General features: G+C 59.3%; 49 protein-coding genes, 2 tRNA genes and 3 pseudogenes (1 of these 54 running past the window's edge). 37 read left to right on the plus strand and 17 right to left on the minus strand.

The genetic code is table 11. The annotated features are described in order from the left end of the window. Window positions 1-138: 138 nt before the first annotated feature. From FEZ63_RS00005 to FEZ63_RS00015, 3 genes are read left to right on the plus strand one after another with little or no spacing between them, the layout of a single operon-like run. Complete coding sequence (locus FEZ63_RS00005; protein ID WP_150941588.1) at window positions 139-519, plus strand: ArsR/SmtB family transcription factor; 381 nt, start codon at window positions 139-141, stop codon at window positions 517-519. After that, window positions 468-992 carry an SRPBCC family protein gene (locus FEZ63_RS00010; RefSeq protein WP_150941589.1) on the plus strand — a complete coding sequence of 175 codons (525 nt, stop codon included), beginning with the start codon at window positions 468-470 and terminating at the stop codon, window positions 990-992. The genes FEZ63_RS00005 and FEZ63_RS00010 overlap by 52 nt, the downstream gene beginning before the upstream one ends. Before the next feature lie 35 nt (window positions 993-1027). Further along, window positions 1028-1822, plus strand: a complete 795-nt coding sequence (locus FEZ63_RS00015; RefSeq protein WP_150941590.1) for a DUF899 domain-containing protein — start codon at window positions 1028-1030, stop codon at window positions 1820-1822. Between the two features lie 39 nt (window positions 1823-1861). Here FEZ63_RS00015 and FEZ63_RS00020 read toward each other — a convergent pair whose 3' ends face one another. Continuing rightward, a complete protein-coding gene (locus FEZ63_RS00020) occupies window positions 1862-2773 on the minus strand; it encodes an MBL fold metallo-hydrolase (RefSeq protein WP_150941591.1) in 912 nt (303 codons plus the stop codon). 193 nt (window positions 2774-2966) lie between these two features. Between FEZ63_RS00020 and FEZ63_RS00025 the strand changes: the two genes are divergently transcribed. Further along, entirely contained in the window at window positions 2967-3587 is a 621-nt protein-coding gene (locus tag FEZ63_RS00025; protein WP_150941592.1) for a biotin transporter BioY, read from the plus strand. A gap of 239 nt (window positions 3588-3826) precedes the next feature. Here FEZ63_RS00025 and FEZ63_RS26115 read toward each other — a convergent pair. Then, window positions 3827-4087 (minus strand): annotated as a pseudogene (locus FEZ63_RS26115) (DoxX family protein); the annotation flags it as partial. 363 nt (window positions 4088-4450) lie between these two features. On the opposite strand from FEZ63_RS26115, the gene FEZ63_RS00035 reads away from it, so the two are divergent. The 6 genes from FEZ63_RS00035 (at window position 4451) to FEZ63_RS00060 (ending at window position 13681) form a co-directional block, all read left to right on the plus strand. Beyond that, window positions 4451-5686 carry a calcium-binding protein gene (locus tag FEZ63_RS00035; protein ID WP_150941594.1) on the plus strand — a complete coding sequence of 412 codons (1236 nt, stop codon included), beginning with the start codon at window positions 4451-4453 and terminating at the stop codon, window positions 5684-5686. A 1831-nt stretch (window positions 5687-7517) separates the two neighbouring features. Then, window positions 7518-8528, plus strand: a complete 1011-nt coding sequence (locus FEZ63_RS00040; RefSeq protein ID WP_162419624.1) for an FkbM family methyltransferase — start codon at window positions 7518-7520, stop codon at window positions 8526-8528. Between the two features lie 619 nt (window positions 8529-9147). Further along, entirely contained in the window at window positions 9148-10584 is a 1437-nt protein-coding gene (locus FEZ63_RS00045) for an MBOAT family O-acyltransferase (RefSeq protein ID WP_150941596.1), read from the plus strand. Window positions 10585-10605: 21 nt separating this feature from the next. Further along, window positions 10606-11613 carry a hypothetical protein gene (locus tag FEZ63_RS00050; RefSeq protein WP_150941597.1) on the plus strand — a complete coding sequence of 336 codons (1008 nt, stop codon included), beginning with the start codon at window positions 10606-10608 and terminating at the stop codon, window positions 11611-11613. Window positions 11614-11723: 110 nt separating this feature from the next. Continuing rightward, window positions 11724-12338, plus strand: a complete 615-nt coding sequence (locus FEZ63_RS00055) for a hypothetical protein (RefSeq protein ID WP_150941598.1) — start codon at window positions 11724-11726, stop codon at window positions 12336-12338. 218 nt (window positions 12339-12556) lie between these two features. Further along, a complete protein-coding gene (locus FEZ63_RS00060; RefSeq protein ID WP_150941599.1) occupies window positions 12557-13681 on the plus strand; it encodes a hypothetical protein in 1125 nt (374 codons plus the stop codon). A gap of 34 nt (window positions 13682-13715) precedes the next feature. Here FEZ63_RS00060 and FEZ63_RS25390 read toward each other — a convergent pair. Both FEZ63_RS25390 and FEZ63_RS00065 read right to left on the minus strand, forming a co-directional pair. After that, a pseudogene (locus FEZ63_RS25390) lies at window positions 13716-14257 on the minus strand (transposase); the annotation flags it as partial. Window positions 14258-14510: 253 nt separating this feature from the next. Continuing rightward, window positions 14511-14587 (minus strand) — tRNA-Pro (locus FEZ63_RS00065). A gap of 154 nt (window positions 14588-14741) precedes the next feature. Here FEZ63_RS00065 and FEZ63_RS00070 point away from each other — a divergent pair. From FEZ63_RS00070 to FEZ63_RS00140, 16 genes and pseudogenes are all read left to right on the plus strand, one after another. After that, window positions 14742-14816 (plus strand) — tRNA-Gln (locus tag FEZ63_RS00070). A 279-nt stretch (window positions 14817-15095) separates the two neighbouring features. Next, the gene (locus FEZ63_RS00075; protein ID WP_244622574.1) at window positions 15096-16127 is read left to right on the plus strand and encodes a glycosyltransferase family 2 protein; all 1032 of its coding nucleotides are present in this window, start codon (window positions 15096-15098) and stop codon (window positions 16125-16127) included. A 2-nt stretch (window positions 16128-16129) separates the two neighbouring features. Beyond that, the gene (asnB, locus tag FEZ63_RS00080) at window positions 16130-18013 is read left to right on the plus strand and encodes an asparagine synthase (glutamine-hydrolyzing) (protein WP_150941600.1); all 1884 of its coding nucleotides are present in this window, start codon (window positions 16130-16132) and stop codon (window positions 18011-18013) included. Window positions 18014-18021: 8 nt separating this feature from the next. Continuing rightward, entirely contained in the window at window positions 18022-18783 is a 762-nt protein-coding gene (locus tag FEZ63_RS00085; RefSeq protein ID WP_150941601.1) for a class I SAM-dependent methyltransferase, read from the plus strand. Further along, entirely contained in the window at window positions 18780-19598 is an 819-nt protein-coding gene (locus FEZ63_RS00090) for a class I SAM-dependent methyltransferase (RefSeq protein WP_244622575.1), read from the plus strand. The genes FEZ63_RS00085 and FEZ63_RS00090 overlap by 4 nt, the downstream gene beginning before the upstream one ends. Next, the gene (locus FEZ63_RS00095) at window positions 19538-20572 is read left to right on the plus strand and encodes a class I SAM-dependent methyltransferase (RefSeq protein WP_150941602.1); all 1035 of its coding nucleotides are present in this window, start codon (window positions 19538-19540) and stop codon (window positions 20570-20572) included. Before FEZ63_RS00090 ends, FEZ63_RS00095 begins: the two co-directional genes overlap by 61 nt. 4 nt (window positions 20573-20576) lie before the next feature. After that, a complete protein-coding gene (locus FEZ63_RS00100; protein ID WP_150941603.1) occupies window positions 20577-20927 on the plus strand; it encodes a hypothetical protein in 351 nt (116 codons plus the stop codon). Next, window positions 20924-22705, plus strand: a complete 1782-nt coding sequence (locus tag FEZ63_RS00105) for a hypothetical protein (protein ID WP_150941604.1) — start codon at window positions 20924-20926, stop codon at window positions 22703-22705. The genes FEZ63_RS00100 and FEZ63_RS00105 overlap by 4 nt, the downstream gene beginning before the upstream one ends. Window positions 22706-23106: 401 nt before the next feature. Further along, a pseudogene (locus FEZ63_RS25395) lies at window positions 23107-23264 on the plus strand (IS5/IS1182 family transposase); the annotation flags it as partial. A 221-nt stretch (window positions 23265-23485) separates the two neighbouring features. Further along, on the plus strand, window positions 23486-24475 hold the full coding sequence (locus FEZ63_RS00110) for an NAD-dependent epimerase/dehydratase family protein (RefSeq protein ID WP_150941605.1): 990 nt from the start codon (window positions 23486-23488) through the stop codon (window positions 24473-24475). A 50-nt stretch (window positions 24476-24525) separates the two neighbouring features. Next, window positions 24526-25893 carry a UDP-glucose dehydrogenase family protein gene (locus tag FEZ63_RS00115; protein ID WP_150941606.1) on the plus strand — a complete coding sequence of 456 codons (1368 nt, stop codon included), beginning with the start codon at window positions 24526-24528 and terminating at the stop codon, window positions 25891-25893. A 66-nt stretch (window positions 25894-25959) separates the two neighbouring features. Next, on the plus strand, window positions 25960-28035 hold the full coding sequence (locus FEZ63_RS00120) for a hypothetical protein (protein ID WP_150941607.1): 2076 nt from the start codon (window positions 25960-25962) through the stop codon (window positions 28033-28035). Further along, window positions 28036-28833 carry a class I SAM-dependent methyltransferase gene (locus tag FEZ63_RS00125; protein WP_244622576.1) on the plus strand — a complete coding sequence of 266 codons (798 nt, stop codon included), beginning with the start codon at window positions 28036-28038 and terminating at the stop codon, window positions 28831-28833. A 491-nt stretch (window positions 28834-29324) separates the two neighbouring features. After that, window positions 29325-29876: an NUDIX hydrolase gene (locus FEZ63_RS00130; RefSeq protein WP_150941608.1), complete on the plus strand. Its 552-nt coding sequence runs from the start codon at window positions 29325-29327 to the stop codon at window positions 29874-29876. A 109-nt stretch (window positions 29877-29985) separates the two neighbouring features. Further along, window positions 29986-31944 carry an FkbM family methyltransferase gene (locus tag FEZ63_RS00135; RefSeq protein WP_150941609.1) on the plus strand — a complete coding sequence of 653 codons (1959 nt, stop codon included), beginning with the start codon at window positions 29986-29988 and terminating at the stop codon, window positions 31942-31944. A 31-nt stretch (window positions 31945-31975) separates the two neighbouring features. After that, the gene (locus tag FEZ63_RS00140) at window positions 31976-34054 is read left to right on the plus strand and encodes an NAD(+) synthase (RefSeq protein WP_150941692.1); all 2079 of its coding nucleotides are present in this window, start codon (window positions 31976-31978) and stop codon (window positions 34052-34054) included. Window positions 34055-34067: 13 nt separating this feature from the next. Here FEZ63_RS00140 and FEZ63_RS00145 read toward each other — a convergent pair whose 3' ends face one another. The 7 genes from FEZ63_RS00145 to FEZ63_RS00175 all read right to left on the minus strand — a co-directional run bounded on the left by FEZ63_RS00145 (window position 34068) and on the right by FEZ63_RS00175 (window position 42498). Beyond that, a complete protein-coding gene (locus tag FEZ63_RS00145) occupies window positions 34068-35291 on the minus strand; it encodes a glycosyltransferase family 4 protein (protein ID WP_150941610.1) in 1224 nt (407 codons plus the stop codon). 52 nt (window positions 35292-35343) lie between these two features. Further along, entirely contained in the window at window positions 35344-36147 is an 804-nt protein-coding gene (locus tag FEZ63_RS00150; protein WP_150941611.1) for an ABC transporter ATP-binding protein, read from the minus strand. Window positions 36148-36150: 3 nt separating this feature from the next. Next, entirely contained in the window at window positions 36151-36999 is an 849-nt protein-coding gene (locus FEZ63_RS00155) for an ABC transporter permease (RefSeq protein WP_150941612.1), read from the minus strand. Window positions 37000-37123: 124 nt separating this feature from the next. Next, entirely contained in the window at window positions 37124-38338 is a 1215-nt protein-coding gene (locus FEZ63_RS00160) for an FkbM family methyltransferase (protein WP_150941613.1), read from the minus strand. A 148-nt stretch (window positions 38339-38486) separates the two neighbouring features. After that, on the minus strand, window positions 38487-39800 hold the full coding sequence (locus FEZ63_RS00165; protein ID WP_150941614.1) for a glycosyltransferase family 4 protein: 1314 nt from the start codon (window positions 39798-39800) through the stop codon (window positions 38487-38489). 108 nt (window positions 39801-39908) lie between these two features. Further along, complete coding sequence (locus tag FEZ63_RS00170) at window positions 39909-40973, minus strand: polysaccharide pyruvyl transferase family protein (protein WP_162419626.1); 1065 nt, start codon at window positions 40971-40973, stop codon at window positions 39909-39911. A gap of 256 nt (window positions 40974-41229) precedes the next feature. Next, a complete protein-coding gene (locus FEZ63_RS00175) occupies window positions 41230-42498 on the minus strand; it encodes a glycosyltransferase family 4 protein (protein WP_150941616.1) in 1269 nt (422 codons plus the stop codon). A gap of 199 nt (window positions 42499-42697) precedes the next feature. Here FEZ63_RS00175 and FEZ63_RS00180 point away from each other — a divergent pair, with 199 nt between their 5' ends. Further along, window positions 42698-44119 carry a mannose-1-phosphate guanylyltransferase/mannose-6-phosphate isomerase gene (locus tag FEZ63_RS00180; RefSeq protein WP_150941693.1) on the plus strand — a complete coding sequence of 474 codons (1422 nt, stop codon included), beginning with the start codon at window positions 42698-42700 and terminating at the stop codon, window positions 44117-44119. 107 nt (window positions 44120-44226) lie between these two features. On the opposite strand, the gene FEZ63_RS00185 is transcribed toward FEZ63_RS00180, so the two are convergent. Next, a complete protein-coding gene (locus FEZ63_RS00185; protein ID WP_150941617.1) occupies window positions 44227-45093 on the minus strand; it encodes an aldose 1-epimerase family protein in 867 nt (288 codons plus the stop codon). A gap of 181 nt (window positions 45094-45274) precedes the next feature. On the opposite strand from FEZ63_RS00185, the gene FEZ63_RS00190 reads away from it, so the two are divergent. Further along, window positions 45275-46222 (plus strand): NAD(P)/FAD-dependent oxidoreductase, encoded by a 948-nt coding sequence (locus FEZ63_RS00190; RefSeq protein WP_150941618.1) that lies wholly within the window; start codon window positions 45275-45277, stop codon window positions 46220-46222. Between the two features lie 9 nt (window positions 46223-46231). Here the strand turns inward: FEZ63_RS00190 and FEZ63_RS00195 are convergent, their stop codons facing one another. Continuing rightward, window positions 46232-47251: an alpha/beta hydrolase gene (locus FEZ63_RS00195; RefSeq protein ID WP_150941619.1), complete on the minus strand. Its 1020-nt coding sequence runs from the start codon at window positions 47249-47251 to the stop codon at window positions 46232-46234. Between the two features lie 161 nt (window positions 47252-47412). Between FEZ63_RS00195 and FEZ63_RS00200 the strand changes: the two genes are divergently transcribed. Together FEZ63_RS00200 and FEZ63_RS00205 are read left to right on the plus strand one after the other, a co-directional pair. Further along, window positions 47413-48753 (plus strand): solute carrier family 23 protein, encoded by a 1341-nt coding sequence (locus FEZ63_RS00200; protein ID WP_150941620.1) that lies wholly within the window; start codon window positions 47413-47415, stop codon window positions 48751-48753. Between the two features lie 112 nt (window positions 48754-48865). Next, window positions 48866-49726 carry an SDR family oxidoreductase gene (locus FEZ63_RS00205; RefSeq protein WP_150941621.1) on the plus strand — a complete coding sequence of 287 codons (861 nt, stop codon included), beginning with the start codon at window positions 48866-48868 and terminating at the stop codon, window positions 49724-49726. A 58-nt stretch (window positions 49727-49784) separates the two neighbouring features. Here FEZ63_RS00205 and FEZ63_RS00210 read toward each other — a convergent pair whose 3' ends face one another. Beyond that, on the minus strand, window positions 49785-49988 hold the full coding sequence (locus FEZ63_RS00210; RefSeq protein WP_150941622.1) for a hypothetical protein: 204 nt from the start codon (window positions 49986-49988) through the stop codon (window positions 49785-49787). A gap of 195 nt (window positions 49989-50183) precedes the next feature. On the opposite strand from FEZ63_RS00210, the gene FEZ63_RS00215 reads away from it, so the two are divergent. Beyond that, on the plus strand, window positions 50184-50357 hold the full coding sequence (locus FEZ63_RS00215) for a DUF1328 domain-containing protein (RefSeq protein WP_109596226.1): 174 nt from the start codon (window positions 50184-50186) through the stop codon (window positions 50355-50357). 60 nt (window positions 50358-50417) lie between these two features. Here FEZ63_RS00215 and FEZ63_RS00220 read toward each other — a convergent pair whose 3' ends face one another. Together FEZ63_RS00220 and FEZ63_RS00225 are read right to left on the minus strand one after the other, a co-directional pair. Next, on the minus strand, window positions 50418-50963 hold the full coding sequence (locus tag FEZ63_RS00220) for a sigma-70 family RNA polymerase sigma factor (RefSeq protein ID WP_150941623.1): 546 nt from the start codon (window positions 50961-50963) through the stop codon (window positions 50418-50420). Beyond that, the gene (locus FEZ63_RS00225) at window positions 50960-51178 is read right to left on the minus strand and encodes a NepR family anti-sigma factor (RefSeq protein ID WP_162419628.1); all 219 of its coding nucleotides are present in this window, start codon (window positions 51176-51178) and stop codon (window positions 50960-50962) included. Before FEZ63_RS00225 ends, FEZ63_RS00220 begins: the two co-directional genes overlap by 4 nt. Before the next feature lie 199 nt (window positions 51179-51377). On the opposite strand from FEZ63_RS00225, the gene FEZ63_RS00230 reads away from it, so the two are divergent. The 5 genes from FEZ63_RS00230 to FEZ63_RS00250 all read left to right on the plus strand — a co-directional run bounded on the left by FEZ63_RS00230 (window position 51378) and on the right by FEZ63_RS00250 (window position 56791). Continuing rightward, window positions 51378-52181 carry a response regulator gene (locus tag FEZ63_RS00230; RefSeq protein ID WP_150941624.1) on the plus strand — a complete coding sequence of 268 codons (804 nt, stop codon included), beginning with the start codon at window positions 51378-51380 and terminating at the stop codon, window positions 52179-52181. A gap of 296 nt (window positions 52182-52477) precedes the next feature. Beyond that, window positions 52478-53011, plus strand: coding sequence for a hypothetical protein (locus FEZ63_RS00235; RefSeq protein ID WP_150941625.1), 534 nt, complete (start codon window positions 52478-52480; stop codon window positions 53009-53011). A gap of 43 nt (window positions 53012-53054) precedes the next feature. Next, window positions 53055-54887, plus strand: a complete 1833-nt coding sequence (locus FEZ63_RS00240) for an ABC transporter ATP-binding protein/permease (RefSeq protein WP_162419629.1) — start codon at window positions 53055-53057, stop codon at window positions 54885-54887. A gap of 263 nt (window positions 54888-55150) precedes the next feature. Further along, window positions 55151-55843, plus strand: coding sequence for a PRC-barrel domain-containing protein (locus FEZ63_RS00245; RefSeq protein ID WP_150941627.1), 693 nt, complete (start codon window positions 55151-55153; stop codon window positions 55841-55843). A 402-nt stretch (window positions 55844-56245) separates the two neighbouring features. After that, entirely contained in the window at window positions 56246-56791 is a 546-nt protein-coding gene (locus FEZ63_RS00250; RefSeq protein ID WP_150941628.1) for a hypothetical protein, read from the plus strand. A gap of 60 nt (window positions 56792-56851) precedes the next feature. Here the strand turns inward: FEZ63_RS00250 and FEZ63_RS00255 are convergent, their stop codons facing one another. Beyond that, entirely contained in the window at window positions 56852-57046 is a 195-nt protein-coding gene (locus tag FEZ63_RS00255; RefSeq protein WP_150941629.1) for a con-10 family general stress protein, read from the minus strand. A 246-nt stretch (window positions 57047-57292) separates the two neighbouring features. On the opposite strand from FEZ63_RS00255, the gene FEZ63_RS00260 reads away from it, so the two are divergent. Continuing rightward, on the plus strand, window positions 57293-57671 hold the 5' portion of the coding sequence (locus tag FEZ63_RS00260; RefSeq protein ID WP_150941630.1) for an HIT family protein. The gene runs 44 nt beyond the window's last position; only the first 379 of its 423 coding nucleotides appear in the window; its start codon is at window positions 57293-57295; its stop codon lies off the right edge, out of view.

The following is a 57671-nucleotide window of genomic DNA, read 5'->3' on the forward strand; positions in this document are numbered from 1 at the left end:
GGGTAGAGGGGGCGAATGGGGAGGGTTGAGGCCTAGCCCCTTACCGCGAGCTCACTCGCCATTCGCCATTCGCCACTCGCCACTCGCCACTCGCATTTCCCCTTGACGCCCTCCCTCAGCGGCCGCATACTTAACTTCATGGTTAAGTATCAAGATCAATCCCTCGACCGCACCTTCTCGGCCCTGGCCGATCCGACCCGCCGTGCTTTGCTGGCGCAATTGTCGGAGCAGGAGAGCGCGTCGGTCAGCGAATTGGCGCGGCCATTCGCCGTGTCGCTTCCGGCCATCATGAAGCACCTCGATGTGCTCTCCGATGCCGGGTTGATCTCGCGCGCCAAGACCGGCCGCATCGTCGCCTGCCGATTGACGGCGGCACCCATGGAAGACGCGCTCGAATGGCTCAACAGCTATCAGCGCTACTGGTCCACCAAGCTCGATCGTCTGGCTGCGTTTGTGGAGGAAGAAACATGCCCACCCAATCCAATCCCGCCATCGTCCCAGGTTCCGGAAGAATCCTAGGACGGGACGGCGGAGAGCATCCGAGCAAAGCCGCGGCGAAGCCGAGCCTCATGCTCAAGCGCCGGCTCAACACCTCGCCGGCAAACGCCTATTCGGCCTGGACCGATCCGGCCAAGATCATGCGCTGGTGGGGCCCTGAGAACTGCGCGGTTTATCACGCCGAGGCGGATGTGCGGATCGGCGGTCGCTACCGCGTCATCATGCGTGACGACGCGAATGAGGATCACGATGTGAGCGGTGTCTACCGCGAGATCGTGCCGGACGAGAAACTGGTCTTCACCTGGGCCTGGCGCAGCACGCCGGAGCGGGAATCCCTCGTCACCGTTCTCCTTCGACCGGATGGCAATGGCACGATGCTGACGCTCATTCACGAACAGTTCTTCGATGAAGCCGCCCGCGACGGCCACCAGCACGGCTGGAGCGGCTCACTCGACAAACTCGAACGGGATTTCGCCGACAATCCGAAAACGTAAATCCGAACTTTTGGCAGAGAACAGAGGAGCCCATCATGGATCAGACCGCGCATCCGGATCAGCAAGAATCCCTCGATCATCACAAGGTTGTTTCGCCAGAGGATTGGCTCGCGGCGCGCAAGGCGCTTCTCGCAAGGGAGAAGATGCATACGCGGGCGGGAGACGAATTGAGCCGGCAGCGCCGCGCGCTGCCGTGGGTCAAGGTCGACGAGAATTATATCTTCGACACCCCCGAGGGAAAGAAGACGCTTGGCGAGCTTTTCGACGGGCGCAGCCAATTGGTCGTCTATCACTTCATGTTCGGCCCGGGATGGGAAGAGGGGTGTCCCAGTTGTTCGTTCGTCGCCGATCATATGGGCGGCGCCAACCTGCATCTGGCGCATCATGACGTGACGCTGCTGGCGGTTTCTCGCGCGCCGTTGGCGGAGTTGTTGCCCTTCAAGCAGCGCATGGGCTGGACGTTCAACTGGGTGTCGTCATTCGGCAACGACTTCAACTACGATTACCATGTCTCCGCCACGCAGGATGAGATGGCCACCGGCAAGACTTATTACAATTACCAGATGAGCGACGGCGCTCCTGCCGGCGAATTGCCCGGCCTCTCTGTGTTTTACAAGAACGCCGCCGGCGAGATCTTTCATACGTATTCGACCTATGGCCGCGGCCTCGACATTCTGCTCGGCACGCACAACTTCCTCGATTTCACGCCCAAAGGCCGCAACGAGGGCGAGATCATGGATTGGGTTCGTCATCACGACCGCTATGAGGATGAGACGCGCGCGGAGAAGACCGACCTCTCGCAAATGCCCGTCGGTTCTTGTTGCGGCTGATAAGCGAGCCTCGGGCGCGCCACTGTCGGCGCGCCCGATTCATGCAAGCGTGTAGTGACTGTCGAGCGACGGCACGCCGTCGGTCATGACGGCACCACGCATCACAAGATCTTCCAGATGCGCGAAGACCGACAGGCCGGCGGCATTCACCAGCGCGGGCTTCAGGCCCTGGTAGATGGCGGCGACGATCGTCGGAATGGTGGTGTCTCCAACCGCCAGCCGGTTGAGGATCGAGATCTCGCGCTGGCGCCGATGATGCACCAGCGCTCTGACGAAACGCTGCGGATCGCGCACCGGGCCGCCGTGACCGGGCCAGTAGATCTCCTCATCGCGCCCGCGAAGTTTGTCGAGCGATGCCATATAATCGCTCATCGCACCGTCCGGCGGCGCCACCACGGAGGTCGACCACGCCATCACATGGTCGCCGGAGAACAGGCTTGCTTCTTCCGGCAGGGCAAAAGCGAGATGGTTTGCCATATGGCCCGGCGTCGCGATCGCGCCCAGCGTCCAGCCCCGGCCCGCAATGGCGTCGTCGTCGGTCATTTCCCAATCCGGCGCGTATTCCTTGTCGGAACTGGTCTCCAGCAGATTGACCTCGCCGAGCGCGAGCGCCCTTGCGCTGCGATGCATGCCGCAGCCGACCAGCGTCGCTCCCGTGGCGGCTTTGACGGCGCGGGCTGCCGGCGAATGATCCTTATGCGTGTGGGTCACGAGGATATGCGTGACCGTCTCGCCGCGCACCGCGTGCAGCAGCGCATCCACATGTTCGGGCAGATCAGGGCCGGGATCGATGATCGCCACGTGGCCGTTGCCGACGATATAGCTGCAGGTGCCCGTGAAGGTGATCGGCCCCGCATTGTTGGCCACCACACGTCGCACCAGCGGGCTGAGGCGGAGGCATTCGCCTGAGCGGGCAGGGGGGCTGACGTCGAAAGTGAGTTCGTCTGACATGCTCTACCTTGGCGTTTCTACGGACCGGCCGCCACCCCGGTGCGACGCCGCAATGGCGAAATTCAGGCAACCCCTCAGAGGCGCAACCTGGGAGGCTCGACGCCATTGCGGCTTGAGGCGCCGGGCGGACGCACCTATAAGGCGTCGCAGTTCGCCCAAGTGAAATGCGGATCAACTTTTCGGAGATCAATCGATGTCGATCGGCGCTACGACACTTCCTTCCTCGCCCACCCTTGTCGGCCTCCTGTGGCCCACCCGGAACGAGGCCGGCCTTGCGGCTCTTCGCGCCATCGTGTTGATGGCCGTGGGCTCCGCCTTGCTGACGATCTCGGCCAAGGTCCAGGTGCCGCTTCCCTTCGTGCCGATGACGATGCAGACGCTCGTGGTGCTGCTGATCGGCGCCACCTACGGCTGGCGGCTCGGCGGCGCGACCGTGGCGCTTTATCTGCTGCAGGGGGCGCTGGGCATGCCGGTCTTCGCCAATACGCCGCCCATGATCGCAGGCCCGGCCTATTTTGCCGGCCCCACCGGCGGCTTCCTGTTCGGCTTCCTCGCCGCAGCCCTGGTGATGGGTTTCATGGCAGAGCGCGGCTGGGACCGTTCGCTCCTGCGCGTCGCTCTGATGATGACCATAGGGCACGCGGTGATTCTGTTCGCCGGCTTCTGCTGGCTCTCGGTGCTGCTGCCGGTCGCCAAGGCCTGGAGCGTGGGCATCGTGCCGTTCATCGCCGCCACCTTCGTCAAGACGGCGCTGGCGGTTGCGCTGATGCAGGCCGCCTGGAGCATCACCCGCCGGGGCGGCAAGAGCGCCTGAGCGGGGGCGCTCCCGTCGATTGTGAAAAAAGCCGCCCCTCGGGCGGCTTTTTGCTGTCACCGGCACACTGGCCGGATCCACCGCCTGAACGGCTGTCAGCCGTGATGACCCTTGCGCAGGTTATCGAGGCTCCAGGCGCCGCCACCGGCTGCGACCAGATAGAGAAACACGAAACAGAACAGCACGGCCGCATCGCCGCCATTGAGAACCGGAAACGCACTGCGCGGCGCATGCGCCATCCAATAGGCACAAGCCATCAGCCCCGAGAGCACGAACGCCACCGGCCGCGTGAAGAGGCCGACGACAAGCAGCGCCCCGCCGACGAGTTCCAGGACCCCGGCGATCCACGGCAATGTGAGCATGGCCGGGCCAGGATTGGGCGAGACCGGAAAGCCGAGAAGCTTCTGCGTGCCATGGGCCAGAAAGAGCAGCGCCGATACGGCTCGCAGCACGCTGAGCAGGCGCGGCGCCCAGACCACATTGAGGTGAGCAGCATTCATCAGGTCGACTCCGTAGGATATGTTGAAGAGGATGGTCAAAGGGCCGCGAACCCGCTGGCCTCATGCCACGTCCGTCTAACAATCATTCGCGCGCCCGGCCAGAGGCTGGCGGGATTCGGTTGGTCGCGGCGATCTGGATCAGCCCGCGAGCTCTACACCTTTGGGGGAGGTCGAGGCGCCTAAGTATATACGCCACTTGGCCTAAATCCTCGTCGGACGAAAAGTATACAAGGTAGACACGAGTTCGCGATCGGGACTCAGAGGCCTGATGTCGTCAGAGCAGAGCTTGTTCAGTGAGCAGGCCGTTTGGTCACTTGGGGGCTTTTCATCCTGAGGCATGAGCCTCGCACGGAGGAAACAGTCATGGCCACAGCATTCCGAGTCACTCTCACGGGTAGTCAAGAGGTTCCCCCTAACGGTTCGACTGCACGCGGCGTGGGAACCGTGATCTTCAATCCAACCGCCGTGGCGGCGAGCTACTCGATCCACTACACGGGCCTCGATTTCGGCCTTGCCGCCGGCCTTCCGGCTCAAACAGCAAGTACGGCTGACGATATTACCAGCCACCATGTCCACAACGCAGCGCGCGGGGTGAATGGCGGCGTTGTCTTTGGGCAGGTCAATCCTGCTCACGACAGTGACGATTTGTCGATCGTTCCCAATGCCGACGGCTCGTGGACCGTCAGTGGCCGCTGGGAAACCACTGACCCAGCCACCACGTCAATCTCAACGTTTGCCAACCAACTCGGCTCGGCCCAGGTCGGATCGGACGTGAGCCTCTACTTCAATGCTCATACGACCGCATTCCCAGGAGGTGAAATTCGCGGCCAATGGGTCGCGATTGCCAATGACCGGAACAACACTGTTCAGGGGACTGCCGATGATGAGCATCTCCCAGGTCTGGGTGGCAATGACCGCATTTTCGGCGGCGCTGGCAATGATCGGCTGGACGGTGGCACAGGCAATGACCGGCTCCTCGGTGAAACTGGCGACGATCGGTTGAACGGCGGCGCCGGCAACGATCGTTTGAGCGGCGGCGATGGCGCGGATCGGCTGGATGGTGGCACTGGCAACGATGTGCTGAACGGGGGCGCCGGTGATGACTTCCTGCTCGGCGGCTCCGGCAACGATGGATTGAGCGGCGGCGCTGGCAATGACCGACTGATCGGTGGATTCGGCAATGACCGGCTGCAAGGAGGCGAGGGTGATGACCGGCTGCGTGGCGGCTCGGGTGATGACCGCCTTAACGGCGGAGTCGGTGCCGATGTACTGAGCGGCGGGTTCGGTTTCGACAAATTCGTCTTCAACGCACCTCTCGATGCCGCCAATCTCGATACGGTGCGGGACTTCCGCGCTTTCTTCGACACCATCCTGCTGGATAATGCAGTGTTCACCGGACTGACCGGCGGAGCCCTGACGGCCAACGCGTTCCGCGTCGGCACAGCCGCGGGCGATGGCAATGACCGGGTCATCTACGATAACGTGACGGGCGCCTTGTACTTCGATCCCGACGGCGTCGGCGGCACAGGTCAGACTCAGTTTGCAACGATCCTTGGGAGTCCCAATAACGTGACTTCGTCGGATTTCTTCGTGATCTGACCGATTGGATCAGATCCTCGAGGTAACAAGAACCTCCGGTACTCTCGGCCTCTATGATATTGACCCTCCCGATCGCAACTCGGGAGGGGACTTTTGTTTTTCGCCGCCGCGAAGTGATCTCGAGAAGAGATGTGCAATCTCTCCTCCGTCACCAAAGGCCAGCAGGCGATCGTCGACCTCTTCCGGGTCAGCAGAGAAACAGCGGGTGCCTATGTAGGGTGCCTCAGAAATTCGTAGGCTGCTGTCGCGTCTACGCCCAGCCTAATCTGATCCTGGGCTGCGCTCGGGATGGCTATCGCCTCTCTGACTACATCGAGAATAGCAAGGTGACGATCCGAACGCGGTCCGGCCCTGCCTGGACGGAGAGTTTCCCCGCGATCGCGGAGACGCTTGCCACCCTGGCGGTCTATAGCCGTCGTTCTCGACGATGAGGGCCACTCTGTTTGAAGCTTTTCAGGCAGCAATTGGCGTCAAAGGCCGCCTCTCAGCTGACATCGCCGTATTTTCTTGATGGTCACGACCTGCGGCCGAAGCTGGAAGGACGCCGAGACGCACTTGCAGCCGTTCTAAACCCCGCGAGCCGGACCATCTTGCTTTCCGATGAGGTCGACGGTGGTGCCAGCACAGGCTTGAGGGGATCGTCTCAAAACGTCGGAACAAGCCCTACACCTCCGGGCGGGTCAAGGAGTGGCTCAAGACGAAAGGCGGTCAATCCGACACATTTTTCGTTATTGGCTATGAAAAGACGGCCGGCGCGCTGGCAAGCATTCGGCTCGCGCGCTTCGAGAGGGGATGCTCAAATCAGCAGGTGGCGTGGGAACCGTTTCACCCGGACCAGTGCTGCCGCCCTTGAGCGGGACTGAAGAAGTTCATCCTCGACAAGCCACCCGTCTCCGGGTCGGAAGGATAGGAGTGTCGCCTGGACCAGGCGAAAGATCGGGGTCGAGGTCGAATTTCGCGGCTGGACAGCAGACCGGCAGCTTCTGCAGCCGTCATTCAAGGCGCGGAAGGACTAACGTCCCGGTTCACAGCCACATTCATGAAACTCTCAGGAACTCTCACCCAACATCCCTATTGTCGTGTTTGGTTTGCCGAGCGTTTGAGGTGTCGCATGAGCCGCTTGATCCTGATAGCAACTGTATCCGCTGCCGTTTGGTTTGCCGCCGATCGGAATGCCCTTGCCCAAGTTGGGGGGAGCTTCGTCGAAAGCTGCACGCGGATCGACCAGCGAGGGCCTGTCTTAAGCGCGTTGTGCCAAGACCGGTTCGGTCGCCTTGTGCCCGCGCAGTTGGATTTGCGTCGCTGCGGCTCCGGCGACGTTGCTAACGCGAATGGCCGTCTCGTGTGTGAGCGCTCTTACCGTCGCGCAAGACCACGCTACGACGACCGCGGAGGGTATGGCGATTATCCCCGCCCGCCACGGGGCTATTATCAGCCCTATTGAAGTCGAGCCGGACCGTGACTCCCGGGCGCCTCTCGTATCTGGAGATCCGTACACTCGTGCCAGCTCTTCCCCTCTAAACCGACAACTGGGACGCGATATCGAGAGCGAGAACTCGCGACGAATCTGTCAGGAAATCTGCCGGGCGCCCCTCTAACATGGAGCTAAGTAACGGTTGGAGTGAGGCAGGGGTTTTACGCAGGCCCAATTCTTGAAGCGACAATACTTGGCGCCGGAAGATCCTGAGTCTACAGACCGCGGGGCGCAGACCCCGAAGTATGTTCCCTACTCATCGCTGAGGTTAAGGCGCCGCGTGCTTGCGTCCCCCGCTTGAGACCAGCCAGAATGTGGTCCAGGATGCTCTGGACCCGTCAGGAGGAGAGCATCTGCATGGAAATCATTAGCGAGGCTGGGGCGTTCGCGAGGTATGCTGCATCGCGCCTGCGGCACGAGCACTTTACGCTATTGGATGTCGGGTGCAGCGGGGGCATCGACGCTGCTTGGCGAGTCTTCGGTGAAAAGTTGCAGGCGGTCGGTTTCGACCCCAATATTGAGGAGGTCGAGCGACTGAACAGTGTCGAGACTGCGCCTCATGTTCGTTATGAGGCCGGTTTCGTCGGAGTGCCGGATGCCGACCCTATTGTTCTCAAGCGGGGCGGGAAGAGTTATTTCGGACGCAATCCGTGGGGGCGCCTTGCTGTTGCACGGACTATCCAGATTACAGCGAAGCAAACCGCAGCCGCAACCAGCCAAGAAAAGACGGCCGTTAACGCATGGCAACAGACCAAGCTAGCGGAGGATCGTCATATCCACCTGCCTGCATACATCAAAGAGAACAATCTTAAATCAGTCGACTTCGTTAAAATCGATATTGATGGCGGCGACTTCGATGTTCTGCAATCCCTCTCAGGAGTCTTTACCGACCAGCAAGTTCTTGGCGCAGGGTTGGAGGTCAACTTCTTCGGCTCTGACGACCCGACTGAACACACCTTCCACAACACAGACCGCTTCATGAGGGCGCATGGGTTTGCGTTGGCCGCTCTGACCACGCGGCCCTATGCGATGGCAGCCTTGCCGCAACGTTATGCCCTACCCATCCCGGCCCAGAGTACAAGGGGTATACCCTTCCAAGGGGACGCGCTGTACGTCCGAGATCTGGATGAGCGTTACGGATCAGAGAAGCTACTGAAGCTCTCTGTCTTGTTCTCCTTGGCTGGACTACAGGATTGCGCCGCCGACGTTCTCGTCACGTGCCGATCCACCATCAATTGGCTTATCGACGTTGACCAAGCGCTTGATCTTCTGGCGGCAGAGACCGAAATCGGTCGGGAGCACGGCTTGAACTACCGGCAAATGATGGAAGAGTTTGAGCGGGATTCGCGTCTATTTTACACTGTATGAACAACAATCGAGCCTCCATTGCGCCACCTCCGGGCAACTTTTGTCGCACCAAATCGTGAGACCTTATGAAACCAAATGGGGTTTGTCGGCGCCCTGCGCGGCTCGGTTGGCGGCGGCTTGTCCTCACCATCTCAAACGTCGCTGACGCCTATCTACGGCCGGCATGAGCAACATCGGTGGTGCCACTACCCTCTATGGTCGTTGGAAGGCCGGGAAGCGCCTCGGAGCGTAGACCGGTGGTAAGTTCCACTGGGATTTCAACATCGCCTCACTGCAGGGGCGTCGCGGCTCTCGCTGGGCAAGGATCTAGTTAGACGCGCGAGCCAAGGCCGACACGGCGTGCTGGGTCACCAAGGTGCCCCACTGGCGCATGAAAAGATCGCTCTCCTGCAGTATGACCAGGAAAGGCTTCAGCGTCCCGTCCGGCAGCGGGCCGCTGCAACGTGTGCGCCCGCTCTGTCGGCGCTGTAGCTAGGCCGCGAACTCGGATGGCGGCGGTGTCGCTTCGCGCCGATTGTCGCCGCTTGTCAGTCCGGAGAGAAATATTATTTTAGAAGGCTTGAGTAGAGGAAGCTATTCCGTTACGTAACGTATCGGACACACAACAAAAAACTATATTGTGCTTTTCACCTCCCCCGACTTCCTAGCCATTTATCTTCCTGTCGTCGTCGTGATCTATTTCGCGCTAGGGGGCATGGGGTGGCGTAAACCCGCTGCGGCTTGGCTCGCCGCGTCATCATTGGTGTTCTATGCCTGGGATGATCCCACACGACTGTTACCGCTCATCGTGGTCTCAATCGGGTTCAACTTCCTCTTCGGTACCCTTCTGTCCCGTACACGCAGTGCGACCGTCCTGTTCCTAGCTGTTGCCGCGAATCTCACCCTGCTCGGGTACTTCAAATATGCAATGTTCTTGCTGGATACATTGCGCACCTTTGGCGTCCCTACGGCCGAGATCAGCGTTAAGCTCCCAATCGGAATCTCGTTCTACACCTTCACCCAGATCGCGTTCCTCGTCGATGCATATCGCGGAAAAGCGCGGGAATACAATCCGATCCACTACGCTCTATTCGTAACCTTCTTTCCACATCTGGTCGCGGGCCCGATCCTGCATCACAAAGAGATGATGCCGCAGTTCCAGGACGAGAAAAGCTATCGTCCGCAATGGCCCAGGGTGACCGCCGGATTGACTTGGTTCGGCATAGGCATCACAAAAAAAGTTCTGCTGGCCGACAACATCGCCAACTTTGCTGACCCGGTGTTCCTTGCTGCTCAACAGGGGCACACGGTCCCGTTCGCCAGCGCTTGGACCGGCGCTGTCAGCTATGCCCTTCAGCTCTATTTCGACTTTTCCGGGTACTCTGATATGGCGATCGGACTGGCGCTGATCCTCGGGATCGCCTTCCCGATTAATTTCTTCTCGCCATATAAGGCGACCTCACTGATCGAGTTCTGGCGGCGTTGGCACATGACGCTGTCCCGCTTCCTACGCGATTATCTGTACATTCCGCTCGGCGGCAACCGGAAGGGCCCATTCCGGCGGCATGTCAACCTCTTCGCTACAATGGTGTTGGGCGGGTTGTGGCACGGCGCGTCGTGGAACTTCGTACTCTGGGGTGCGATCCACGGAGGGGCCCTTGTGCTGAATCATCTCTGGCGCGGGACCGGCCGGAACCTGCCGGTATTGGTAGCTCGAGGGCTGACGCTACTTGTCGTGGTGCTGGCTTGGGTTCCGTTCCGCGCCAGCGATTTTGCAACAGCGTCTAGCTTGTGGCGAAGCATGGTAGGACTGAACGGTATAGAAATGGCGTCCGCACCGCTCGACGTTAGAATATGGATTGCCGCGCTGGCCGGGATTGTGCTGTTCATGCCGAACACGGCGCAACTTCTGCCCCGACCAGGCGCGACAGATGACGGTTTCTCCGATGAGCGGCTGCGGCACCGGCAGCCGTGGCAGCCAAGCTATACGTGGGCGGTTACGGTTGGGGCTCTATGCGGCGTTGCAATTGTGTTGGCCATGACCACCCCGGTGGCCTTCCTCTATTTCCAGTTTTGACGGGCCGACAGCAACCATCACATGAGAACGACAGCATCCCCCTCTTACGCTGTTCTGTTTCTGATAGCGGCGCTGCTCGCCGGTGGGTTAGCTTTTTCCGTGCAATGGGGCATACGCAGCAGTGCCTGCCGCCCGTTTTCTAAGCCCGGCACCTACCTTGCTTTCTGTAGCACCGCGCGATATGGCGATTATGAGCACGGCGCGTACTTTCTTGGATACGAAAGCGAAGCTGTCGATAATCTTCGAAAGGCCGATGTCCTGCTCCTGGGCAACAGCCGGGCTCAGTTCGCTTTTTCCACAGACAGCGTCGAAACCTACTTCGGTGCCCGGGGCCTCCGCTATCACCTCCTCGGGTTTGGATACAATGAAACCAGCGAATTCCCGGTGCAACTCATCGAGCGATACGGGCTCCGACCGCGCGCTCTTGTTATCAACGCGGACCGGTTCTTTGCTGAATGGCTCTCACCACCAGCGAAAGCAGTCTCATCTGGAAGCCTCGCCGTCCGGGCCGAGCACGTCGGCAAAAAAATCGGCCCCTGGATAGCCGATCACGCCTGCGCGTTTGGACCTATTGGATGCACCCGCAACTCCCCCACCATCTACCGCTCGCACGCGACCGGAAGATGGATTTGGGCCAATTTACTGGCGACTCCGCAGCAAAGGGCAACCAACCTCGGGATACAGCAGATCAAGGCCTCTGATGCCGATATCGAAGGCATCGCTCAGGTCGCCGAGAGTTTTCTGAAGCGCATCGGCATATCTCGCGAGTGCCTAGTCTTAACTGCGGCACCTAACGACTTCGACGAAACGAAGACGCTCGTCCAGCGGCTCGGGGCCAGACTACGATGGCCGGTGATCTACCCAATTGTTGAGGACCTGGCGACAATCGACGGATCCCATTTGAATGAGCCCAGTGCCGAACGGTGGTCGGCTGCGGTCGTGGCGGAACTAGAAGGGGCACTGGGAGACTGCGCCTCCATCAATTGGGTGGACCAGCAGAAGATTGGCTTAACTGAGGTCGCCCCTTAGAAGTACGGCCGACCTCTTCCGTCTCGGTCTTCATCCTCTGGTCAAGCCAACAGCGGTGCCTGGGCCGCTTTTCTTATGATGGCAAAGACTCTCGTTAGAAGAGCCCCGACTTGACCTGGAGCGTGACATTTCGTCGGCGTTGCCTACTAGGTACCAAGCTGCACACGACCAAATGCAGCGACCATGACTTGATTGAAGCATTTCGTGCTTCGCTCTTCGGGGGATCAAGATTGAACTTTCTACGGAACATCCGGCTTGCCGGCGTGAACTCGCATGCCGATTATACTACTAAGGTTGCTCAGGGAGACCGGAGGCGCATCACAATTGATCTCGCCTTGGTCTGGTTGATCCCCATCGCTCAAGCACTCATCAACGAGACTTGGTTATATACGCCACTCGGCTATCTCGATCCTTGGTATTACCTTGGCTTTGGACTCAATTACACCGATCCAACATTTGAAAATCAAAACTATAAGATCGCTCGGCTGCCGTGGCTATTGCTTCAGTTCATTGTGCGAAGCCTTGTCGACGCTGTAGTCGCCAGCTGGATTCTTCAGATCGGAACGTTAACGCTTGCCAGCACTTCTCTTTATCTCCTTTTTGCACGTACACTTGGACGATCTGCGGCCTTCTTCGGGGCCGCCTTTTTTGCGGCGTACACGTTCGGGCATGCGTCTGGAGGGGCTGACTACCACAATGCCCTGGGGGGCCTCTATTCGCTCTGATCTGGTGGCTGACCGTCAGAAGTGCCCAGGAAAAATGGTCGAGCACAAACCTCTTGATTGCCGGTGCCTGCGGTGCGCTAGCTCTTCACTCCAATATTATTTTTATCAATTTTCTGCCAATATTGACCGCCCACTACTTCGTTGCCTACAGAGCGTCACACAGGCACGTGCCTCCGCTGGCGAAATCGTTTCTATGGGCACTTTCAGGGGCAGTCCTCATGACACTTGCGCTCGGTGCGATCAATTGGATCGTTGGGCGTGACTTTCTGTTCTTCGCTCGCCTGTTCAAGATCGTCACTTCGTATGTTGCCGACAGCTCTCACCTGAAGCCCTGGTGGAACCCTTGGCAGTCCGGATGGTACTGGAAGGCTCGTTATCTCGGACCGTTGGCAGCAGGTCTGGTGATCGCAGTGGCCGCGCAGGCTTCGATCCTTAAACCCAGAGGTCCGCTGTCTCCTCGCGAGCAGCATATCCTTGTCTTCGCAACGGCCTACACTTTCTCTAGCTTGCTGTGGCTGATGTGGCAGACGTTAGGGCATACCGCGCTTGACTGGGACTATTTCGCCTACCCGCTTGTCTACCCACTGACGGCGGCAGTCGCGGCGGCAGCCGACCGCTGGTTGAAGTTTCCACCGGGCGAAGGTCCTGGTGTCCTTTGGCGTATCCTGATCGTCGGACTCTTTCTGGCCCCTCTGTACTTCTTCAACACCAGCTTCGTCTTGAGCGCATTTGCCCTGCACGGATCCTTCTTGCCCGCGCTCGCGATGATTGGGATAGCGCTCGCGTGCTTGATATTATTTGGGAAGCACTACCTGGGCGGTTTGGTGTTCGTCGGTCTGATGTCGCTCGGGCTAGTGCTCGGCCTTTCTGGCGCGGGCGGGGTCACTCGGGACTCTTGTCCGTCGGCGCGTCTCGCCGCAGACGCAATTGACCAGGCTCACCGCCTGTTACGGATGCAGGGATACTCGTACAGCAGGATTTTCATCTGGGCCGATCAAGACGAGACCGTGCCGGCTGGCACCGGGTGCGCGGTGTCATCTGCCAATATCCGCCTAGGACACTTTAGCTCCGCCCTTGTCGCGACGGGCTTCCAGTATGTCCAACCCGCCTGGGAGGCAGCGCAGCAGGACCAGCTCAAGGAGAGCCGGCTAGCCGAACTTTCAGCCGTAGGCGGATTGATTGTGTATGTCACCAACGAAGAGGCGCGCGTTCAGCAACTCATGGAGCGTTTCCTGGCGAGCGGTGGATCGTTGAAGGTCAAGGGGCGTGAGGTTGTCACCTCCCGTAGCTTGCGTGTGCCAATGAATCTCCTGGAGATCAAGAACAAGACGCAGGGTGAGTAGCGGCCTCAATACCTTAGTGTCCGTTTGATAACGCCTATTTGTGAGCGATGCGTCTCAGCAGGAGAGTTCTGAGGGCACCGTAAACCCTTGGGCTGAGAGCGGTCGATGCGCTTTCGTAGTCGCGTACCGAGACGTCGCCAGGGGGTCATCCAGGCGAAGGTGCGCTCGACCAACCGCCGCGGGATGACCTCGAACCTTCGGCGACGTCGGAGCGCTTGACGATCTCCAAAGTGAATTTGAGGAAGGCTGCGTTGTGAGCTTTGTGCGGTCATAGGCCCCGTTCGCGAAGGGATGCTTTAGCCATGGCCATCGATTGCGCACGCCGTCGAGGATCATCTGAGCGCCAGCGCTGTCGGAGATGTCAGCCGGCGTCAGGTTGAGCATCAGCAGACGGCCATCGGCCGGATGTGGCGCTTACGCCCGCCGATCTTCTTTCCAGCGTCTAGCCCCTTGTTCTTGCCTCCCGTGCCTTGACCGACTGACTGTCGATGAAGCGCCCCGTCCGTTCGCGATCCAGCGTCATGCCACGTCGTGGATCGTCCGGAACATGACGCGCCGGACGAAGCGGCGGAACCACTAATAGATGGGTTTGCCAGGAATCCTTCACAGTCGAGGTGCAGCTTCACCGCCTCGCTGGTTCGCATCAACTTAATGCCGTGTCTGCATGCTCCGCCGACATGAGCGCATAGGCGTTCCCATCTCTGATCGCAACATAGTCCATTGTCACTTCGCCCATAGCGCTTCTCCATAGGACGGGGGAACGGAGGCATTACCTCGAGGCGCATCTGTCCAGATAGTAATGGGAATGGGGCTAAGTGCCTGAGAAGAGTGGTCGGAGTGATAGGATTTGAACCTACGACCCCCACGTCCCGAACGTGGTGCGCTACCAGACTGCGCTACACTCCGACATTCTCAAACCATCGGGAAGGCCGGACTTATAACCGGGGGCGGGGTGCCCCGCAAGCGGAGAATGGCGTTTTCGACGATATTCGCGCTCCGTGAAATGGCAGTTGCCAGCGGCAGTCCCGGCGACTATGAACAGCCGCACCGCACAAGGCATTGGGGCGTCGCCAAGTGGTAAGGCAGCGGTTTTTGGTACCGCCATTCCCAGGTTCGAATCCTGGCGCCCCAGCCAGGTATCAGGCCAAGCGTACAAGCTGAAGGGTTAGCCCGCTCGGGTGCCTGGCTGGCCCTGATTGATCGGCAGGCCCGGGCTGCAGCCTTCGATCGACAATCTTGACCGCGATTCGGCTTCGCGATGGCAGTCACAACTGACTGCTCCTTGCCGGCTAAGCTGGTAAACGCAGACAGAGAGACGACGGCAGGAAATAGACTCGATTCGCATCCTTTTGGCGAAACATTGCAAAATGACGCAGACGATGCGAAGAGGGTTGCGCACCGCAGAGACAAGATTGTGGCTGAAGCCAAACGCATGTCAATCCATAAACATTCATCCGATGAGGCCGTTGCACGCAACGATGGACCCACAAAGGCAAGCCTTTCTGTGATCATCCCCGTTTATAACGAGGAGCAAAGCATACCGGACTTGTTGGCCCGCCTTCTTCCGGTTCTTCTCTCGCTGGATAGATCATTTGAGATTGTCGCAGTGAACGACGGGAGCAGGGACAATTCTTTAAATCTGCTGATCGCGGCGCTCGATTCTCTTCCAAATCTTCGAATTATCGACTTCCGCCGTAACTTTGGACAAACGGCCGCGATGATGGCCGGAATCGATCATGCCAAGGGGAAGATAATCGTCGCAATCGATGCAGACCTTCAAAATGATCCGGACGACATTCCGCTTCTTCTCGCCAAACTCGATGAAGGTTACGACGTCGCGAGCGGCTGGCGCAAAGACCGCATGGACGCGGCGATCCGGCGGAATTTTGTGAGTCGGGTTGCCAATCGACTGATTTCATGGATTTCGGGGGTTCATCTCCACGATTACGGCTGCACCCTGAAAGCTTACCGGGCCGACGTTCTTAAAGGGGTTCGTCTTTACGGCGAAATGCATCGATTCATTCCGATTTATGCCGCCTGGATGGGCGGCAGGGTGGCTGAGGTGCCGGTTCGCCATCATCCACGCAAATTCGGCAATTCGAATTACGGCCTCGAACGCGTTTTGAAAGTGGTCCTCGACCTGATTGTAGTCAAATTTCTCGACCGATATCTTGTGAAGCCGATTTACGTCTTTGGAAGTTTTGGTGCCTTGGCGCTTGCCACAAGCGCGGTCACCTTTGTCTGGATGATTGCAATAAAATTCGCTTGGGGCATATCTATGATATCGACTCCTCTTCCACTTGTTGTCGTTATGACCTTTCTGATTGGAATATTAAGTATCTTGTTGGGCTTGCTGGCGGAAATAATGGTAAGAACGTATTTCGAGTCGCAGAAGCGGACCCATTACTTGGTGCGTGAGATCTACAGCTCCGAGTTCGAGAAATAGGCATGTGCGGTCTGGCAGGATTTGTTGGCGAGGGTTCGCACTCGACCTTGCGTGCGATGGTGGCGAGTATTAGTCATCGTGGCCCCGACGGCGAAGGTTATTGGTCAAATGACGAGTCGCGCGTACATCTAGGTCATCGACTTCTGGCGGTCCTCGACATCGAGGGCGGCGCACAGCCAATGTGGGATGCTGCCGGCGATGTCGGCATCGTTTTCAACGGTGAGATCTATAATCACGCCGAACTGCGGTCGGAGTTGGAAGCCAACGGCTGCCGTTTTAGGTCTTCGCACTCCGATACGGAGGTCCTTGTCCACGGTTATAAAATATGGGGAAGCCAACTGCCGCTACGGCTGAACGGTATGTTCGCCTTCGCAATCTTGGATCGGCGGGCAAAGCAGGTTTTTTTGGCTCGCGATAGGTTCGGCGAGAAACCTCTCTACTATGCGGCAACTCCGCGGTCTTTCGTCTTCGGTAGCGAGGTCACCGCCGTTCGGAAGCATCCTGCCGTGTCGGGCGAGCTTTCGCCGCGGGCTGTTCAGAAATATCTGGCCTGGGGCTTTCTGCCCGCGCCGCACTCGCTCTACAGCGACATCAAAAAGCTGCCCGCTGGTTGCAGCCTGACCCTCGATATTGAATCGCGCTGCTTTGACGTGGCCTCCTATTGGCGCTTTCGACTTGAGCCCGACAACGACCTCAAATTGTCCGACGAGCCCCGACTAGCTGACGAATTGCGCGACCTCCTGCAACAGGCGGTGCAGCGTCGTCTCATCAGCGATGTCCCGCTTGGGCTGTTTCTCTCGGGGGGAATCGACAGCAGTACCGTGTTGGCAGGAGCGGCGCAGGGTCTTGCGAGCGAGAGTCTCAAGACGTTTACAATCGGCTTTACCGATCCGAGCTTTGATGAATCCGGATTTGCGAGAGCGCTGGCGGCAGCCTTCGGCACGCAGCATCACGAAGAAATACTCGACCTAGATCGCGCACGCACGCTGATGCCCCAAATTCTGGGCAACTTGGACGAGCCGCTCGGCGATCCGTCTATCTTGCCGACTTATCTCCTCAGCCGGTTTGCTCGCAGGCACGTTACGGTCGCGCTCTCGGGCGACGGCGGTGACGAACTTTTCGCAGGCTACGATCCCTTCAAAGCTCTTAACCCCGCCCGCATTTATTCGAGCCTGGTTCCTCGGGGCGTTCATCGCGGACTGAGACGCTTGGCTGATTTACTACCTCGGTCGACCAGCAACATGAGTCTTGACTTTAAGGTTCGGAGAGCGCTTTTGGGGCTGTCATGGCCGCAAGCGATGTGGAATCCGATCTGGCTTTCGCCGGCGGATCCCGAGCTCATCGGTGAAATTTTTGAAAGTCCTTTGTCGGCTGAAGAGCTCTACGAGGAGGCGCTCGATCTATGGGCCGCCAACGATACTGATCTCGTTGATCGCACGCTCGAATTTTATACAAATTTCTACCTTCCGGACAATATCCTGACCAAGGTTGATCGAGCCGCGATGCTGAACTCACTCGAGTCGAGAGCCGTGTTTCTCGATAACGATCTCGTGGAGTTCTGTCGCAAGCTGCCGAACACCTTCAAGTTTCGCCATGGGGAACGAAAGGTGCTCCTGCGCCGTGCGGTTGCGGGATGGCTGCCACCGGAAGTACTGGCCCGACGGAAGAAAGGCTTTGGTATCCCGGTGTCACGGTGGTTGCGGGAGTGGCCAGCGCCAACGGTGAACGGTGCTGCCACATGCAAAATCGGGCTCGATGCTGCCGTACTTGATGACCGCTGGGCGTCGCACAAACGCGGCGAGCAGGACAACCGTCTTCTCCTCTTTGCCTGGGCAAGCCTGGCGCCACATCTTGTTGCGCCGCCTGCCTTGGCCGACGCGGCCTAAGGCGAGCGATGGAGAGCGGAACTTTCGCCAGCGAAGCGGTCAATGAAGCGAGCCATTGGTGGTTCGTCGGACGCCGGCGGCTGTTTGCGCGTGAGATCATCGAAGCAAAACTGCCGAGGACAGCCAAAATCCTTGACGTGGGGACGTCGACCGGGACCAATCTGCGAATGCTTCGCGACATCGGCTTCGCAGATGTTGAAGGTTTGGATTTCAGCGAGGAAGCGATTAGCTATTGCGCGAGCAAGGGCTTGGGGGTGGTCAAGCAAGGCGACATCTGCGCGATGCCGTTTCCCGAGGGAACATTCGATCTCGTGCTGGCAACCGATATTATCGAGCATGTCGACGATGACCTCAAAGCTCTTTCGGAGATCGCCCGAGTTCTCAAGCCAGGCGGTCTCGCACTTGTCACAGTACCGGCCTTTCGCGTGCTGTGGGGACTCCAGGATCGAGTTGCCCAGCATAAGCGTCGCTACGTTCGGCCCGAGCTCCTCTCCCGCATCCGCAAAGCTCGCCTCCACGTCGAGAAAGTATACTACTTCAACTATCTGCTTTTTCTGCCAATTTTTGCCGCGCGTAGACTCATCGATTTATTCGGTGTGCAGGCGAAAAGCGAAGCTGAACTGAATTCTAGGTGGATGAACTGGTTTCTTGAGCGGATATTCACATTCGATGTTCTGAGCGCACGACACATCAAGCCGCCATTCGGCGTTTCGATTCTAGCGTTCGTAAGCAAACCCGCAATTTTTGGCAAAGATCGGGGCGAGCCGTGACAACCGTCAACAAGACATCTTCACCGCCGGTTGCGTCCGGGTCGCCTGATCGCTTTGGCTATGAGTGGAGCGAATATGCCGAAATGCGTCCTGAATACGAGGAACAGTTCCGGCGCTGGTCAATCCCTCTTTCGCCTGAGGAGTGGAAGGGTCGGAGCTTCCTGGATGTCGGTTGCGGAATGGGGCGTAACTCCTATTGGCCGGCCTTTTATGGTGCATCCGAGGGTCTGGCGATCGACGTTGATTCTCGATCTCTCGCCTCTGCTTGCCGCACGCTTGAGTCGTTTGCGCAAGTTCGCGTCGAGGAGCGCAGCGCCTACGAGATTAACGAGGCAGACCGGTTCGACATTGCATTCTCGATTGGAGTGATCCACCATCTTGAGTATCCGGAACAGGCTCTCGCCGGCATGGTGAAAGCGGTCAAGCCGGGCGGGCGCGTGCTGATATGGGTTTATGGGCTCGAGAACAACCAATGGATCGTCAATCTGCTCGACCCCATCCGAAAACTACTGTTTTCCAGACTGCCCATCGGCCTCGTCCACCATCTGTCCGTCTACCCTGCGGCGTTGCTTTGGACCGCCTTGCGGCTGGGGATCGGACGCATCGCCTATTTTGAGTTGCTGCGGGGTTTCACATTTCGGCATCTGCGCTCGATTGTGTTCGATCAGATGCTCCCGAAGATCGCGAATTACTGGCCGCGCGCCACCGTGGAAAAACTCATGCGCGATCAGGGGCTGGTCGATGTGCAAGTCACATGGGTAAATCAGATGTCGTGGACTGCGATTGGGACAAAAACATCCGCATCGGGAAAATAGTGATGAATGCGCGTCCTCCACAATCGGCCGAAGCCCCTGCTGATATCATTCCTTGGCTTGACATTTTGGCCGCCCCGGGTGGCGGCGAGGATCTGCTGGTCTGTGACGCGGGCCTGAGAACCAATCGATCGGGCGCCACATTTCCCATTTCACCTCACGGGATTCCACTATTCGCGTTGTCCACGTTGTCCGAAGAAGCCGATTATCAGCAGCAGCACTATGACCGGATTGCGAACGCTTACATCGCCAACTTATCTTATCCGCACACTCAGGAGTACATGGCTTATCTCGATCGCGTCCTGATGGCTAAGATTGGTTCCACTAGTCTTGGGACAGTGGCTGAGCTGTGCTGCGGCCATGGCGAAGCCCTGAAACTGTCAGGGTTGGCGTTTGAGCGTTATGTTGGAATCGATGTTTCCGAGAAGATGCTTGAGAGCGGGTTGACGGCAGCCGGCGATTGTCAGGCGCTATTTGTCCAAGGCGACGCCACGCGTGTCCCGCTTAAAGACGCCTCTGTTGATACGGTTCTTATGCTCGGCGGCGTGCATCATGTTCCGAACCGGGCCGCTCTCTTCAGAGAGATTCGGCGAATCCTCAGGCCCGGGGGGAGGTTTGTCTTCCGCGAACCCGTGAGCGATTTCGTGCTGTGGAAGGCGATCCGCTGGCTGGTCTACCGACTGTCTCCCATGCTCGATCACGCAACTGAACGACCCCTGACGCATAGTGAAACTGCGGGTGTTCTCACCCGGGCCGGACTTGATCTGACCGATTACAGAACCTGTGGGTTTCTGGGGTTCTGCCTGTTCATGAACAGCGATGTACTCATCTTCAACCGGCTTTTCCGCTACGTACCCGGAATTCGCGCCCTCACGCGAGGATCGACTGTTATTGACGAGGCGGTCTTGCGAATACCGGGTTTCGGCCGCGCAGGGCTTCAGGTCGTTGGAGAAGCCAAGCCAGTGGCGTGTGGCTGAGACTATGTCGACCCTCCTCCTGCTCGTCCTTATGATAGGTTGCACTGTCATCGCCAATCTTATGATGAAGCTTGGGGCAGGGGACCCGGCGAGCGCGGTCCTGCTTGGGCTGATATCGTGGCGAACATTCATCGGTCTTGTGATATTTGCCACCGCTGCCGCATTCTACGCTTTCGTCCTGAAAGTGTTGCCACTCAACCTGGCCCAAGCTTACGCCGCTGCACAGTTCGTCGCCGTGATTTGCGCCGCGGCCCTTTTGCTCGGCGAGCCGATAACGTTTATGCGCTGGGTCGGCATCAGCCTGATCTCGGGCGGTATCATGATTGTCGCACTTTCAAGCGAGACTTCACTATGATTTCCAAGGTGCTTTTAAGAGTTCGGGAACAACATGTTCATATTCTGTTGTTGATTGCAGTTCCCGTACTCTTGGGGCTTCGAAACCCCGGCTGGCTTTACACTCCGATCGGTTACCTCGATCCCTGGTACAATGTCGGGTATTTTCTTCATTACGGCGATCCAAACTTTCTGCCTGGCCACTACAAGGAATCGCGACTCTCCTGGATTGCTCCAGGCTATGCTCTCTACAGCCTGCTCGGGCCGACCGCGGCGAACTTCGTTCTGCATGTTGGCGCGCTAACGTCGAGTGCCGTGTTCGTCTACCTCACGTTGGCGCGTCTGGTCTCGCGCAAGAGCGGCTTGATTGTTGCGGCTCTGTTGACGGCTTATTATCCGTTCCACGGCTCCGGCGGTTGGGATTATCAGACGACGCCGTCGGGCGCCTATTACGCGCTCACGCTCTATCTTCTGACCCGCGCATCACAATCGGCACGTCCGATAAACTGGCTCGTGGCAACAGGGATGGCCTTCGGGGCAACCTTTCACGCGAATATTATATTCGTCAATATGGTGCCGGTTCTCGCCGCTCAATATCTGGCGGTTGGCCGGCAGCATCGCAATTTGAAAGGCATCATTCAGGCTGCTAGCTGGAGCCTTCTTGGTTTCGTTCTGGTGACTTTGGTTCTCTGCTTGATCGCCTGGTCCGTTGGCCGGCGGGCTGCATTTTTTTGGCCGATCGTCGAGATCGTCTTCAATTACACGCGCGACCCATCCAATATGAAAGCATGGTGGTCGCCGTGGTCGAGCCTTTGGTTTCTCAGGCCTGAAGCTTTCGTTTATCTCATCCTGCCAGCATCGATCCTCGTTGCATCGGTCATCTGGTTAATGGGATTGATGAAGGGCAGATCGGCCAACCTGAGGCCGGATACGCTTGTGCCCGTTGCTCTTGTGGCACAATATGTTTTTCTTGCTCTACTTTGGATCGTTTGGCAGAGCTTCGGGCATGTGGCTCTTCAGCCTGATTATTTTGCCTATCCACTTATCATTCCTGCATTCATCGCCTTGGGCGTCCTAATCCAACCAGTGGATAAACGATTACTAGTGTCAACCTGCGTCGCAATGATCGTTGCCTTTATAATTCTGCAAATTAGTCCCGACCTTCGGAATTTTGGTTCGTGGATAACTCCAAACGCTTTTGCAATCATGACCGGTGTCGTGATGCTCGCGGCGGTCGTCGGCGGGGTGCTTCTTCCAGCGACAAAATGGATGGCTGTCCCCGTAGCCGCTTTTGTTTATCTCGTCGCCTATCCTCCGCTGGCAATCCAGACCGGTGTTGTCCGCCGCGTCCTTTGGAGTGAGTTGGGGTCGAAGGTTGCATCGCGAACATGTGTCGATGCGGAGAGCGCCTACGCGGGAATCGTTCGCCTGATCAGACTCTTCCGGCTGGGTAACCCTGTCTGGTGGCAGACTTGGGTATGGATCGGCCCTGACGAAGAGGCGCAGGTCGGTGATTGCAGGCTGAGGCTAGTTAAGTTTCGTGGATCACTGATCTCGACCGGAACAGGCGGACTTGGCACCAGCAACGATCGGTCTGCGGACGATATCAGTGATCAGTATGTCGGATTTGTCACGAATGGCGGCCAGGTTGTGGCGATTGTCAGGGACCCTTTGTATCTGGATCAATTGATTGCTCGCTTTGCACGGTTCGGCAAGCGGCTGGAAGTCATTCACCGTGAGGAAATGAATTTCGGAGCCATCCCGGTTATCTTGGTAATTTACAGGTCGTCCGGCGTTTGACTCGGCACGGCGATTCTACGCAGGGGCGGACTGCAGGACAGGTATCAAGTGCCCTTGGGTCAGTGTAGAACCGGTGACCTCATCGACCTGACCTAGTTCATCTCTTGCAGTGCGGAATTTATCGCCAAAGTGGCCGGTGCTGGATCGCAGCACGTGCGACAAACCAAACCTTAGTAGCCGAGGACCAGCACGCTCAAAGGATCACGGACGTATTGAAGGCTGGCGTTTTCAGAGGCCCGTTTGATGACGAATCGAAATTGACGGATGGGCGGTGATTTAAGTTTGGGATGTGGCCCCCAGCGACGCGCGGTCGAATGGCCGATATCGAAAAGAAAACAAAGTGCTATCTGACCGACCTCACTGATGAGGAGTGGACGCGGATACGGCCTTTCCTGCTCGGCGAGGTCATCCCGCGGCGGTGGGTCGTCGAGCGCACCTCGCCTGGATGACCCGCTGGCGACGTCTCGTACGCGACTACGAAAGCACATCGACCGCTCTCAGCCCAAGGGTTTACGGTGCCCTCGGAAGTCTCCTGCTAAGATGCATTGCTCACAAATAGGCCTTATCAAACGGAAGCGCATTCCGCGGCAGTTCCAGAGGGCCGACTACGTGGCCGACTGCGCTGCGCGACCTCTGAACGCAGGCTCATGGCGCCGTATGATTGGCGACCTCCAAGCTTGGCAGGTTTCATTGGATTAAATTAAGTTTCGTGGTCCTTGCCACGGGAAGGCCTTCCGAATATTAGTGCCCCCGCCACGGCAGCGCATATGGGGATACTTGATGAAAACAGCTTTGGTGTGTGGGGCGGGTGGGTTCATAGGCTCCCACCTCGTTAAAGAACTGAAGAGCCAAGGCTTTTGGGTTCGCGGCGTTGATCTTAAGATGCCCGCCTTCAGTGAAACCGCGGCTGACGACTTTATGGTTGCGGATCTGAGGGATCCCTATAACTGCCGATCGGCTGTAGATCGTCGCTTCGACGAAGTGTACCAGCTTGCCGCCGATATGGGCGGTGCCGGTTATATCTTTACCGGCGAGAACGACGCCGACATCATGCACAATTCGGCAACGATCAACCTCAACGTGTTGGACGCCTGTCTCCGCCGCAACAACAAGCGCATTTTCTACTCCTCCTCGGCCTGCATGTATCCGGCATACAATCAGGAAGATCCCAATCGCCCCGTCACCCAAGAAGATAGCGCTTATCCGGCAGCTCCCGATTCCGAGTATGGCTGGGAAAAGCTTTTTTCGGAGCGCCTCTATCTTGCATTTAACCGCAACTACGGTATGCAGTGCCGCGTAGCGAGATATCATAACATTTTCGGCCCCGAAGGGACGTGGGACGGCGGCAAGGAGAAGGCTCCCGCCGCCCTGTGCCGAAAGGTCGCGCAGGCCGAGAACGGGGGCGAAATCGAGATCTGGGGCGATGGCCTCCAGACCCGATCTTTCCTTTATATCGACCAGTGCATCAAGGGCACGATCATGTTGACCCGGTCGGATTTCGAAGGGCCGGTCAATATCGGTTCGGAGGAGATGGTTACGATCAACCAACTCGCCGACATGGTCATGACGATCGCCGACAAGAGACAGCGGATCCGGAATATCCCCGGGCCCGTGGGCGTGCGGGGCCGCAACTCTCATAACGAACTCATCCGCGAGCGCCTTGGCTGGGCCCCCGACGAGCCTCTCGAGATCGGCCTTCGCAAGACATATACGTGGATTGCAGGCCAAGTAGAGCGCGCTCGGGGCCGCAATCAACGCGCCGCAGCTTAAATATCACGTCTGTCCGGAACGACGATTCCATTCAGCTGAAAGGTTTGCCTATGAACGTCACGTCCACGCGGCCGCGACTCTCGGTTATTGGGCTTGGGAAGCTCGGTTCCCCCATGGCGGCGGTATTTGGCGTCAAGGGCTTTGATGTCGTCGGCGTCGATCTCAGCAGCACGTTTGTCAGTGCGCTCAATGCTGGCCGCGCGCCGGTCGAAGAGCCGCAACTTCAAGAATTTCTTGATCGTGCCAAGGGCCGTATTCGGGCGACGGGTGACTACGAGGACGCGATACGTTCAACGGACATCACCTTCATCATCGTTCCGACCCCGAGCGGACCGGACCGGCTGTTCCAGAATCGCTACGTCGTCGATGCGGTGGAGCGGATAGGCAAAGCCCTCCACAACAAGTCCGATTACCACGTGGTGGTGGTGACAAGCACTGTGATGCCAGGGTCGACGGGCGGCGAGATCCGCGCGGCGCTCGAGCGCACCTCCGGTCGGATTGTCGGCGAGAATCTCGGGCTTTGTTACAATCCTGAATTCATCGCTCTTGGCTCTGTCGTCCGTGACATGCTGTTCCCTGATATGATCCTGATCGGGGAATCCGATACGCGAGCGGGGGATATGCTGGAGGCAGTGTATCGCGGCTCGACGGAAAGCACGCCCGAGTTTCACCGCATGAACCTGGTGAATGCGGAGCTTTGCAAGATTTCCGTGAACACGTTCGTCACGACGAAGATTTCCTACGCGAACATGATTGCCGATATGTGCGATCACCTGCCGGGCGCTGACGCGCATGTGGTGACGCGCGCCGTCGGAGCAGACAGCCGCATCGGACGCAAGTATCTCAAGCCGGCCATCGGTTATGGCGGGCCGTGTTTCCCACGCGACAACAAGGCTTTCGCCGCTCTGGGGCGCAAGCTCGGCGTGAATTGCGAATTGGCCGAGGCCACCGATCGGGTGAATGATCACCAACTGCATCGGTTGATGGGTGCTGTCGAGGCGAGCGTCAGTCCCGGCCAGACGATTGCGGTGCTTGGACTCTCTTACAAGCCGCACACGGGCGTGGTCGAGGAAAGCCAGGGCGTGTCCCTTGCCGTAATGCTGGCCGAAGCCGGCTATGGAGTAATGGTTTCCGATCCGATGGCAAACGACGCAGGCGTAGCCGTGCTCGGGACCCGTGCCGACGTCTTCGCCTCGGCTGCCGATGCTGTCGCAAATGCCGATGCCGTCGTGATCATGACGCCTTGGCCCGAATTCAGCGAAATCAATTGGCACTCGGGCTTGTCGGCAGGTCAGTCGCGCGTTGTCATCGATCCATGGGGTATCGTCGAAACGACGGAGACGAGCGGCGTCAAGCTTGTTCGTCTCGGGCGTGGCGATTGGCGCCACGCATCTGCGGCCCGCGAGGCGGCGGCCTGAGGGCTAACCGATTGACCGGGGGCGGGCTGACCTCGTGCAGGAATACTTATCGTCTGGAGATGAAGTTTGATTTCGATTGTGCTTTACGGCCGGAACGACAATTACGGCTACAATCTCCATAAGCGCGCGGCGCTCAGCCTCAACTGCATGGCGGAAGTTCTCTCCGATCCCGCGGATGAGATCCTGTTCGTCGACTACAATACGCCCGACGACTTCCCGACTTTTCCTGAGGCGATCCAGGATACGCTCACCGACAAGGCCAAACGTCATCTCCGGATCCTGCGCGTTCGGCCCTCTGTCCATGCGCGTTTCGCGTCGCGCACGCATCTTGTGGCGCTGGAGCCGGTAGCCCGTAACGTTGCGGTTCGTCGTTCGAATCCGGCAAACCGGTGGATCCTGTCGACCAATACCGACATGGTCTTTGTCCCGCGCAAAGGACAGTCTCTATCAGAAACTGTTCGAGATCTCCCCAAGGGACACTACGGAATTCCGCGCTTTGAAGTCCCAGAAACGCTCTGGGAGTCCGTCGATCGTCTGAACGCACGTGCCGTAATCGAAGCCTTCGATCGGTGGGGATGGGATCTTCATCTGAACGAGATCGTGGCTGGCATGTCGCCATTCTTATTTGATGGGCCAGGCGACTTCCAACTGATGGAGCGCGCGGACCTTTTCGCCTTTCACGGTTTTCATGAGGAGATGTTGCTCGGCTGGCATGTGGACGCAAATATCGCGAAGCGGTTCAGCATGGTTTACGGGCATGTTGGCGACCTGTCGGCCCAGATCTTCGGTTACCATTGCGACCACACGCGGCAAGTGACGCCGGCGCATCGACGCGATGCCGTCGAGAATAATCCAGAGGAGTTCTTTCACCGCGTCGAACGGCCAGAACTGCCAGAGCAGGCGGAATCTTGGGGCTGTCCCGCTGATGAGGTGGAAGAGGTGCGGCTTGAGGGAGCGACTGGCGGCGTTTTTATAGACACCCTCAATGCCTTGCTGAAGACACCACTCTCCACGCCACTGCAGCGCTCCTATACTCCAGATTTTTATGATCGCTGTGGATATGCGCCCGAGCACGTGCTGCCATTCTTGATTGATCTCTTCGCGAGCATGCCGCGCACCTGCTCCGTTGCTTGGTTCGGTCAACGGGGCCGGATGTTTGAACTGTTCGTGGAGGCTTGGGCCGGCCTTGGTTTTACCTCTCCCATTCTCATAGCGGGCGAACTCGCCACACTCGGAAATTTGGAAGGCGAGGCGCATGTGAACCTCCTCACGCTTGAGGAGGTTGAAGCAACTGCCGATGCGTTCATATTTGACTTTGCTCGCGAGAATGGTGAGCCGCTCATTCCAGTCCCCCATGAGCACGATTGGCTCCTCGCGCGAGCCATGCTTAGTTGCTTCCATAGATTGGTCGATGCTGAAGAAGAACGGCAACGGCAGAAGGAAATGCCCCGCCGCTTTATTGGAATCAATGCGATCCACAATCGGTTTGAACGGGCGTTCAGTAGCCATATCAACGTTGCCCGCACACCTTTCAGCGTGCGCATTAGACACGGCTTTATCAATCCACCAAATTTGGATGAGGCGGGAGTAGAATGGCTGCCGAATATGCTCCCCGGCACCGCCGGCGTCAGGGACGGTAAAATAATTCGTTCCCGCAGCAACACAGCCGGTCACGTGACTTACGGCCCTTACGCGCACCCGCTGCCTGGCAAGTACAAAGTTTCCATAGACCTTGAATACGATAGGATCAGCGCTCCTGGAGAAAACGGGATTGAACAGGCGGTGCGACGCGTCCTTGGCAACGTCGGAAATAGATTTCCATATGGTCCGGTCGATTGGAAGAAAAGTGCCATGTCCGCACAGCGGCTCGATGTAAATATCGAAATTGCGGCCGGCGACGACGTCATCACCAGCCTTCAGCTTAATGGCATTGACGTTGCAACCTCATCCTACAGTTTGGTTTTTGATGTCGCGTCAGCACTTTCTATGAGTGGCACCCCTGATGCCATCGAGGTGCGAATCCACTCAAATGGGGCAGCGGAATTCCGTGTAACACGTGTGGTTGCGCAGCGGCTTGGCCCACAAGCACCACTTTCTCATCGAATCAAACGTCTATCACCTGCCTTTTCCAAGGAGCACTGAATGTCCACCGCAACTGTCGCCAATCTTCCCGGGATTGAAGACGTGCAATCCTATTGGGATCGCCGTCCTTGCAATGTCAGACACTCCACCCAGCCTGTCGGGAGCCGTGAGTATTTTGATGAAGTCGAAGCCAGGAAGTACTTTGTCGAGCCGCATATTCCTGGATTTGCTGATTTTCCTCGTTGGAAGGGCAAAAGGGTGCTTGAGATCGGCTGCGGTATCGGCACGGATGCTACCAACTTCGCGCGGCAAGGTGCTGACTACACAGCCATCGAACTATCAGCTGCGAGCCTGGAACTTGCAAAGAAGCGCTTTGAGCAGTTTGGTCTCAAAGGCTCCTTTCACGTCGGCAATGCGGAAGAAGTGGGCCGCGTCGTCGGTCCTAACAAGTTCGACTTGATCTATTCTTTCGGCGTTATCCATCATACACCTAACCCCAGGGCAGTTATTGAGAGCGCGCGTAGCATTATCGCGACGGATGGCGAACTGAGGATCATGCTCTACGCATCGAATTCCTGGAAATCGATCATGATCGATGCTGGGTTTGATCAGCCTGAGGCGCAAACCGGTTGTCCGATCGCATTCACCTATACCAATGACGAGGTACGTGAACTCCTGGACGGTCAATTTGAGGTAACCGAGATACGCCAGGATCATATCTTTCCTTATGTCGTCGAAAAGTATGTCCGCTACGAGTATGAGCCGCAGCCGTGGTTCAAAGCAATGCCAGAGGAGATGTTCGCATCGCTCGAAAAAGCCTTGGGCTGGCATTTGATGATTACTGCAAAACCGATCTAGAAGAGGCGGGCCCAAGACACGGTATTAGTGCTGGAGCAATGGGGGCGCCCAAGCGGTGTTCTCCGCATGCGAATGCTAGCCTCCCTATGTGAACGACCCATTCACCCAAGACGGGGCGCTGAGGGCCCCGGCTTTTCTGCTGACAGTCGTGTGCAGAACGTCAAGATTTGACGTTCTGCGGAAGAGCGCGTGGGTAGGTTGGCACGCGAAATCATGTTACTAGTTCGGTGTGGTTGCCGGAAACCGACGTCCTCTGGAGCCGCTTCGAACGTGATCTGGGTGCATCGGTTTCACGGTGAGCTGGTAATAGGCCAAATGATGAGAAAAACCGGTCGGAGAGTATGCCGCGTGGCGGCAGGACGCAGGCGTTTGGGCGAAGAATAGCCGCTGAAGCTTTTAACAGAGACACTTCAAGCCCCTGATGCACGGATCGGGATTATAATCTGAGCGCACTGCCGAACTGGCGGGGCGCAGACGACGGCGGAGTGACAATGAGAGCTGATGCTGAAGTTTGGAAAATCCTCGACGAAGAGGTTGCCTTTGACGCTCCACCCTATTTGTCCGTCACGCGTCAGCGAGTGCGCACCGATAGCGGCGTCGAGATCGACGATTATTGGCAGGTTCGCCTTCCCGATTTCGCGATCGCAGTTGCCGTTACGGACAAGAACGAAATTATCACGCTCTGGCAGTACAAGCACGGCGCGCGTCGGCACGGACTCACCTTTCCGGCTGGCCATATTAACCCGGGTGAAGATGCCGCGACGGCGGTGCGGCGGGAATTGCTGGAAGAAACGGGCTATGAAACGGGCGCCGTCACCCCCTTGGGACGCTGCGCCGTCAGCGGCAATCAAGGCTGCGGGGAGGCGCATCTGTTTCTGCTCACAGGCTGCCGTCGCGTCGCCGAACCTGATGCCGGGGACTTGGAAACGATGGAAGTGAGGCTCTTGAACCTCGAAGCGGTCGAGCGCGCGATTCAGTGCGGAAACATCGCAGTTCTTCCTCATCTTGCCGTATGGGCGGCCGCAAGACGCTATCTCGCCTAGGCTCCCTTTGAGCCAGACTGGACTGGGATCTGCCGCTCTGACCGATCCAAAACTGCAGTGGTACGTGCTGCCTTCGGATTGAAACGGCGCACGAGGAGAAAGCGAAAAAATGTCGACATCCGCAGAACAGCAGCGCGTCTTTTCGCTTGTGCCGGGGGCGGCGCCGATCGAGCTTGTCGCATTCTATCCGGAATTTACCGACTATTACCCGGAGAGCGAACTCCAAACGAAACGGTGGCTCGTCCAAAATGCGGGGACGGATTGGGTGACACTCGATGTCGGTGCGAATGTCGGCGTCTATTCGATGCTGATGTCACGCCTGTCACCGGAAGGGCACGTGCACGCATTCGAGCCGACGGCGACGGCGGAGTTGCTTCGGAAAAATCTTGCGGCGCAGGGCATCGGGAACGTCACCGTGCGTCAGGTTGCCATGGGCAACCAGGCGGGCATGCTCGACGAGTCGATTTATCGCATATGGGGAGCGGCGCCCGAACGGCAGCACTACGATTTCAACACGCTGGATCGGTTCGTGACGGAAGCCGGACTTGCGCGTGTCGATTGCATCAAGATCGACGTCGATGGCTTCGACCTCGAGGTCCTCAAAGGCGCGGAGAAAACGCTCGAGCGCTTCAATCCCTGGGTGATCATCGAACTGAATCATGCGCTTGCCACGCGCGGTCAGTCGGTTGGCGATGCGATGCTGTGGCTCCTGGCACGCGGCTATAACAGCGCCCTGGTCCTGGACCAGGAGAATTTTATTCTGAAGCGCGAGCCTTCGGATACCGCGGGCCCGGCGGACCGCCTCTCGCTCACCTTCGATCGTGAGCCCATCCTGCTTCCACCCGTGTTCGGGCCCGGCGAACCATTGCCGGCGTTCTTCTCGCCTGTCGCGAAGCTGCACAATGGCGCCATCTCGGTTCCTGACCATCCGCGGGCCCTCCAGATTCCGGGCCCGCGCTGGTCCTATGGTGCGTCCTGGTCACGCGAGGGCGCGCAGACGGCGGGCTCGATTATCGTGGAAGCCGAAATCGAGGTGTCGGCCGGTGCGGTCGGCCTTGGCTGTCTCGCGTCCGATCTCACCGTCTATGTCGGAAAAGAAATGATGATCCACGCGGCGCCAGGTCCGCAGATGGTTCGGCTTTTTGTGCCGCAGGCGGAGACGGTTGAAGCGCTGATGCTCCGAAACGTGACCGAAGGCGGAGAACCGGCGCGGGCCGAGATCCATTCCGTTCGCGTCTTCACGGCTCGGCCGGCCGCAGTGACGGCCTCTCCGGTCCTTGATCCGCGCGTTCGTAGCTTCGATCTGAACGAATGCCTCGCCAATGACGGAACGACTGCTCGGGACACGCGGCAAATCAGGATCGTTCCTGTCGGCGAACTGGGCGATGCACTCGACTTGAAGGCGCCCTATGTTCCTGAGAGGATGGTCTATCGATATGGGATTGACCGCTTCAAGACGGAAGTCGATGAGCCCGGCATCTATCGGTATCTCTATAAACACCTGTCGCCACGCCGGCATCTTGAATTCGGCACCTGGGAGGGATTCGGAACCGTGCTGTGCGCACAATCGTGCGCAGCGGAGATCTGGACCATCAACCTGCCTGAAGGCGAGCGCGACGAACAGGGCAACCCTCTCTACGGGCGCCAGGCCCTCGAAGGAGAAACGCTCAAGCCGGCCGAACACGGGCAGGCAGGCGATGCGGGTGAGCGCATCGGCTGGCGTTATCGCGCAGCCGGCTTGTCGGATCGCGTCCATCAGATCCTGTGCGACAGCCGCGAGTTCCGCGCGGAAGAGTTTGCGCCCGAGTTCTTCGATACCATTCTCGTGGATGGCGGGCATACACCCGAAGTCGTCATAAGCGACACCGACAAGGCCATTCCCTTGCTGCGGTCGGGCGGCGTGATGATATGGCACGATTTCTGTCCCGATCCGGCGGCGCTTGCCGCGTCCGAGGCTGGTCAGGGCGTCATGCGCGCCATCGTCGACAATTACGATCGATGGCGGCCTCACTTCTCACAGGTGTTCTGGGTGAGGCCCAGCTGGTTGCTCATCGGCGTGAAAGCGTAGTGGCGGAACGAACGGACAGGCCGGAATGACGATGACAAACTTCTTCAATCTTCATCAGCACGGCTTCGTACGCGTCGCTGCGGGAGCGCCGCGCGTGCGCGTTGCGGATCCGGTGTTCAACGCCGAGCGAACTCTCGAGATGACACGGAATGCCGCCTCACAAGGCGCATCCCTTGTGCTTTTTCCGGAACTCGGCCTGAGTGCATACGCAATCGATGATTTGCTGCAGCAAACGGCGCTGCTGGAGGCAGCCGAATCCGCAGTTAAAGAACTTCTCGATGCGACTCGCGACCTGTCATGCCTCATTTTTATCGGCGCGCCGGTGCGCGCCGGCGGACGGCTCTACAATGCGGGGCTCGCCTTGCATCGCGGTCGTCTGCTGGCGGCGTTTCCAAAGACCTATCTGCCGAGCTATCGCGAGTTTTACGAGAAGCGCCACTTTTCCCCGGGTGGCGGTCATGTCCCGCCCGTCTTGCGGTTCGCCGGACAGGAAGCGCCGTTCGGCAGCGACATTCTGCTTCGCGCCGAGGATGTTCCGGATTTCATCGTGCATGCCGAAATCTGCGAGGACGTCTGGGCACCTGTCCCGCCAAGCGTGGCCGCGGCTCTCGCAGGTGCGACGCTGCTCGTCAACCTATCGGCAAGCAACATCACTGTAGGCAAGTCGGAATACCGTCATGCCCTCTGCAAGGTCCATTCGGCGCGTTGTCTTGCCGCCTATCTCTATTCGGCGGCGGGGCAGGGCGAGTCGACCACGGATCTCGCGTGGGACGGCCAAGCGATGATCTACGAGAACGGCGCATTGCTTGTCGAGGCCCAGCGCTTCGCGCGCGAGCCGCAACTGATTTTCGCAGATGTCGATCTCGAGTTGCTGCAGCAGGAGCGAATGCGGCAATCGTCATTCGGTGACGCCGTCGATTTCAATCGTCCGCCGACGCCTTTCCGTGAAGTCACTTTCCGCGCCGATCCTGAGCGAGGCGGTGATCTTGGATTCAGGCGGAACATCGCACGCTTCCCGTTTGTACCGGCCCAGTCGGCACAGCTTTCGGAACTCTGCTACGAGGCGTACAACATCCAATCTCATGGCTTGCGGCAGCGATTGGAAGCGACGGGCGTGAAGCGCCTCGTCATCGGCGTGTCGGGGGGATTGGACTCCACGCAGGCGTTGCTCGTCGCCGCTCATGCGTTCGATCAGCTAGGCTTACCCCGGAGCGATATTCTCGCCTATACGCTGCCTGCCTTCGGCACGAGCGACCGTACGCGCGCAAATGCCTGGGCTCTCATGAAGGCATTGGGCGTCACTGCGGCTGAGATCGACATGACCCCGGCGTGTCGACAGATGTTAACCGATATCGGCCATCCCTTTGCAAAGGGCGTGCCCCTGTACGACATCGCCTTCGAGAATGTCCAAGCCGGGGCGCGAACTTCGGTACTCTTCCGACTAGCCAATCAACACAATGGAATCGTGCTCGGAACTGGCGATCTCTCGGAACTCGGCCTGGGATGGTGCACGTACGGCGTGGGCGATCACATGTCGCATTACAACGTCAACGCCTCGGTATCGAAGACACTGATTCAGCATCTGATCCGCTGGGTCGCGAACGAGGACATCTTTGGCACGGTGGCTCGACCGATCCTGCTCGACATTTTGGATACGGAGATCTCGCCGGAACTGATCCCTGGTGACCAGAGCGAGGCGCCGGCTCAACTCACCGAGGACCACGTTGGCCCTTATGCGCTGCAGGACTTCAACCTTTTCTACACGATCCGCTATGGATTTCGCCCTTCAAAAATCGCGTTCCTGGCGTATCAGGCTTGGCGCGATGCAACCACCGGGGAGTGGCCGCCGCACACGCCGGAGGCGAAAAGACGGGCATACGATTTGGCGGAAATCGCCAAGTGGCTTCGGGTCTTTGTCTATCGTTTCTTCACCACCAGCCAATTCAAGCGTTCGGCGCTGCCCAACGGTCCGAAGGTCAGTTCAGGCGGTTCCCTGTCTCCTCGCGGCGACTGGCGGGCGCCGAGCGACGGGAATGCATCAACCTGGCTTGCGGACCTCGAGAAGATCCCCCTCGAAAGCCCTCTAGGAGCGAGAGAATGTCGCCCGTAGGCTGCGAGCAAGGTCACGCCGAGGCAAGGAGTTTCGCGGCCCTTTCGCCATAAGCTTTTTGTGAAAGGAAGCGGGTCGCGTGTGTTTGCGCGGCCAATCCGAGATTCCTCCGGAGATCGGGATCGGCCCGCAGGGTTCGCAGAGCCTCCGCGGCTTGTTCAACATCGGCGTCGGCCCAACACATGTCGGGATGCTCGTAGGTGTTTTGCGGATCGTGGGCGGGGACCAGCTTGTAACCCACCGGCATACCTGTTTCGCGCGTCATGAAATCCGTATTGCCGGACCAGTCGGTCGCGATGACAGGCAGGCCCCGCAACATGCCCTCGGCGACCACGAGGCCGAAGCCCTCCGCGCGGTGCAGGGACATGACAACGTCCGATTCCGCATACAATGCTTCGATCTCGGCGAAATCCAGCATCTCGCCGATGAAAACCACATTGGAAGCGCCGCCCGCCGCGTCCTTCATCAGTTGGACAGCCTTGGGATAGGCGGAAGCGTTGGCGAATTTCACGATCAAACGAGCGCCCGGGTCGTCACCGAACGCCTGCCGAAAGGCCCTGATGGCGGCGCACGGATTTTTACGCTCAAAACTCGAGGCGATGTTGAGGATCACCAGGGCGGTAAAAGGGCGCCCATCGCTTGTGGCTTCTGGTCGGGGTCCTCCTGCCTGGGGAACCATAGGATGCGGGAGTATGTGGACAGGTCGGTCGCCGGTGATCGTACTGATCGCCTCCGCCGCAAACCGGCTCGGTGTCCAAATCTCATGCACAAAGGGCACGCCCAAACGCCAATCCTCCGGCATTCGTGGCAATTCCCACACCCAGTGGGCCACGATACGCTTGTCCTTCACAACCGCCCGACCAAGACGGAGCAAGGCGAGCGGCACAAGCGGGCCGCCGACATGCAGGAAAAGGCTCCCGGCGCCGATCAGGTTGCGTCCATCCTCGAAGTCAAAATCCGCGCGATTCTCATCGTAGAGGAGGGCACGTGTCAGATCGATTCCGTAGACGGATAGCCCCGCTTGCTTGAGCGCGTCGTGGCAGATTCTGGCGCCCTCTCCGAGTCCTGACGCCGAGCGGAGTGGCCCGGCCACGATCACCGGAGCGACCGCTCTCGCACCCGCTGTCACGCGGGGCGCGAGCCAGGCCGATCCGTGAAGGAGGGCAGCGCGTCTCGCATTGCGCGGCAATCGTTGCCAGACATGACGGTGAGCGAGCTTTAGCAGGGCGTTTCGCATCCATGCTCCACGGCCGAGGACGAATACGCTCTCATGTTGATCAGATGGACCGTCAGGAGGCGAGCGTTGTCAGTTGCTGCGTGTCTGAGGGAGATGCCGGAGGCTCTCCCGTCTCATACTGCTTCAGCACTGCGTCTGTCTCACCTTCCATCACAATGGAGCCGCTATCCATCCAGAAGAGGCGTGTGCACCATTGCGCGAGAATCTGAGGCGAGTGGGATGCGAGAATGAGGATCTGCGAGCGTGATACGAAGCTGTCGACACGCTCGCGCGCCTTTTGCAGAAAGCGCCGGTCGCCAGCCATGATCCACTCATCCATCAGAAGAATGTCGGGATGAGTTGCGGTGGCAATGGCGAAGGAGAGACGCATACCCATGCCGGCCGAATATGTCCGGACGGGCACGTGCAAGAACTCGCCGAGTTCGCTGAATTCAGCGATTGCGGGCGCGAGTTTTTCGATCTCCTTGGGATGCAGCCCCATGTAGAGGCCGCGCAAAAGGATGTTCTCATAACCCGTCGCATCCGGATCGGAGCCAAGCCCGATGTTCAGGAGCGCATTGACGCGTCCTTCGACCTTGATGTCGCCCGACGTCGGCTCGTAGATGCCCGCGAGCACGCGCAGAAGCGTGCTCTTGCCGGCGCCATTGGTTCCGATCAGGCCGATTCGCTCGCCGTGCTCGATATTGCAAGTGACGTTGTTCAGTGCGTTGACGACGGTGTGCCCGCCATCGGTCGAGATCGTCCGCGACCGCGATACAGCTTTGCCTGCTTCCAACAGACTGCGCTTTAACGACCGGCTGCTGTCGCGATAGAGAGGAAAGCGCAGGTTGATATTGGAAAGTCTAATGGACGACATGTATCAGACCCAGAATGGAATGCGGGCACGAAACCGGGCAAAAAACAGGAACGTCACGAGAAAACCCACTGTTGTAACGCCGAAAGCCATACCCCAGACCGGCATCGGGATCGTGTGGCCAAGTAACGGACCTCGCGCAATCTCGAGGAAAGCGTAGACCGGGTTCAGATACAGGACCCAGAACTTGTTACCGAGAGCATCTGGCATCCAGATGATCGGGGTCAAGAAGAATACAATTTGCGTAAGGCTCGACACGATCGGTCCGATATCTCGAAAGCGGGCGCAGACCATCCCAAGGAGCAACGTGACCCAGATCCCATTCAGCAGGATCAGAAACAGGCCGAGTAGACTCACCAGGCTGTATAGCGATTGAGGGACTGCAAAGATCAGCAATACCGCCGCGGCAACGACGCAATTGTGAAGAAAAATGATGAAATTCCGAACCACGCTTCGAAGTACGTGGACAGTCATTGGCATCCTCACCTGAAGCATAATGCTCTCGGCTCTGATGAATGCTGACGTGCCTTCATTGATAAGCGACGAAATAAGGTTCCAGAATAGAACGCCCAGCGTGAGGTATGGCAGGAAAGTCGTAATCTCGATTTTCCAGATGGCCGAATACAAAAAGCCTAACGCCCCCACCATGATGGCCATGCTGATGGTGAGCCAGAATGGCCCGAGTATCGAGCCGCGATAGCGCTGCCGGATGTCCTGCCAAGCCAGCGTGCTCCATAGCCACCAGCTCTCGACACCCGCCACGAGATCGTCCACGGCAAGCTGCGTGTTCGTCCGCCGGGGCGCATAGCCGGCAGCGGAGGTTTCTATTGTTCTCAGGGCCAGATTGCCGCTCATCTCATTCAAGGTTGCGGTTAGAGGACGGAAGGGGGCAGATGCGCCCCTCCCGTTCGTGAGTCAATCTTAAAATGGTCGCAGCCAGAGTAACCGGTTGCGGTTTCGTCGAGCCGTAGAGGCATCGTCATCGACGCAAAATCAGGTCCGCGAAATCGTCGCTCTTCAAGACCGCATCGACAGAATCGACGCCAAAAGGTTCTTCGAGTCCATCGTGTTGAAGCCAGGTTATGGAAAAGCCCAGATGCAGCATATCCGCCACGAATGCCTTCGGATCCTGCCCGAATTCAACGTAACGTCGGGGTGAGAATTCAAGAACAATTCGCATCGGCGAACGCTCTTCCAGCAAATCTCGCATTCCGAGCCAGGCAGAATACTCATACCCCTCGACGTCCATTTTCATGAAGGTGGGTTTTATCGGCCGTCCAAACTCACGTTGAATATTGGCCAATATGACGGGCAGCGGCTTGACCTCGACCTGCTCCGAATCGCCAAGGGTCGACCCGCCCGGGAGCAGTGAGGCACTCCCTTTATAGGCTCCGAATCGTCCCAAGGAGGCTTGAATTTGCTTTTCGCCAGTCGCAAGTTGAGCGACCGATGCGAACGCCCCAAAGCCATTGACGGCAATTGATTTTTTGATTCTGTCGGCGAGCGCCTTCTGAGGTTCGATGGCGACTACGAAGCCGGTCGGTCCGACCAGATGCGCTGCAAGCAGTGAGAAATATCCGCAATTTGCACCGATATCCACGAAGGTGTCGCCGGCACCCAGTTCGCGCATAATGACATCCGTCACCCACGGCTCCCAGCTGCCATCGTACATGATATGTGGTGTTAGGGAGATGTCCTCGCTGTCCAAGTATATTTTGCGCTTGAAAGAGGTCTCCGTCAGCACGGTCTGGTTGCCGATGTACTGACAAAACCGTCCGGTTCGCTTGCTGCCGCTCAGCCCATCGGGGGTTTGGTCGATCGCATACTGAAAGAAGCTCTTTACCGCGTCACTCTCCTTATCGATGCTCCGGACGCATAAAATCACGTAGACATCATTCGCAAAGACGATCTCGCTGCGCCCGGCAAAGCTCGCCCACCACGAAGGTTCGATCTTCGAAAGATGTCCCTTGTGAAACAATATGTATTTCTGGGCATAGAGCGTGTCCTGTTGAATTGCTCCATCCAACGGCAGGACGATTGGATCGTTGAAAGCACGAAAATCCGGGCTGTATGCCGGTACTTCATGCTTGCGGAGCCAGTCGAGGGCGCTCTGCCGGCCGCCCGGCATGATATTGGCCTCTTTTCTTGGCTCATGATCCGGTTTCAGAGAAGGGACCTGAAAAAACTTTCGCATCGTTTTTCTCTTTTTACTTAAGTCCAAAGTTCTTTCAGCCGGCCCGGGAGATGAACGGAGCAGGCATTCGATCAGTCTTGCTGATGACGGAGGATATTGTCGACAGTGACGTCGCGCCTTCCTGCTGACTGTTTTAAAGCCAGAACCGTCAAGCCACCTCGGGCATGGATATCCCAACCTTCTTGTAGGCCATCGCCAGCCTTTGACGATATGCCTCGTCGGAGAATTTTGCCGCTTGCGCGGGTCCCCGCTGAGACAGTTCCCGCCGCAAGTCCGCGTCGTGGGTCAGAGCCCGGATGCCCTTCGTCAGCTCGGTCATGTCAAGCGGGTCGACTAATACTGCCGCGTCGCCCGCGACTTCGGGAAGTGAACTCGTGTTCGAAGTCAGCACCGGGATACCGAGTTTCATCGCCTCGAGCACGGGGAGACCAAAGCCCTCGTAGATCGAAGGAAAAGCGAAGAAGCGAGCGCATTGCAGAAGGGCTGTCACATGCCGCCGCGGCAAATAGCCGAGCTGGCGCACGATTGGCTTGCGCATGCTGACCGCTGTGATGAGTTCCAATTCCTCTCGGTTGAGCCACCCCTTCGGTCCCGCAATGAGCAGGGGAATACCGGTATTGGCCATCAGAAAGGCCTCTATGAGACGCTTGAGGTTCTTTTTCGGCTCAATAGCACCGAGGAAGAGCGCATATTTTCCGGGCTCCGCTCCGTAAATTGTCTCGACCAGCCGTGCCGCGTCAGCCTGCTCGAGATTGGGCAGGTTGGGCGTCGGCTGATAAGTCACGCTCACGCGTTCCTGGTCGACCTTCAGAATGTCCACGATATGCCGCTTGGAGGCTTCCGAGACCGTGATGATATGATCGGCCTCACGCGCGATCGCCGTATGCAGGCGAAGCTGGTGCGCACCGCGATCAACGACGAAATATGGGAATTGCAAGGGTATCAGATCGTGCAACGTGTAGATGTTCGGTACACCCCGGGCCTTGAGCGCCATGGGACCGGTCCAATGGGCGAGCTCGACACCCTTCGGCACCTCAATCTGCATAAACCGTTCTTTGAGGGCGAAACGCAAATGCGCGCGTTCGTAAACTCCCGAGGCATTGAACACGCGATCGGCTGTTGGCAATGGCGGCTCGAAAGCGCCCAGGTCGACCCCCTCGATGGAAACCTTGCTGGGGCGCACACGCCTGGACAATCCGATCGCCGCACCGGCAAGGAACGGGGCATGCCGAAACGCACGGACCCAGCGGTTCTCGACCGATGCCTCGCTGCCAAACACCTGTACCGCAAGGCTTTGTGGCAATGCGTGACGCGGCGCTTGGGCATTTCGGCCGTAAAGGACACTCAGGTCGAAGCCCGAGGATCTCAGCGCCCGGGCTAGCGTCCGCCCATACGAGCCAATCCCGGTGGCGGTCTTGCTAAGAAACTGCGATCCATCGATAAGGACGCCTCGGTCTGCCATATTGTCTTAGCCTCTTCGACGTCCAAATTTCGGTTGATTCCGCCCGTCTATCCCATCTGCGTCCAAGCTGCCAATGCGACGATGCGGGCGTGGATACCAGGCGGTCTTCTAGAATTCGATCTGCCGAAGCAAATCATAATTTCGGAAAGGCTCTCCGCGCCGGGGATCGAACGCCAAGGGCAGGGGAAAGGCATCAAGCAAAGGGCCCGGGTCAAATTGCGCCGGAGACCACACTTCGTCGATTGCCGACATTGCAGCCGCCCAATCCGTCGGCCGGATGCGATCACAGCCGTATACTGTAATTTTTTCGCGGCCGAGACCGGCGTAGAGATCGCGGACTCGGTGGTTGAGAACGTCTTCTGTGGCGAGGGCAAGGTCGAATGTCTCGCACGCGTTGGGGCCGTTAAATCCGAAATACAAACACGGTATGCCGTAGCTTTCCGCGAATACGAGACCATGCAGGCTTACGCTGAGAATGCGGCGGCAGGAGGTGATTTCCTCCATTTTCGCCATCATGGCGTCCACCGTCGGTTCGACCACGGTGCTGATAATTTTGACTCGGTCGCGAAACTCCGGGGGTATCTGATAGCGGATGAAGTCGGGCCGGGTTTTGTCCTCAGGCGAGAACGCCGCCAACTCGGTTACGTGAACGATGACTCCGAGGTCCCATTTTTTTTCCGTTGCCGCCGGAAAGATCGAAGGCAGCATCCATACTGGGTCGCCATAAACCCGTGGAGCAGGAATGGCGGCGTCCACAAACGCCTGCCGGGAATACGGCCCGCGGGTTGCATGGACCCGAACGTTGGTGCTCGGAGGGGCGGCATAGCGGCCCAATGTCTTGTCGAAAGCGTTGAACTTGGCGTCCAGGCCTGTGCCCCAGATGTGCGCGGTTCCACCGTAGGCATTGTGTGCAATCGTACCGACCGCATACAAGCGCTCCCTGGCGGAGCGAAAAGGCTCCTTGCGGCAGAGGCGGCCACTCAGGGCCGTCACCATGACGGCGCTGAGCGCGTCGCCTATGTTCGCGTAGTATTTTTCTGGCGACCTCGCCCAGGCTAAGCGGATCGTACCGTCATTCCGGTTCGTTACCCGACTAAGAATGCTCCTGTTCAAAGCGGCGTTAACAACGCTGAGACTCTTATGGATGATCCGATCGCGACGGCTGAAACTCATTAAGATATCCCTCTTGTGGGGACGCTGTATTGTAACACCCCGTTTGGGCCTGCTCATAGCTTGCGTCCTAAAGGAATGTCAATCGATCTGGGGATTTCGCGTCGGAGCAGGGATCTTCTGCCGCTGGTGCCGCCAGGCGGAAATCAGAACGTCGCCGCAGCAGCCCGATGCGGGATTCCGTCGAGGTCCTGCGGCAACATTATAGCGAGATGGTCAAATTCTCCCGCTCATGCTGGCCGGCGCCGACCCTCACGTTCTACGCCAGTGCGGCTGCTTCCACCAGTTTCATCCAATCCTGATTGCCCTGCCGCTCGGTCAACAGCGCATTTGCTCCGCGAGAGAGCTCCTCAAGGCGACCGGGGTGCTCCATAACCGACTGCAGGATTTGACGGAAGCCGCCTGGATCCATCGTCGCCGCTACGAGCCCGCCGATTCCGAAGCCGACCTGCCCAGGCAGGGCGCCGGTGGGCATCACAAGGCTAGGCATGGCCCAGGAGAGGGCCTGCGCAACGGCGCCTGATTGGCTGGCTTCCATATAAGGACATAGCAAGAGATGGTGACTTGAGAAAAGCTCTGCCATTCGTTGCTCGGAAACCCAGCCAAGTTCCAGATGAACCTGCGGCCATGCGTCAAAGATACGCCTGACGTCCGGCTCGAGCGGCCCTGAACCTGCGATCGTTAGTCGCCATAGCGGATTGGCCCTGAGCGGCTCCAACACCGCCGCAAGCGTGTCCAGGCCTTTGTAAGGGAGCAGCCGCCCATAAAAGAGGAGACGGAACGGTTCGTCGGCCGAGGTGCGAGCCGGCAGAAGCGTCCGATGGGTGGGAAAGACCACTTCAAGGGGGATGACCGAAGTCTTCACGGCGGAGGCCGGGACACGTTCGGCCATTCGCTCGGCAACACTGCTGGACAGGGCGACAACACGGTCGGCATTCCTGACGAGGAGATCCTGCGTCGTCCTCTGCCAGGTGATCGCATAGTCGCCGGGATGCGGCTCCGCATCATGAGCGACGTAGATGACCCTGATGCCCCGCCTCTGCAGGGCGTGGATGAACGGCCACGCAAACGGCGAGTTCATCGTCATGATGACCACGCCCACATTGAGAGATGCCAGTGTGGCTGCGTGCGTTCTCAGCTGCGCCGGCAGCGACCAGGCTTCGCGCCACAAGGTGGACAACGTGGGGCGATCGAATTGGATGATGGGCAGTCCGCTCGCCTGAAAGGCCCCCATGTCATCATTCGTGCGCGCCAGAGACAGCAAGACTTCGGGAGGATTTGCAGCGCCCGTTAAATGCCGGGCCAGGAACAGCGTGAATTGCGATCCGCCTCCGCGACGACCCCAATAATGGAGTGCAACTCCAGGGCGTTGCTGGCTGGAAAGGCGTGTTGTCCGGCTTTTCATATCCGTGGTCATTAACATGCAAACTGCTAGAGTGGGGCCGCTGAGGAACCTGGTTCTTGAAAGCTGCCGAGGCGTGGCGCCACAGCTCAATGGTCGTGCTTGGCAATTTTTCCCGGCGGGCATTCATTCATTCATGGTGCCGGCTTCGTCGTTCCAGTCGAAGGAATCAAGCGAGCTTTCTTGGCAGAAATGAGCGGCGTTGTGATCAACCGATCGTCGGGAGGCGACGTTCGCAACCTGTGCTCGCAATACCGTAACTCCTGAGTTGACGCCAGCCCGGCTGGTGTTTACGACGCCCGATATGCTTACAGAAGGACCGGAAATGGGTGAGGGCAGCAACCATATTCTACCCGTGATCATGTGCGGCGGCTCCGGAACCCGGCTTTGGCCGGCTTCGCGGGACAGCATGCCCAAGCAGTTCATCGATCTCCTGGGTGAGCACTCCACCTTCCAGACCGCCGTCCAACGCGTGACGGCGCCGCAGGTCTTCCTCCGCCCGGCGATTATCTCGAGCAACGAGGTCCGTTTCATCGTCGCCGAACAATTGGCGCAGATCGGCGCGGCGGCCGATATCATTCTCGAGCCGATTCAACGCGATTCGGCTGCCGCCATTGCCGTTGCGGCATGTCATGCGGCGCGCCTGCATCCTGAGACGATCGTCCTTGTGATCGCGGCGGACCACGTCATCGATGACGCTGCCGCCTTCGCGGCCGCTTGTCAGGCGGCAATCGAGCCTGCGCGCCAGGGTCAGATCATGACCCTCGGGGTGGTACCGCAGTTCCCTGCCACGAGCTACGGCTACATCAAGCCCGGCAAGCCGATCAAGGGCACTCAGGCCAGTCGCGTCGAACAGTTCGTCGAGAAGCCGGATGCGGAAACGGCTCAGGAATACATCAACCAGGGCTTCCTTTGGAACAGCGGCAATTTCCTGTTCCGGGCGGATGTCATGATCGAGGAGTTCGAGCGGTTTCAGCCGACGATCCTGGCTGCTGCGCGAGACGCCCTCGAGCGTGCAACCATCGATCTCGACTTCATCCGGCTCGAGGAGGATGCGTTCAAGCTGGCTCCTAAGATTTCGATCGACTATGCGGTCATGGAGCACACCGAGCGCGCAGGGGTTCTGCCGGTCTCGTTCTCCTGGTCGGATATCGGTTCCTGGAGCGCCCTCTGGGATGCCTCGCCGCGCGACGAGGACGGCAACGCCTTGCGTGGCAACGTCGAGGTGATCGAGACCCGCAACAGCCTCGTGCACAGCGATGATATTCTCACGACCGTCGTCGGCCTGGACGATGTGATCGTGGTCGCCAAACCTGATGCGGTACTGGTGACGTCGCGGAGCCGGTCGGAGCTTGTGAAGGATCTTGTGGTTTCGATGCGCGCGAAACAGCGCCCGGAGGCGACCGAACATCTCAGGATGTATCGGCCCTGGGGCTGGTACCAGCGCATCGACACCGGGTCGCGCTTCCAGGTGAAACGCATCATGGTCAAGCCAGGCGGACGTCTTTCGCTGCAAAAGCATTTTCATCGCGCCGAGCATTGGGTCGTGGTTCGCGGAACCGCCGAGGTCACCGTGAACAAGGACATCGTGTTCTTGCACGAGAACGAGTCCGTCTACATCCCGATCGGGGCCATGCACCGCCTCAACAATCCAGGCCGTATCCCGCTGGAACTGATCGAGGTCCAGGTGGGGAGCTACACCGGCGAGGACGATATCGTCCGTGTCGAGGATGTTTACGGTCGCTAGAGTCGGATTCAGTTTCTTCGAGTCTGATCCGGCTCTATCTCTTTGTTTGGCGCATGATCTCTCCGTGAACCGGTCTCCACTTCGCCGGATCAGGCGCTAGCCGACACTCACGGATCCGATAGCGAAATCTCCATGGCGAACTCCCGAGTGTCGCCAGGAGATACCTGCACAACCCCCGGCTTTTCGCCGAGCTCCCCGTCAAATCCCACCGGGCTGGCATGGCCCTGCCACGGTTCGATGCAGATGAAGCCGGCGCCGGGCTTGGTCCAGAGGCCCAGGTGCGGCATTCCTGCGAACCCGACCTTGATGGAGCGCTGGCCAGGAACGCCATACTCCACGTTGCGGCTCTTGATCCGGTCGAAAATGAGGGCTCCGTTGCCGAACAATTCGCCGCGGAGCGTCAGCCGGTCGCCTTGAATCGGCGATTCGTGGGTCGTCCCGAGCAGGTTGTCGACAAGCAGGCGCATCGGCTCCGGTTCCATCTGCTCGAACCTGATTTCATGAGCGGCGCGGGCGCCCCCGAATGGCAGCGGCCAGCGGAAAGCCGGATGGAAGCCGAACGACACCGGCATCGGGCGTTCGCCGGAATTCAGGATCATCGCGCTTACGATCAAGCGGGAATCCTTGAGCCTGTAGGATACGTCCAGGGTGAATTCGAACGGATAATGCTCCAGCGTCGATGGGCTTGAGGTGAGGCGGAGGTGGCAGTTCGACGGACCTGTCTCTCGGACCTCGAATTCCGAGGTCCTTGCAAAGCCATGCTGTGTGAGACTGTGCTCCCGCCCATGGATGCGAATGCGATCATTTTTCAACCGTCCGACGATCGGAAACAGAAGCGGCGAGCGTCCGCTCCAGAAGGCCGGGTCGCCGTCCCAGAGAAGGTCGCGCCCCTCCTCGTCCCGAAACCGAACCAGCTCGGCGCCTAGGGTGGAGATCTGAGTTTCAAGGCGGGAATTCGACAATGTGATCGTCACAACAGGCAACTTTCATCGGGTGACGCCACTTGGCGGTGGCAGGGCGATCAGCCTTACACCTCGGCTGGGGACAGGTCATCGTTTCGTTCCGCGCCTGGTTGGCCTTCCTCGGGCCCCGTCACCTGATCTTTTCCCGCCCTTGTGGGTTGTGCCCATTGCGTGTCACGGGGTGGGGGCGTTCATGCTGACGGATGGCGAAGTACTCGATTGCCTCATTGTGGGCGGCGGACCGGCTGGGTTGACGGCGGCGCTTTATCTGGCGCGGCTCAAGCGCCGGTTCATTTTGATCGATAGCGGGGCGCCGCGGGCGGCTTGGATTCCGGCAAGCCACAACATTCCGGTTTTTGCAGGTGGCATTTCGGGAAGAGAAATCCTCGCCCGGCAGCATGACAACCTTCGGCAATATGGCGTTGCCATCGAAACCGGGACCGTCCAGAGCTTGCACAAGCGGCCCGACGGCTTTGTCGCGACCATAGGGCACGGACATGGCGCCACCAGCACCATTTCGGCGCGGCGGGTGCTGCTGGCGACCGGGGCAGTGGATATCGAACCCGACCTGCCCGACCTCCCCAACGCGATACAGCGCGGATTGGTGCGCTATTGCCCGATCTGCGACGGCTATGAGGCCCGCGACCAAAAGGTCGCCGTTATCGGCCATGGCGATCGGGGAATGGGCGAGGCGATCTTCATTGCCCGCACCTACTCGCGCGACGTGACGCTTCTCACGCTCGGCCAGCGACTGGAGCTGAGCCCGCACGCGCGTGCCAAACTCGACGAGCAGGGGATCAGAATCGTTGAAGATCCGGTCGAAACGCTCGAGATGGAAAACGACCGCATCGCTGCCGTGCATGTTCATGGCAGGGAGCATCGGTTCGACGTGCTCTATTCCGCCCTCGGCCTGAAATATCGTTCCGACCTCGCCCTGTCCCTTGGGGCCGAACATGACCCGTCGGGCGGGCTGATCGTCGACGCGCATTGTCAAACATCGGTGAAGGGCCTCTATGCGGCGGGCGACATCGTGCGGGGGCTCGACCAGATCGTCATCGCCATGGGCCACGCGGCCGTGGCGGCCATCCACATCCACAATCATTGCGAATTGCCGACGGAAGACGAGCCTGGAGGCGCTTGAACTCCCGCGTTACGACAGGGCTTTGGCCAGCAGCGGGAGGCTGGTATCCATCCGGTAATCGACCGACGAATGGTTGTCGTGGAATTCCTCATAAGTGTGCGGCACGCCGGCCGCCCCGAGCTTCGTGTGCAGCAAACGTGAGCCGTAGACCATGTTGTACTGGTCGATATCGCCGCAATCCACGTAGAGCAGCTTCATCCGTCGCAGGTTTTCGAGATACTGCTGTTGATCCGCCATGCGGAGCGGGTCCCATTGCAGCCAGTTCGCCCACCGGTCGGCGATGAGTTCGCACGTGGTCATATCGACCGGCAGGCGGATTCCGTAGAACTGGCTCGGATCGGGATCGAAGGTCGCGGCTTGCGCCAGCACCATCATGGTGTGCCAGTCGACATCCTTGGCTTTCGGCCCGGCCTCGAACTTGCGGACGAACTTTTCGATCGACATCTCGTGATCCACAAGATGACGCAGGGCGGCGGCGAACTCGCCCAGGTGGTAAAGGTATTCGAACCCCACATCGCCCGAATGCGAGGCCGCTGCCGACCAGACCGAGCCGCCGTGGCGCAGGGCATGGACCAGCGAGCCGTAGCCCCCCGAACTCTTGCCGAAAACGCCACGCCCCCCGTCGCCGCCACAGGCGAAATGCCGCTCGACGAAGGGCAGCATCTCGTGGATCAGGAAGCTTTCCCATCGGCCCGTTGCGCTGCTGTCGATGTATTGGTTGCCGCCGAGCCGCGTGAAGCAATCGGGAAACGCCACGACGACAGGCGGCATCTCGCCGGTGCCGATGAGCCGGTCGAGACGCTCGGGAACATTCTCGCCGTAGTTCTTCCAGTTGGTATGGGCCGGGCCGCCCGCCGTGTAGCCGACGAGATCGACCAGGAGCGGCAGATCGCGACCATCATGGCCGGCCGGCACATACACGTCGACCCGCCGCCGCGCGGGATCGCCGAGCAGGTTGCCCGCAAGGCTGCCGCTGTCGATCCAGAGGGTGTGCACCTTACCTTCGGGCACGTTGAAGTCCCTGCGCATTGCCGGCCTCCTTGGTGATCGCGGGCGAGCCTGAACGGCGCCAAAGCCGATGTCCAGAGCAGGTGGATCGCGACGGTTAATAACTCGCCCGGCGGCCTAGTCAGTCCAGAGGACAGGGCGCTACGGTGCAATGCCATGCGGCACAGCTTGGGGGATAAAAAATGACCGACGGTTTCTTGCCACGATGGACCCTGAAAACTGAGGGCGTCATCATGCCGGACGAGCGGCTGCCGATGGGGCAGACCGTCATCATGGGATTGCAGCACGTCGTTGCCATGTTTGGCGCGACCGTGCTCGCACCGATCCTCATGGGGTTCGACCCCAACGTGTCAATCCTGTTTTCGGGCATCGCGACCATCATCTTCTTCTTCGTCGTCGGCGGCCGGGTGCCGAGCTATCTCGGCTCGAGCTTCGCGTTCATCGGTCCGGTTCTTGTTGCGACCGGTGCGGTGGTCGGCACGCCCAACCCCAACATTCCGCTGGCTCTCGGCGGCATCATCGCGGCCGGCGCGCTCTATTTCCTCATCGGCCTCGTCGTGCAGGTTGCCGGCCATCGCTGGGTCGAACGTCTGATGCCGCCGGTCGTCACCGGCGCGATCGTCGCCGCCATCGGCCTCGTGCTGGCGCCGATCGCCATTTCGAGCGCCTCCGGCGCCGCGGGCGACAACCAGGCCGGGACATCGTTCGCCCGCTGGATTGCGCTCATCACGGTGATCGCAGTCGGGCTCGTGGCGGTCTATGCGCCGGGCATATGGCGCCGGTTGCCGGTGCTGGTGGGCGGGGCCATCGGCTATATGGCCTACCTGATCGGAGCGAACTTCCTCGGCTACGGCGCGCCGATCGATTTCGCGAAGGTGGGGCAGGCGGCATGGTTCGGCCTGCCGGTGTTCCAGTCGCCGGTTTTCAATCTCACCGCCATGAGCCTGATCGCTCCCGTCGCCATCATCCTGGTGGCGGAGAACCTGGGACATATCAAAGCCATCGGCGCCATGACGGGACGCAATCTCGATCCGTATCTCGGCCGCGCCTTCATGGGCGATGGTCTGGCCACCATGCTGTCCGGCGCATCGGGCGGTACGGGCATGACGACCTATGCGGAAAACATGGGCGTGATGGCAGTGACGCGGATCTATTCCACCATCGTGTTCCTGGTGGCTGCGGTGATCGCGCTGGTGTTGGGATTGTCGCCCAAATTCGGCGCCTTCATCGGCACCATCCCGGGGCCCGTTCTCGGCGGTCTGTCCATCGTCGTTTTCGGCCTCATCGCCGCGACCGCGGGGCGCATCTGGGTCGAGAACCGCGTCGACTTCTCCAATCCGCGCAACCTCATCACCGTTGCGGTCGCCCTCGTGCTGGGCGCCGGCAATTTCAAGCTCACGGTGGGCGGCTTCACGCTTGATGGAATCGGCACCGCGACTTTCGGTGCCATCATCCTGTTTCACCTTCTCAACATGGGGCGAGACGCCGACAGGCAGGAGCCGACCTTGCGCGCCGACGTCTAGACTCGATCATCGGAACACGCTTTTGACGCCCGCGTTGGACCTCTGACGCGGGCTTCATTTTGCGCGGTCGAACGCGCATGCCGGGTCCGCCTTTCCGAGAGCGGATGATCCGATGAGCGCTGAAACAGAACAAACGTTGCCGCCCCAAACGCAAGATCGGCAGCCGGGCCGCGAAACCGAAATGAATCCGAAGCCCGATTTCGAACCCCGTTATCCCGGAAGCGGCCGCATGCGCGGCAAGGTCGCGCTCATCACCGGCGGCGATAGCGGAATCGGGCGCGCGATCGCGGTGCTGTTTGCGCGGGAGGGTGCCGACATCGCCATCGTCTATCTCGACGAAAACCAGGATGCCCGCGAGACCAAGCGACTTGTCGAAAGCGAGGGCAGCGCCTGCATCATCATTCCGGGCGACATCGGGGATGCGGCATTCGCGCGCCGCGCGGTCGAACAAACACTCGCTGCTTTCGGCAGGATCGACACGCTCATCAACAATGCGGCCGAGCAGCACCCGCAACATGAGATTGCGGATATCACCCCCGACCAGCTCGAGCGCACGTTCCGGACGAACATATTCGGATTGTTCTTCACGACGCAGGCCGCTCTGCCGCATCTCGGACGGGGCTCGACGATCATCAACACGACATCGGTCACCGCATACCGGGGCAGTCCGGACCTTCTCGATTACAGCGCGACGAAAGGTGCCATCGTGGCGTTCACGCGTTCGTTGGCCAAGAAGCTCGCGGATCAAGGCATTCGCGTCAACGGCGTCGCTCCCGGGCCAATCTGGACGCCCCTGATCCCCTCGACATTTCCGGCCGAGAAGGTCGCCAAGTTCGGCGCCGACACGCCCCTCAAGCGACCGGGCCAGCCGAATGAAGTCGCGTCCTGTTTCCTGTTCCTCGCCTGCGAGGATTCGTCCTACATGACGGGGAGCGTCCTGCATCCCAATGGCGGCGATCCGACCGAGTCGTGATCGCACCAAAAAGGCGGCTCGCAGGCCGCCTTTTGATTGGAAATGTCCTGGGCGGTTTTTAGCGCCGCGCACGCACGCGAACAGGAACGGCCTCGGGCCGGCGCGCTGCGGTGGCGAGGAAGAGCATGATGGCCGCCAGCGAAGCGCCGATAAGGAACGTCGCTTCCGCGATCGCAGCCTGGGATAAAATCCCCGTAATCGCCGCGAAAGCGGTAATTGTCGTGAAAATCAAGAATGCGCGGAGAGCAACCGAACGATTCATAAGATCCGTCTCCCGAATATTCTGGAAAACGTGTGGGCGAGAGGTCCGTTCCATACTCGTTATCAGCTCCTCGTTACTTCGGATTAACCATTGAAGCTGTGCGAATGAGTCTTTTTCACGGAACTCCACAGTTCCGCTTGGCGTTATTCGAATGTCATCGGCGCGTGCCGATTCATTACTCCGCGAGGTAGCATCATGCTCGGCTGGGCAGTCACGTTTCTCATCATCGCGCTTGTCGCGGCACTTTTCGGGTTCGGCGGAATCGCCGGCACGGCCGTTGAAATCGCCAAGCTCATCTTTTTCGTGGCGATCGTTCTCTTCGCCATTTCGGCGGTAATCGGCCTGCTGCGTGGGCGAAACCCACTCTAGTGCGGTCCCGATTTAAGCCAAGCGCCGCCTGTTAAGGCGGCGTTTTTTTGTTGGTTGACCTCAACTCGACGTCTGCAGTGCCGCCCGCGTCATGCTGTCGGGCCCGAGATCGTCATCGGTCTCGACCTGCAGCATGGATGCCAGGCGGAACCGCGCCCTGTTGACGCGGCTCTTGATCGTTCCAACGGCACAGCCGCAGATCGCCGCAGCCTCCTCGTAGGAAAAGCCCGACGCTCCCACCAGCAACAATGCCTCACGCTGGTCGTGCGGGAGTTTTGAAAGAGCGGTGCGGAAATCCTCGAAATCGAGCTTGGCGCCCTGTTCCGGTTCCACCACCAGCCGTCCTGCATAGGACCCATCCGGGTCCTCCACCTCGCGGCGGCGCTTGCGGTAGTCGGAATGGAAGAGATTGCGCAGGATAGTGAAAAGCCAGGCATTCAGATTGGTGCCTGGCTCGAAGCGATGAATGTTGGACAGCGCACGCAGCAACGTGTCCTGGACGAGATCATCGGCGCGGTCGACCTGTCCCGAAAGGGAAATGGCGAAGGCCCGCAGACTGGGTACGGCGGCGAGAAGAGCGTCCCGGAGGTCCGGCTCCAGCGTCACTTCTTGGTCTCCCGCCCTTTCCCTTCCAGTTCCGCCAGAAGATCCTTGAAGCGGTCGGGCACCGGCTGCTGGACGAGATCGTCGTACATTGCCCTTAGCTGATCGCCGATCCTTTTTTGGCTGACGTTGTCGAGCTTCGGATCGGTTCCAAGCTTATCCCCCAGGTCATCTTCGGCGATAACCCGGGCGAGCTTGTTGCCCTTATCAGACGTCATCTAATTCCCCTTGCGCTCCGCTCCCCGGCGGCTGCAAAAAAGTCGGTCGATTGCAAAACTTGACGGTGCCGTCATATTGATTTTCGAGCGATAACGCCAAAGGCGCCTTTCGGTTCCACGGCGGGAACTTTCGCCAAGCTGCCGAGTTTAACCGTTCGTATCGAAACCAAGAGCCGAAAATCACATTAAGGGGACGCGAATGTCGACAGCACAGCTTGTCGTCCAACACCTGCCTTACCTCCGTCGTTATGCGCGCGCGCTCACTGGAAGCCAAATGGCCGGGGATGCTTACGTAGCGGCCACACTTGAAACCCTCGTGAGCGACCCTGACACCATTGCGGCCGACGGCAATGTGAAGGTGGAGCTGTTTCAGGTTTTTACCCGGATCTGGAATTCCCTCTCGGTGAATGGCCGCAGCGAGTTGACGCAGCGCGATCTTCCGGCGGAAGTCCGCCTTGGCCAAATCACGCCGCTGCCCCGTCAGGCTTTCCTGCTGTCCTGCCTCGAGGGCTTCGGCGAAGACGAAGTTGGCAAGATTCTCGCGGTCGATACCGACAAGGTGCGCGAGCTGGTCGATGAGGCCGGCCGCGAACTTGCTGCGGACATGGCGACCGATATTCTCATCATCGAGGACGAGCCGCTGATCGCCATGGATTTGGAGGCTTTGGTCGAGGGCCTCGGGCACAACGTGACGGGCGTGGCGCGGACCCGCACCGAGGCGGTAAAACTCGCCTCGAACAAGCGACCCGGCCTCATTCTGGCGGACATCCAGCTTGCCGATGGCAGCTCCGGCCTCGATGCGGTGAACGATCTGCTGAAGGCCTTCGAAGTTCCGGTGATCTTCATCACCGCTTATCCCGAGCGTTTCCTCACCGGCGAACGACCGGAGCCTGCTTTCCTGATCGCCAAACCGTTCCAGCCCGCAAACGTGTCGGCTGTGATCAGTCAGGCGTTGTTTTTTCAGCAAAGCGCCCGTCGACGCGAGGTCCGTGCGTCCGCCTGACGTCGATGATGGGTTATCGCAGCGAAAAGCCCGGCTTTGGAGCCGGGCTTTTTTGTGCGCGCGGCAAATAAAAAAGACGGGCTTTGATGCCCGTCTGAAGGTGCCGGCCGATGCACAAGGGGAATGCGGGGAGGACCAGGAGGCCGGTACGTTTGAAACGCCTTCGCCGCAATAATAGTTCCCCCGCCAGCGCATAATCTTCTGTAAACGGAGGAGCCGGAACCTCGCAGATACAGTCGCGTTGTTTCGCCGAGAGCGCCAAGTTTGGTGCGATCTTTTAATCGGCGGAGACGACGATGTTCCAGGTACCTGCAACCGTAATGGGGATGATTGGGAGCGCCTTCATGGTTGCAAGCTTTGCACCGGGTGCTGTCGGTCACGCAGCCAATAGCGAGATGGAATCTGCGGCCTTCATCGCCAAATCCCAGACCGTCGATGCAAGCGGAAAGAGGGACCGTGTCACCGCTCCGGTGACCGCAAAATCGCGTCAGGCGGTGTCGGTGGTGGAGCTCGTCGGTGTGTCGCGCGTGCAGGTGGTCTTGAAGGACGAGAACGGAGTGGTTCTGTTTCGCTCCGACCCGCAAACCAACACCACCTACGTCGCAAGGGACACCGATCTGCCGGTCATCACCGTCAAGCATGAAACCGGGAGCCAGACAAAGCCGCAACCTGTCTCGCGCGAGTCAAGCGAGGAGTCGGTGGCCCCCAAACGCCGCGCGCATCCTTACGGCTGCGTCGGTGCTGTCAGCCCTCTCGCCCGGGCCGGGAACGAAGCAGCGCCGAGCCTCTGCGTCACGAGCCTCGAGAGTGGCATTCAGGCCCGCAGCTGAGCCCTAGGCCACGGCTTTGTTGCGTAAGATTTCGGAGACGAGCGTGAGCGAAGCGGGCGCGATCGTTGCAAGACGCCGGCTGTTCGCCCGGTTCTGGAAAGCCGCATCAGGGTTTTGGACCGGTGTGCGTCGGCGCGAGGCGTGGTTTCTCTCGCTCTCGCTGCTCGCGATCATTCTTGGTCAGTTGTTCGTCCAATACCGGCTGAACGTGTGGAACCGCGAGATCTTCGACGCGCTCGAAACGCGCGACATCTCGCTGGTCGGACACCTCGCGCTTCTCTTCGTGCCGCTTGCCCTTGCGGCGGTCGCGTTCAACGTCGCCTCTGTATGGGGGCGCTTGACGACGCAGCGTGCCTGGCGCGCCTGGCTGACCGATTATCAAATCGATCGTTGGCTCAAGAACGGCCGCTACTATCAGCTCAACCTCGTCAAAGGCCAGCACGAGAACCCGGAATTCAGGATCGCCGACGACACCCGCATCGCCACGGAGTCGCCGGTGGATTTCGCGTTCGGGGTCACGACGGCGGTTCTGACCGCCGTCACGTTCATCAGTGTCCTTTGGGCGGTCGGCGGGTCGATCTCGTTCCAATGGGGCGGCCGGACCATTGAGGTACCGGGCTATCTCGTCTTCGTCGCGGTGATCTATTCGATCATCACCACCACGGCGATGCTGTTCATTGGCCGCCGGTTCGTCCAGGTGGCGGAAGACAAGAACCAGGCCGAGGCGGAATTTCGCTATGCGGCAACGCGGCTGCGCGAGAACGGCGAGAGCATCGCGCTGCTCGGGGGCGAGCCGGAAGAGCGCAACGGGCTCAGCGTGGCGTTGGGAAATGTCATCGGCCGGTGGCGCGAACTGTGCGGGCAATATCTGCGCACCACTGTCGTATCGTACGGAAACTTCGTTCTCGCGCCGGTCATCCCGATCATTCTGTGCTCGCCAAAATTTCTCGCCGGCACGATGTCGCTCGGCGAAGTGATGCAGGCGGCGACGGCTTTCGTCACGGTCCAGGTATCGTTCAACTGGCTCGTCGAAAACTACCCCAGGCTTGCCGACTGGACGGCCTCCGCAAACCGCGTCGCGGGGCTCATCGTGTCGCTGGATCGCCTTGAGCGGGCCGAGCAGCCGGGAGCGGGTCATATCGTCCGTTCGGAGCAGGGCGAAAAGGTCGCGCTCGAATTGCGGGGCTTGTCGGTCAATCTCGATGACGGCACCGCCGTGGTGGGCGAAACGCAGGTGCAGATCGACCGCGGCGAGCGGGTGCTGGTGGTCGGTGAATCGGGGGCCGGAAAGAGCACGCTGATCCGCGCCATCGCCGGCCTCTGGCCGTGGGGGGAGGGCGAAATTCTCATCAAGAAGGGTGCCAAGCTGTTCTTCATGCCGCAACGACCCTACGTGCCGATCGGTACGCTCAAACACGCGGTGGCCTATCCGGACCCAACCGACAGCCTTGACGACGAGGATGTGAAGCAGGCGCTCCGCGATGCCGAGTTGGTGCATCTCGTGGACCGCATTCACGAGGAAGCGCCGTGGGAGCGAACCTTGTCCGGGGGCGAGCAGCAGCGCCTGACTTTCGCGCAACTTTTTATCCAGGCGCCCGACATCATCGTGATGGACGAGGCAACCTCCGCGCTCGACGGTGACGCGCAGGAGATCTTGATGGAGCGGATCGCGCAGCGTTTGCCCGATGCCGCCATGATCAGCGTGGGGCACCGCCCGGAACTGGAAGCTTTTCACAACCGCCGTCTGGTGCTCGCCCGGCGCAAGGACGGAGCGCGGCTGGTTGCTGACGAGGTTCTGACACCCGCGACATTCGCCCTGCGCCGCGCGTTCTCGCTGATCTTTCGCAAGCGACCGGTCTCCGGCGCCAGCAGCTAGACGCCGTGTTCAAGCGGAACCGCCACCGAGAGCATTCGTTGTCTTACAGCGGCGCTGATGCCTGTGGTGAGGCGTTGCGGCCTAGCAGTGAGCACACTCCGTTCGAGCTGCTCAAAGATGTTGCGGCGTCGTACCAGGAAGTCGTTCGTGTGCGTGGCGATTATTGCTGGTCATTGCGGAACGATCGCAAGCATTCACCGTTGTGACAGCAAGTGCAACTGCACTGTAGGGAACCACTTAGTTTATCCAGAAGGAGTTCACAAATGCTCAAGACGCATATGGCAGCCTGTCTCGTCGCGACAATGTTTGCCGCGCCGGCTTTTGCCCAAGCCCCGGCTACTCCGGCGAGCCCGTCAGGCACTTCGAACCCTTCGACCACTGCGCCTGGCGCGATGCCGAGCACCACGATGCCCAGCACCTCGACCTCCAGCAGTGCAATGTCGGGCTCGTTCATGACCAAGATCGAACCCAGCCAGATGCTGGCGTCCGAGCTGATCGGCACCAAGGTCATCAGCGCCAACAATGAATCCATCGGCGATATCAACGACGTGATCGTTGACCGTAACGGTCAAGCCCTCGCGGCCGTGGTTGGCGTCGGCGGCTTCTTGGGAATTGGCGAGAAAGATGTCGCAGTCCCGTTCAAGTCGCTGGAATTCGCGACTCGCGAGCAGGTCAGCGCCATGAACGCCGCTAAGAATGTCACATCGACAGGTTCGACGGCCACCACGGGTACAACGGCGACCGCTCCGGCCACGACTGGCACCGCCCCGGCCACCACCGGCACCACGGCAGCCGCGGATACCGGCGAACCGGATCGCGTCATTCTGCGGATGACGAAGGCCGAGTTGCAGGCGGCACCTGCCTTCGATACCGATCGCGACGCATCCACGACCGGATCGACGACCGGCACCACGACGGCGCCGAAGGCTCCGGCGGCCCCGGCTCAGAAGCCCTAATCGGCCCTGATTCCTTGATCAAGGAGCGTGCGGGACCCTTGTTCCGCACGCTTTTTCTTGGCTGCGCGCTTTGCCGCACCCGGAACCGGATTCTCTGCGGTTCGTTCCTCAGACACAGGTGATCGCCTGTCCCAGGGAGGTAATTGTGACGGCTGCGAATGAAATTGAAGCCTTTCTCTGCCAGGAGGAGTTGCCCGACGAGTTTTGTCGGCTTGCTTCCAGTTCGCCACCGAGTGACTATGCGTCAGTGCTGTCGCTGTTTAGCGGATTGGTGCCGACGAAAGATGAAGACGGCGTGATGTGCCCGTTGATGCTTCGTCGTCACTTGGTCGTTCCGGCTTTCGCCACCACATCGGGCGGGGGGCCATGTTCAAATTCTTAGCTGCGGGATAATCGAGGATCATGGCTGGAGACGAGTTCCAGAACGAGGACGACGTCGTCTCGGTGCTGCTTCACCCGTCGGTCGTTCCTGTCCTGGATCTGTTCCGCTCCACGAGCGAACTTGAGCCGGCGCATGATCTTGCCGCCCTGGCGCAAGCTGAGCGGGAACTCAACAGGTGGACATCGTCCGCGCTTGCCCGAGCGATCGTCTCCGACGCCACCCTCCTGGCATTCTCCGTCGCCCGAGAGCGGCCCCAGCCTTTCACCTACCAAGCCCCCGGTTCGCGCCGCATGTCTGCTGACGAGCGAAACCTGATTGCGCTGGTCGGTGCCGCCCGGGTCTGGGGACGGAGAACGGCGATCGAGGAAGCGGCCACCGCGCTCGGCATTCCGACTGAAGGGTCGTCTATTCCGGCTGCAGAACGTCTTTTGTCGCGGATAGCACAGGCCGGTCTCCCATGGCCCGCCTTCGATCTGGTTGGCGGCTCTGCTTCCACGCCCCACGGCGGCGATCAGCCGATGCTGCTCGCCTCGGCGGATGACGCGGCTTTCCGGTTCAAAACTTAAAGCCTGCGGACAAAAATAAAGGGGCCGTCCAGCGGCCCCCTTAGCGTTTGTTGGTTGGGGCTAGTCCTGAGAAGGGCGATTCGTACCGGACGCTTGTCCGCCCTTCCGTCCGGCCTCGGAGGCCAATTCGCGGTCTTGAGAGAACGACCGCTTCTCCGCCGGAACGCTCTTGCCGCCCTTGCTTGCGATCTCGCGTTGACGATCGCCATCCATCGACGCGAAGCCCCGCTTCGAAGTCGAACTTCCTGTCGCCATCTCAAAGCCTCCTGGAGGTTAGGTCTCCCTTGAAAACAGCCTGATGTTGCTATGGTTCCGTAGGAGCGTGGATAACCTTTGCAAGGAATCGCAGCGCGTATTTGGGAAACGGACAAAGGCGGCCCAATAGGAAAAATAGCGTCTGGGCGAACGGCAAGATCTGCGCTTGGCCACCGCGAGACGCCTATCGTCCGGTCCGAAAGCGGGTAATCTTGAAAGCGCACGATCACCGAAAAGAGACGCCACATGCCGTATGACGACAATAATATTTTCGCCAAAATTCTGAGAGGGGAAATCCCCTGTCAGAAAGTCTACGAAACAGACGACGCGCTCGCTTTCATGGACATCATGCCCCGAGGCGAGGGCCATGTTCTCGTCATCCCGAAAGCCAAGGTCAGGAACATCCTGGACGTGGACGCCGACGTGCTTTCAGACCTGATCAAGACGGTTCAAACCGTCTCGAAGGCAGCCAAGCAGGCGTTCGGTGCGGACGGCCTGACCATCCAGCAATTCAACGAGAGCGCAGGCGGGCAGGTGGTGTTTCACCTGCATTTCCACATCCTTCCGCGCTGGGAGGGGGTTCCGCTCAAGCCGCATACGGGCGAGATGGAAAAACCCGAGATCC

This window comes from Microvirga brassicacearum, assembly GCF_008757455.1.
Taxonomy (GTDB): Bacteria; Pseudomonadota; Alphaproteobacteria; order Rhizobiales; family Beijerinckiaceae; genus Microvirga; species Microvirga brassicacearum.

Bases quoted from the DNA above. Each gene is read 5' to 3' on its own strand.
- FEZ63_RS00170 (WP_162419626.1), bottom strand. From the start codon at position 40,973: ATGAGTTTCAGCCGTCGCGATCGGATCATCCATAAGAGTCTCAGCGTT.
- FEZ63_RS00190 (WP_150941618.1), top strand. From the start codon at position 45,275: ATGCTGACGGATGGCGAAGTACTCGATTGCCTCATTGTGGGCGGCGGA.
- FEZ63_RS00235 (WP_150941625.1), top strand. From the start codon at position 52,478: ATGTTCCAGGTACCTGCAACCGTAATGGGGATGATTGGGAGCGCCTTC.
- FEZ63_RS00205 (WP_150941621.1), top strand. From the start codon at position 48,866: ATGAGCGCTGAAACAGAACAAACGTTGCCGCCCCAAACGCAAGATCGG.
- FEZ63_RS00180 (WP_150941693.1), top strand. From the start codon at position 42,698: ATGGGTGAGGGCAGCAACCATATTCTACCCGTGATCATGTGCGGCGGC.
- FEZ63_RS00155 (WP_150941612.1), bottom strand. From the start codon at position 36,999: ATGAGCGGCAATCTGGCCCTGAGAACAATAGAAACCTCCGCTGCCGGC.
- FEZ63_RS00210 (WP_150941622.1), bottom strand. From the start codon at position 49,988: ATGAATCGTTCGGTTGCTCTCCGCGCATTCTTGATTTTCACGACAATT.
- FEZ63_RS00230 (WP_150941624.1), top strand. From the start codon at position 51,378: ATGTCGACAGCACAGCTTGTCGTCCAACACCTGCCTTACCTCCGTCGT.
- FEZ63_RS00115 (WP_150941606.1), top strand. From the start codon at position 24,526: ATGAACGTCACGTCCACGCGGCCGCGACTCTCGGTTATTGGGCTTGGG.
- FEZ63_RS00130 (WP_150941608.1), top strand. From the start codon at position 29,325: ATGAGAGCTGATGCTGAAGTTTGGAAAATCCTCGACGAAGAGGTTGCC.
- FEZ63_RS00160 (WP_150941613.1), bottom strand. From the start codon at position 38,338: ATGCGAAAGTTTTTTCAGGTCCCTTCTCTGAAACCGGATCATGAGCCA.
- FEZ63_RS00145 (WP_150941610.1), bottom strand. From the start codon at position 35,291: ATGCGAAACGCCCTGCTAAAGCTCGCTCACCGTCATGTCTGGCAACGA.
- FEZ63_RS00010 (WP_150941589.1), top strand. From the start codon at position 468: ATGCCCACCCAATCCAATCCCGCCATCGTCCCAGGTTCCGGAAGAATC.
- FEZ63_RS00060 (WP_150941599.1), top strand. From the start codon at position 12,557: ATGACACTTGCGCTCGGTGCGATCAATTGGATCGTTGGGCGTGACTTT.
- FEZ63_RS00175 (WP_150941616.1), bottom strand. From the start codon at position 42,498: ATGCCCGCCGGGAAAAATTGCCAAGCACGACCATTGAGCTGTGGCGCC.
- FEZ63_RS00150 (WP_150941611.1), bottom strand. From the start codon at position 36,147: ATGTCGTCCATTAGACTTTCCAATATCAACCTGCGCTTTCCTCTCTAT.
- FEZ63_RS00135 (WP_150941609.1), top strand. From the start codon at position 29,986: ATGTCGACATCCGCAGAACAGCAGCGCGTCTTTTCGCTTGTGCCGGGG.
- FEZ63_RS00025 (WP_150941592.1), top strand. From the start codon at position 2,967: ATGTCGATCGGCGCTACGACACTTCCTTCCTCGCCCACCCTTGTCGGC.
- FEZ63_RS00200 (WP_150941620.1), top strand. From the start codon at position 47,413: ATGACCGACGGTTTCTTGCCACGATGGACCCTGAAAACTGAGGGCGTC.
- FEZ63_RS00105 (WP_150941604.1), top strand. From the start codon at position 20,924: ATGATTTCCAAGGTGCTTTTAAGAGTTCGGGAACAACATGTTCATATT.
- FEZ63_RS00085 (WP_150941601.1), top strand. From the start codon at position 18,022: ATGGAGAGCGGAACTTTCGCCAGCGAAGCGGTCAATGAAGCGAGCCAT.
- FEZ63_RS00015 (WP_150941590.1), top strand. From the start codon at position 1,028: ATGGATCAGACCGCGCATCCGGATCAGCAAGAATCCCTCGATCATCAC.
- FEZ63_RS00005 (WP_150941588.1), top strand. From the start codon at position 139: ATGGTTAAGTATCAAGATCAATCCCTCGACCGCACCTTCTCGGCCCTG.
- FEZ63_RS00215 (WP_109596226.1), top strand. From the start codon at position 50,184: ATGCTCGGCTGGGCAGTCACGTTTCTCATCATCGCGCTTGTCGCGGCA.
- FEZ63_RS00250 (WP_150941628.1), top strand. From the start codon at position 56,246: ATGGCTGGAGACGAGTTCCAGAACGAGGACGACGTCGTCTCGGTGCTG.
- FEZ63_RS00040 (WP_162419624.1), top strand. From the start codon at position 7,518: ATGGAAATCATTAGCGAGGCTGGGGCGTTCGCGAGGTATGCTGCATCG.
- FEZ63_RS00225 (WP_162419628.1), bottom strand. From the start codon at position 51,178: ATGACGTCTGATAAGGGCAACAAGCTCGCCCGGGTTATCGCCGAAGAT.
- FEZ63_RS00020 (WP_150941591.1), bottom strand. From the start codon at position 2,773: ATGTCAGACGAACTCACTTTCGACGTCAGCCCCCCTGCCCGCTCAGGC.
- FEZ63_RS00095 (WP_150941602.1), top strand. From the start codon at position 19,538: ATGGGTAAATCAGATGTCGTGGACTGCGATTGGGACAAAAACATCCGC.
- FEZ63_RS00195 (WP_150941619.1), bottom strand. From the start codon at position 47,251: ATGCGCAGGGACTTCAACGTGCCCGAAGGTAAGGTGCACACCCTCTGG.
- FEZ63_RS00140 (WP_150941692.1), top strand. From the start codon at position 31,976: ATGACAAACTTCTTCAATCTTCATCAGCACGGCTTCGTACGCGTCGCT.
- FEZ63_RS00050 (WP_150941597.1), top strand. From the start codon at position 10,606: ATGAGAACGACAGCATCCCCCTCTTACGCTGTTCTGTTTCTGATAGCG.
- FEZ63_RS00110 (WP_150941605.1), top strand. From the start codon at position 23,486: ATGAAAACAGCTTTGGTGTGTGGGGCGGGTGGGTTCATAGGCTCCCAC.
- FEZ63_RS00125 (WP_244622576.1), top strand. From the start codon at position 28,036: ATGTCCACCGCAACTGTCGCCAATCTTCCCGGGATTGAAGACGTGCAA.
- FEZ63_RS00245 (WP_150941627.1), top strand. From the start codon at position 55,151: ATGCTCAAGACGCATATGGCAGCCTGTCTCGTCGCGACAATGTTTGCC.
- FEZ63_RS00100 (WP_150941603.1), top strand. From the start codon at position 20,577: ATGTCGACCCTCCTCCTGCTCGTCCTTATGATAGGTTGCACTGTCATC.
- FEZ63_RS00255 (WP_150941629.1), bottom strand. From the start codon at position 57,046: ATGGCGACAGGAAGTTCGACTTCGAAGCGGGGCTTCGCGTCGATGGAT.
- asnB (WP_150941600.1), top strand. From the start codon at position 16,130: ATGTGCGGTCTGGCAGGATTTGTTGGCGAGGGTTCGCACTCGACCTTG.
- FEZ63_RS00165 (WP_150941614.1), bottom strand. From the start codon at position 39,800: ATGGCAGACCGAGGCGTCCTTATCGATGGATCGCAGTTTCTTAGCAAG.
- FEZ63_RS00035 (WP_150941594.1), top strand. From the start codon at position 4,451: ATGGCCACAGCATTCCGAGTCACTCTCACGGGTAGTCAAGAGGTTCCC.